This is a genomic window from Amphritea atlantica, assembly GCF_018860855.1.
Taxonomy (GTDB): Bacteria; Pseudomonadota; Gammaproteobacteria; order Pseudomonadales; family Balneatricaceae; genus Amphritea; species Amphritea atlantica_A.
The window spans coordinates 1-44,659 of the sequence record NZ_JAHKQE010000032.1; the positions used below are offsets into that span (position 1 = coordinate 1).

Sequence of the window (44,659 nt, forward strand, 5' to 3'; positions counted from 1 at the left end):
CTTGGGAGTTGAATTCGCGTATTCATTGTATTTACAGGAATGATGTCAAAGAGTCGTGAAGTCAGTGAAGTATCTGCTTTTATTCCCTCATTAACAAAAAATGATGCACTGTATGGCAATTCTCTATCGCCCAATTCTCGTAATCTGAATGAATCCCTAATCGGGGACATCATTAAATAGCATTTGGGAGTTGTTATGGCTGGAAATATTAAAAAAAGTAGTGGCTCGGCCACTCTGTCCGTGCCCCATGAAGAAAGAATAAGCCGAGGCTCATTAAGCATGGCTTGGTGGGCGATCTGTAGTGCGATGTTTTGGCTAGTGCTGTCTGCAACATTGGCAATGAATTTCGGTACGATTAACACACTGATTGGTTTGGGGTTGTCGGTTGTCACTTTTGGATTAATTAATGCGGTGATTACCCGTTACGCTATCCGCACGGGGCTTTCGGTCGCTCTTTTTTCTAGAGTGTTATTTGGTAAAATGGGTGCCAGCTTGGCTACCCTAATCTTTTTTGCAACGGCGATTTATTATTCGTTGTTTGAAGGGTCTGTTATCGCCGTAGCAATTCAGAGTTACTTTCCCTCTTTAAGTATTGAAATTGCCTATCTGATTGTCGTGTTGTATAGCGTGCCGCTGGTCTTTGGACCTGTACAAAGTTGGTTGGATAAATTTAATGGTATTTTATTACCGTTTTATATTTTGGGTTTGATAGCCGCTGTCGTAGTATCAATTAATACCTATGGTTATAGCAATGCATGGCTTAATTTAGGGCCTGAAAGTGGTGATCCCGAGAATGGTTGGTGGAACTGCTTTACCTATTTTATGGGCGTATGGATTCTGATGTTATACACTTGGGATTATGCACGTTTCGGCAAAAAATCTGACTCTGATTTCCATGCTAATATTAACTTCGGTATGCCATTCTACTTATTTACGTTTATGATTAATGGTGTGATTGGTATTTTTTTGGTGGCCACAATCCCAAATGAAGGCGCCTTAACAGAGGTTTCGGTTGTTTTAGCGATCCTTAAATTAATGGGTTTTTGGGGGTTGTTGTTTGTATGGGTTAGCCAAACTCGTATCAATACTGCGAATTTCTATTTAGCAACTGAAAATATGCAGGCGTTTTTTGAGCGTTTTGGATTGAGTGCCGTACCTCGGTTTTTTTGGGCAATCGCGGTTGGAGCAGTTGTTTACGCGTTAATGCTGTTAAATGTATTCAGCTTTATTCTCCAAGCATTAGCTTATCAGGGGATTTTTGTGGTGGCTTGGGTGGCCATTGCTTTGGCGCATATTTTCTCGCCTAAATATGATCAATTATTCGATGGTCATATTGAATGTTGTCCTCAGCGGGTGACCTCATTTAATCCCTGTGGTTTAATCGCTTGGTTTTCTGGTGCCGGCCTCGGGATCGTTATTCTTAATTTTGCTAACGATTCTTTGGCTTTATTTTCTGCACCGATCACTTTTCTTGTCTCATTTTGTGTTTATTTGATGTTGCTTAGCAGCGCCAAACATCATTGGTTTGTTAAGGATGAAGCACAGGCTAACAAGGTTTAACTATTTTAGTTGTACTGCCTGATTGAAAATCATTGTTGATTAGGGCAATAGCTGAAGAGTGGCGAATAGCACCGTTCTTTTGAATCGACATCTGAGATATATTGTTTGTAGGCTTACTTCGGTAAGCCTTTTTTATGGTTAAATGACTTAACGGCGTAGGAAAATCGCGCTACGATCGGGCCGTTACGGAAAATAGGTGGTCAAGGTGTGTCGCTAGAAAAGGCACTATGTTACAAAGTTACTTTCAGGGTGTGTCCTGGGTATACGTGTTAGGGGATTATCAATGGGTTATTGGTTTTTAGCTTTAGCGATTAGTGCCGAAGTCATCGGTACGTTAGCGTTAAAAGCATCGCAGGAGTTTAGTCGGCCTATAGCCAGTACTATTTGTGTGGTCGGTTACCTGACGGCTTTTTATTTTTTATCGCTGGTGCTTAAAACGGTGCCGGTTGGTGTCGCGTATGCCGTTTGGGCGGGCATGGGGATCGTGCTTATCGCGGGTATCAGTGCGGTGATGTACAAAGAGATACCGGATACAGCTGCGATTATCGGCATGGCATTCATTATTGTCGGGGTCGTGATTATGAATGTGTTCTCTAAAACGGCGGCTCACTAATAGATCCTGAAACTTGCTTGGCTAAGCGTTTAGTTAAGTGTTTAGCTAGGACAGATTATTGATGCAACCGTTGTAACAGCCACTGCAGGCCCGGGTCATTCGAATAGAGCGGGTGATGAAGGGTAACCATCTCGATGTTGGGCATCTCCTTAGGGGGTGTCATCAATCTGACCGGTAACATTTGAGCAAAGAGTAAGGCCATCTGTCGTGGCAGGGTCATCACGGCATCAGTGAGTGCGACGATACGGGCTCCGGCCATGTAGTTAACTGTGCGGGCTATAAAGTTGCGCTGCAGTTGTTGGCCTGCAAGCCAACGGTCGATCTGATCCGCGGTGACGCCGGCTAGGTCGGAGAACAACACATGGTCTAACTGACAATATTGCTGCAGCGATAACGTCTCTTCAACGAGGTGATGGGTTTCTGCCACCAGACAGGCAAAGGGCTCGCTAAGCCATGCTCGACGGATTAATTGAGAATCGATCTGTTGGTTATTATCCAGTCCTGCGATGAGATCTATTTCACGGTTTTCTAATTGTTTAACATTACCATCCTGGCGAATAACCTCTATCTGGATACGAATACCAGGGGCTGATTGCTGCAGCTCCTGCATCAACGGAGGGAGTGTGACCGCTTCAAAATAGTCGGTACTAGCGATGGTAAAACAACGCTCTGAACGGGTGGGATCAAAGGGCTCTGGCGGATTTAAACTGTGCTCAATCATGCGAATCGCTTGACGGATATCGGGCAGCATTGATTTGGCACGGGGGGTGAGCTTTAGGCCATTACCGGCGCGCACTAATAGAGGGTCATCGAGTTGCTGCCGCAGACGGTTGAGGGCATGACTCATGGCTGATTGACTCAGAAACATCCGTTGTGCTGCGCGACTCACATGACATTCGGTCAATAGTGCCTCAAGCAGTAGCAGTAGGTTTAGATCAAATTGGCGCAGAGATTTCATCCTATTATCTTGGTATTAATTGTATGCATGTAGTTATTGTAACTATGCATTTCAATAATTGCACTTGGCGAGGTAGGCTAGTGTTAATTGATGAGAGTGAATTAAGAGGTGAGTGATGTCTGATATACCCAATACCGTGGCGAATGCCGATCTGCCTATTTATGGCTCGCTTGGGATGACCTTTATGGAGTTTCCGGTCGTCAATGATCTGCAAAACAGTGATGCCGAGGTGATCGTCGCGGGTGTGCCATTTGATATGGCAACATCGGGTCGTCCGGGTGCTCGGTTTGGGCCGAGTGGCGTACGTCAGGCATCGGCACAACTGATTTGGGAAGGCGCGCGTTGGCCTTGGCCATTTGCCTTAGATGATCATCTGAAGGTGGCGGATTCCGGTAATGTGCTGTTTAAGCATGGCGAACCACAAACGATGGTGGATAATCTGCAACAGCATATCGGTGCCATTCTGGCGGCGGGTAAATCATCATTAACCTTTGGCGGCGATCACTTTATTACGCTGCCGGTATTGCGCGCCTATGCCAAGCAGCATGGCCCGTTGGCCTTGATCCATTTTGATGCCCACACCGATACCTATTCCGGTGGTACTCAGTATGACCACGGCACGCTGTTTCACCATGCGGTGGAAGAGGGGTTGGTGGATACGGAACACTCGATTCAGATCGGCATTCGTACCGCCTATGATGTCGATGGGCATCCATTTGAAGTATTGGATGCAGCTTGGGTAGGCGATCATGGACCTCATGCTATTCTTGAGCGGATTCATGCCCGAGTCGGCGATAAAAAAGCTTATGTTAGTTTTGATATTGATGGGCTTGATCCTGCTTATGCGCCAGGCACCGGAACGCCCGTATCGGGTGGCATGACGATGGATTGCGCACTGAAAGTGATCCGTGGTCTTCAAGGGCTTAATCTGGTGGGCATGGATGTGGTGGAAGTTGCTCCTGCTTATGACCATGCTGAGATTACCTCGCTGGCTGGAGCAACACTGGCGCTGGAATATCTGTATGTCGTGGCGAGTAATAAAATAGCGGGCGAGCCAAAGGCGAGCTAACAGTCGTTGCTGATCTGCTGGTTGATATTAGGGCTGCTACCGGTTTAGGTAGGCAGCCTTTTTTATGGGCTATTTTTATGAGCGATGTTTGTGAGTGATGGCGAGTTGTTGGGTAACAATGGGTTTGAGTCGGGCTAGACCCTCATCAATTTGCTCTTCTGTGTAACCGGCAAAACCGATCACTAAGCCTGCCAGAGGGGATTGCTGATCGTAATAATAGGAGAGTGGACGGATACCTAAACCTTGTTGCATCGCGGCAGTGACGATCGCGTTATCATCACTATCTGGAGGTAATAGGAATACGCAGTGCATCCCACCATCACTCGGTTCTAGCGTGAGTTGTCCTGCAAAGCGTTGTTCAACTTGCTGTCGTAGATAAGCTCGGCGTGCTTTATAAAGTTTACGCATGCGCCGCAGATGGCCTGCAAATAACCCCCGAGACATAAAATCCGCGAGTGCTAATTGGGGCAGAGAGGAGAGTCCTCCATCAAGAAAACCTCGCATCTGGTTAAAGGGCGCGACAAGTGCGGGCGGCAATACCAGATAGGCTAGGCGTATAGCGGGGTGGAGAATGCGACTGAAGGTGCCGGAATAGATCACCGAATGTTCGCCCTCCAGCCCTTGTAACGCGGTGAGCGGCGGGCCATCAAAACGGAACTCACTATCATAGTCATCTTCAATAATGCAGCAGCCCTGTGTTCTTGCCCATTGCAGTAATTGTAGGCGTCGCTCGATACTGAGTGTGTAGCCCAGCGGGAAGTTACGTGATGGGGTGATAAATGCCAACCGTGCCGCCTGTGGGTTCGCGAGGGCTAGATCCGCACGGAAGCCGTGACGGTCGATCGGTACTGAGACTTTAATGCCGCCGGCGTTACTGATCGCACCATCGATGCCGGGAAATCCAGGGTCTTCAACCCATACTTTATCGCCTGGGTTGAGCAGCATGGAGAAGGCCAATTGCATTCCTTGTTGTGAACCGGAACAGATCATCACTTGTTCCGTGGTGCAGCGAATCCCTCGGGTGGCGTTGAGGTAACGGGCAATCTCGTTGCGTAGTTGCGGTTCTCCCATAAAGTTGCGATCTCGACTGAATCTCATTTGACGTCCCGCATGTCCAACCGAGCGTTGCCATGCCGGCCATGGAAACTGATCCAGTGCCGGTATAGCGGGGAGTAATAGTCGCTGTTTATCCTGATGAAATAGCGGCCGAATTTCTTTTAGTTGAGCGCTCATAGCCGATAACTGAATCGGTTGTATCTGCGGCTGTTGGGATCGTGCTTGCTGAGTCTGACTGAGCGAAAGCTGTAGAGCAACGTAGCTACCATCGCCCTGACGGGTTTCGATATAGCCCTCAGAATGAAGCATCTCATAGACCTGTTTAACGGTATTGCGGGATAGCTTTAGTAGCTCTGCGAGTTCTCGGGTGGAGGGCAGTCGGCTGTTTGATGGCAACTCTCCTCCTAGAATACGTTGTTGAAGGTAGTTGAACAGCGCGCGATAGCGAGGGCGTTGCAGCTTTTCTTGTTGTAGAAAAGGGGTGAACCGTTCTGAATGAAGTGGCTGACTCATAATGGATCCTACAAAATATCAATAATTGGATCTTATTTGGATCCACTATAGCGGCTAATCTTATGTTTTACCAAAGATGGTGGTTGAGGATTAATCATGAGTGACGTTGCTGTAACCGAACGAACCCGAGTTCGGCGGGGGAGAAAAAAAGCGAGCTATAACAGAGATACGATCAATAGCATTATCGATGAAGCTTGGGTATGCAATATTGGTGTCAGTGTCGATGGTCAAGCAATGGTACAACCGAGTTCACACTGGCGTGTCGGTGACGAACTCTTTTTGCATGGCTCGGTTAAAAACGGTTTGTTTCAGCAGGTGATGAAGGGGCAGACGGCTTGTATCACCCTCTGTTTGTTAGATGGTTTAGTGTTTGCGCGTTCGGCTTATCACCACTCGGTTAACTTTCGTTCTATGGTGCTTTATGGCAAAGGTCGCTTGGTTGAAAACCTTGAGGAAAAAAGGACTGTGCTTGATGCCATGTTGGATAAATACAGCCCTGGGCGTTCTTTAGAAGCGAGACCGCCGAACGGGACGGAGATGAAAGTGACTGCCGTGTTCGCGTTTCCGATTGAAGAGGTCTCGGTAAAGGTCAGCGCTGGTGGGCCTAATGATGATCCAGAAGATATGGCATTGGATGTATGGTCGGGTGTAAAGCCGGTGACTAGCGTGGTGGGCGAGCTTATTCCTGATTAACGTTAGTTTATTGCGGTTATGCGATTCGGTTGACGCTGGTTTCAATCATCCGATAGAAGTAGCGGAGTAAATAAGGATCATGCTTACTTCCCGATTCTCGGTTGATCAAGGCGATGATGTCGGCGTGGCTACGTCCATTGTGATAGGGCCGAGTAAAGGCCATCGCATCATAGCTGTCAACGATGCTGATAATACGCGCACCGATCGGAATATCTTCTCCTGCAATCCGATCAGGATAGCCACCACCGTCGAAATGTTCATGGTGATGGCGGATGATGTGGGCGGTTTGTTCGGCTCCCTCTAGCTCGGTTGAACAGACGATCTGTTCACCTATAGCGGGGTGGTTTTGCATGACTTTCCAATCATCGGTATCCAACTTAGTTGGTTTCATGAGGATGCGATCAGGGATGCCTATTTTACCGATATCGTGGAATTTAGAGCTGATTCTTAACGCGCTGAGCTGAACGTCACTGAGGCCGATGGCTTGGCCTAATTCGAGCGCTAACGTTTGCACTCGCGCAGAGTGTTCCAGTGTTGATCGGTCGCGAAAACCTAGGGCGATTGCTAGGGCTTTAGTGCGGTTTTCCAGTGCTTGATAAGTCCATTTTTCAGCCGGGCTCATGTAAGTTCCTTTATCTGATATTACTTATAATATCGATGGTATGTGCTTAGGCATGCATCGACTAGAATATTAACTAGACGATGTCTCTTTACTGTTTTAAGTGATTCTCCTTGATAGTAAAGACTTTATACCAATAAAAGGTGTGCTACAACATGAAATATTATGGCATGGGTTTGTGTTTATTGTTGATGATGAGCGGTTGTGCCTCAACAAGTAATAAATTTGCTTCAGAGAATTATATTGTTGATCTAGAGTCTGGGAGTTTCTGTATCGAGGGGCGGTTTGATTGTCGTTCATTATCATTGATTCAGCCCTCATTTAGGGAGTCTTGGATCGCAAATGCATTTGCTATGCCGAAACAGTATTACAGTTGGCGTGGCGATGAGTTAGCCGCGTTGTTATTGAACCCACCAGATCATAGTTATCAGGCCGAGCAAGTGGATGATCAGTTATATCGCGTGCCTCCAACCTATGCCACCCATGTGGTGTGGGATGTTTTGGCGATGGAGTATTACACATTGTATGGCGACGATGATGGCGACTCGTTATTACCACACGGCAGGCCTCAGCCGCGTCGGTTTTCGGTTTCAAAGTAGCGCGCACCTAAACTTTCTTGAGGGCTAAATGGTTGAGACTTTGATGAGGTGGCTTGGGATGACGTGGCTTGGGATGACTCGCTTGGAAAGGCTTAGTATAAAGGCCTAATTACAAGGCTTAGTTTAAAGGCTTAGCTCAAAAAGGTTGAGGTTAAAAAGACTTAACCAAAGGCCAGCCAAACACCCACGGCGATCATCAGAGACCCCGCGATGCGGTTCATTAATTTAACATTGTTGCGGTTTAGCAGTAGGTGACGCATCGCCTTGCCTCCACTGGCATAGATGAGCAGACAGCTGAACTCAAGTGACAAAATGACGGCGATCAGTAGGGCCAATTGTGGTGCAAGTGGTTGGCTCTGATCTAAAAATGGCGGCAACAAGGTGACAAAAAAGGCCCAGCCTTTAGGGTTGGCGATGGCGGTAATAAAGCCGTTTAGCGCCAGTTGTAACTTCCCCTGTTGCTTTATTTCAGCGCCGGGTTCTTGCATCACCAGCTTGCCTTTTGATTGCCACATCTGAAAACCCAGCCAGCCGAGATAAGCGCCACCGCCAAGTTTTAAAAAGATAAAGGCTTCTGGGAACTGTAACATCAGTGCGGCAACACCGGCTGCTGCAGCGGCGGCAACTAAGCCAACACCGATCAGTTCGCCCCACATCATATGCAGGCTGCGTCGGACACCAATCGACATACCTAGACTCAATGCTAGCGTCATACACATACCGGGTGTAATCGAAACAAAGAAAAAAGTAGGTATAAATAGCGATAGAAGAGTAACCGACATTTGTGCCTCAGCATGACAAAATTAAAACGGCATATTACGCGCAGTTTTCATAATAAAAAAGGCCACACAGAATTTTCTGTATGGCCTTTTTAGGTATATGAAGGGGCATATACCTAATCATTATGCGAGTCATAGACTCGTCGGTTTAACGCTTAGAAGGTGCGTGACACACTGAACACGACGGTATCGTCATCAAAGTCATCGGTTGTGCTTCCTTCCACGTCGTTAGTCAGGTAAGCAAGTGATAGGTCTAAGCCCACAGCGTTGCCAGATAATCCGATGGAGTAATCTTCATAATCGTCGCTATAAGCATCACCGAAAGAGTGGCCTGCATGCAGATCTAGTGCGATAGCATCGTTGATGCCATAGCTATAGTCTACGGCAAGGTAGTGTGATTCGTCGCCTGAGTTGGCGTAATCACCAGCATAGGCATAGCTAAAGCTGAAATCACTGTAGTAGAGGCTAGTGATCAGTTCTAGATAGTCATAGTCTTCGCCGCTATAGCCAGAATAAGTGTAATAGGCGGCCATCACATCATACGATAGCGCATCGTTAATATCGTTGGCGAAACCGACATAGTAGTCGATCTCAAGGTTTGCATCATCGTCAAAATCAACATTGCTGCCCCAGATGCCGGCATAAACGCCGTTATCAAAACCAACATCTAAGCTGCCTTGGACGGCAGGATCACCCATCGTTTGAGAAAGGCCCCGAAAGCGATAGTCATTGGTGAATGACACTGTGCCGGATACATCAGCCGCTTGAACCGCAGTACTCAAGGCCATGGCTGTTACTAGCCCAGTAAGAATCTTTTTCATCGGTCGTTCCTCAGATTATGTATGAGTCTTGATTATCTAGAGATCGGTGAGTGAAAGGCTATACCCCGTGATGAGTACCTATGAGTATGTACCTATTAATAGGTACTTATTTATGGAGGCTTATTCATGAGGTGTATTAAGAGAACGAATGAAGTCGCAGTAGCTAAAATCGACGGCTACCCCTTTGGATATATAGAGGAGGAGAGCTACCGCCGCCTATACTGGCAAATTAAAGGCTTAAGCCGTTAACGCTTAATTAAATTAGCAGCGTAATTATTGAGTGGCAAAGCCGCTTTTAGTATTAAGGTTGCAGAAAACCGTGATGGTGGAGAACATAACCAATGAAAAGTTATTCTGAATGGCAAGCTCAAAGTAAAACCCTGAACTTCCATCATCAGGCTTTTATTAATGGCGAATTTCAGCCAGCGGCGAGTGGCGAAACCTTCCCTTGTATTAACCCCGCGACCGAGCAAGTATTGGTCAATGTTGCGAGCTGCGATGAAGCCGATGTGAATGCGGCGGTGGCCGCTGCCCGTGAGGTTTTCCGGCTTGGCAGTTGGTCTGAGATGCACCCACGGGATCGGAAAAAGATTATGCTCCACTGGGCAGATTTGATTGAACAGCATCAGGATGAATTTGCCTTGCTGGATACCTTGGATATGGGTAAATCGATCTCGGAAATGGTAAATATCGATGTGCCCGATGCGATCGATTGCATTCGTTGGACCGCCGAGAGCATCGATAAAGTCTATGGTGAAATTGCGCCGACAGGGCATGACACCCTTGCGATGATTCATCATCAACCGGTGGGTGTCGTAGGCGCTATTACCCCTTGGAACTATCCGTTATTGATGGTGAGTTGGAAGATCGCTCCAGCACTGGCGGCGGGTAACTCTGTAGTGCTTAAACCTTCAGAAAAATCCCCGTTAAGTGCTCTACGGTTGGCGGAACTTGCCGTACAAGCCGGTATTCCTGCAGGTGTATTGAATGTGTTGCCAGGCTTTGGGCATACCGCGGGTAAAGCCTTGGCGTTGCATATGGATGTTAATGTGCTGGCATTTACGGGATCAACCCGAGTGGCGGGTATGTTGATGGGCTATGCTGGCCAAACAAATATGAAGCGGGTGTGGTTGGAAGCGGGCGGTAAATCGCCGAACCTTGTATTTGCCGATGCGGATATTAAAGCCGCAGCAGCCGCGTCTGCGGCGGCGATCTTCTGTAATCAGGGCGAAGTATGCATCGCTTGTTCTCGTCTTTATGTGGATAAAAGCATCAAGGAGGAATTTGTGGCGGCCTTGGTGGAAGCGGCCGCGAGCTTTCAGCCAGGTGATCCGCTAGACCCTGCGACCACAATGGGCCCGATGGTGGATGGCACCCAGCTCGCCACAGTCGAACGTTATATTCGCTTGGCTCAGGAAGAGGGCGGTCATGTGATCATGGGCGGGCTGCCAGAATATCAGCAAGGTAAAGGCTTCTTTGCTAAGCCAACCATTGTCGATAATGCCCACAACGGCATGACCTTTGTGAAAGAGGAGATCTTCGGGCCGGTGCTAGCCGTTTGTGAGTTCGAGACTGAAGAGGAGGCTATCGCGTTGGCCAATGATTCTGTCTATGGTCTAGGGGCGGCTGTTTGGACGCAAAACCTTTCCCGTGCTCACCGAGTCAGTCGCAAAGTCGAAAGTGGTATGGTTTGGGTCAATACTTGGGGCGAAGGCGATTCCACGGTACCTTTTGGTGGCGTTAAAGCGTCAGGTAACGGCCGGGATAAGTCGCTGCATGCACTGGAAAAATATACTGATATTAAGAATGTACTGATTCGCTTGTAAGCTGACACTCAAATAGCGGTACGCTGAGTATCGCTAAAAAGAACAATAAAGGCTGATGTTAACGCATCGGCCTTTTTTATGGTGCGTGGATGAGCACTACCCCAAGGTGTCGGGTTAGCCAATAGGTTAGCTTGTCGGTTAAGATACCGCTTTGCTAACGACGTTAAATCCCTAACTACCTTTATGCTACTGAGTCAAAATGATGGATATGCAGTTAAACAGAGACCTTGATAGTTTAAATCTGGCTTTAGATGCCTTAGATGAATGGGTTGTTGTCGTTGACCATGTCGCTAAAATTCAATTTATTAATCGGCCCTATGCACAGTTTCTTGGCATTAAACGGGAAGAGGCCTATGGGTTCAACGTTGTTGATGTGATTGAAAATACGCGGATGCATTCCGTGCTTGAAAGTGGCGAAAAAGAGTTGTCGAGGTTACAGGAGATACGCGGACGGCACATGATTGCCAACCGTTATCCTATTCGTCGAGCGGGTAAAATTATCGGCGCCATTGGTTTTGTGGTCTACCACGACACCCATCAATGGCAGCAAATAAACACTCAGATTAAGGCGCTGGTATCCGATTTAGATTATTACCGTCGCGCCCTCGATAAAGAGCAAACCGGTGCGCATTATCATATCAATGACTTGATAGGCCGCAGCCCAGCTATTCAAAATGTAAATGAAAAAATCAAGAAAGTGGCGGGTGGCGATGCCTCTGTACTCATCCGGGGTGAGTCCGGTACCGGTAAAGAGTTGTACGCCCATGCACTGCACTTATTATCTGAACGATCCAAAGGGCCCTTCATTAAGATTAACTGTGCCGCTATTCCTGAACACCTATTGGAGTCAGAGCTCTTTGGTTATGCCGAAGGTGCTTTTACTGGCGCTAAGCGCGGTGGTAAGCAGGGTAAGTTTCAATTAGCCAACAAAGGCACTCTGTTTCTCGATGAAATCGGTGATATGCCGTTGAGCATGCAGGCCAAACTGCTACGCGTATTGCAAGATCGTGAGATTGAGGCGGTGGGTTCTAATCGGTTAGTGAAAATAGATGTGCGCCTAGTCACGGCGACTCACCAACCATTGGAAAAATTAGTTGAGTCAAATGAGTTTCGTGAGGATCTTTATTACCGCATCAATGTTGTTTCCGTTGCATTGCCGCCACTTAGGGATCGTCGTGAAGATATTCCAGCGCTGGCCGAGCACTTTCTCACCCGTTTAGCGAGTCGTACCGGACGTAGAGCGCCTAAATTGACGGTCGATGCTTTAACGCGGATGTTGGAATATGCTTGGCCAGGTAATGTGCGGGAAATGGAAAATGCGATTGAATCGGCATTTTACCTTAGCCAAGGTTATAAGATCTCTTTGCAGGCCCTGCCTGCGGCCTTAACTGAAGGTATTGATATCAGTGATCATCATCTGGAAAAGGGAACCTTAAAAGAGCGGTTAGCTTTAGCCGAAAAGGAGATACTTGAGCAGACTCTCGTGGCTTGCAAAGGTAATCGTCAACAGGCAGCTAAGGTGCTGGGTATCGGTAAAACAACGATTTATGACAAATTAGTTCGCTATCAACTAACCGGCGAATCATTCAATGATTGATGGTTATCATCAGCTTGTTGCTAGGCTGCTCAGAGAAAGACGCTAATTACATAACTACAAGCTCTCTTGGGTGTTTGCACTGGATGATTTATCGAGTGCAATAAACTCAATCCTCAATGTGTATCCCTTCATCTCATTTTATTCAGTTTTCGATTATCGATAACGTGAATATTCTCCTGCATAAACGATCAAACGTGGGCCGTACTTGCCGTTATTGGCTCGATAACACACTGAAATTTAAGACTTTAGTATGATAAATAAGGCATAACCCGTATTTTTTCCTGTTTATCGGAATCGTTCCGGTTATTCGGACACCTATAACGAGTGGGTTTGAAGGCATTTGCATCAATAGATTCCGGAAAACAGGAATATGTGAGGTCTTTTTAAAGAGGGAAATAGGTCAAAAGTAATAGTGGTTTTTTCAAGTTGTTGATTTTAAATGTATTTTTGTTATCTGGCTCAAGTGTTGCTTTAAGTAAAAGGCTAGCACGCAAAGTGGCTAGCAATTCCTAAAATAATCATAAAAATTAGGGTTGATATCATGATAAAAAAACCTTTCGTTGCTGCAATAGCGGCTGCGACGATCGCTCTATCGACAACCTCTCTCGCTGATGGTCCAAAAAGTATTGATGTTGCTAGTACATTTGCGACTAACAACTTTCTTGGTGCCGGTGCCCAGTATATGGGTAAGCAGATCAAAGTCGCCTCTGATGGTAAAATCAACTTTCGTGTACATGAGCCGGGTGATCTAGTCCCTGCTTTTGAAGTATTCAATGCGGTCTCTACCGGCGCTATTGATGCTGGCTGGGATTGGATGGGCTATTGGGCCGGTACAATTCCTCTACTGAACCTGTATGGCGCACTGCCGTTTGGTCCAACACCTGAAGCCTTTGCTTCTTGGATGTGGGCGGGTGATGGTACTAAATTCGTTCAGGCGGCTTATGATGATTACAATATTAAGGTTCTGCCTTGTTTTGTATCACCACAAGAAACCGGCGGCTTTTATAACAAAGAGATTAACTCTGCCAGCGATTTTGATGGCCTACGTTTCCGGATCTCTGGTTTAGGTGCGCGAGTACTTAACAAGTTTGGAGCTTCGACTCAGCTAGTGCCCGGTGGTGAAATATTCCTAGCACTGGAACGTGGTCGTATCGATGGTGCGGAGTTCTCCGTTCCCCAGGTAGATGAAGTAATGGGCTTTAATGACATTACCAAATACTACTACTTCCCCGGTTGGCATCAGTCTGCAAGTTGGTTCTCTCTGATCATCAATAAAGATGTTTGGGCTAAGTATAGCGAGAAGCAGCAGCAACAGTTCCAGACCGCTTGTCAGTCTACTCTAGCTTGGTCTATGACCTCTTCACCACCAGAGCAGATGCGTGCTATTGCTCGGATGGAAAAGAAAGAAGGCTTCGAAGTTAGACGCTTTAATGATGAAACCTTGACTGAGCTTGAAGGCGCTTGGAATGAAGTCCTCGCTGAAGAGATGAAGACTAACCCAAGCTTCAAAGAGGCTTATGAGTCATTGATGGCGCATGCCAAACTGATCGATGGTTGGTATGACTTGCAGGAGCTAAAATAATGAAAGACGCCGTTCACTTAAAAGTGGCGGCGGCCCTGCATCAAATCTCCCAACCCCTCATCGGGGTGGGAGTTTGGGTGGGACGGTTGACTAGCTGGCTCGTTCTGGCAGTCATCGCCGCGGTCATGACAACGATTATCATGAATGTCTTAGGTATGAATGAGCTGTTGCGTTGGGATAGTGATGTGTTTCTTTTTAAAAATGCTTTCACCATCAACTCCGCGACTGAGCTGCAGTGGTACCTCTACGGTTTTCTAGTACTTTTTTCATCAACCTACGCTTTGCATACCAACTCTCATGTACGGGTTGACCTGTTATATCATCGTTTTTCCCCAAGAGGTCAGCATCTCGTTGATGTAATTGGGCATCTATTTTTGTTAATTCCTTTTTGTCTAATGGTTGCCTATCTTTATTGGCCCCAGGTGATGATGAGTTTTAATTCAGGCGAACAATCAAATTTTGGCGGCCTTACTGATCGCTATATCATCAAAGGTGCGCTATCGGTGGCCTTAGTCTTTATGGCCTTAAATGCTTTAGGGCGAGTTTTCTATAGTCTTTCAATTGTCTTGGATCCTACACGAGCAACGAAGGAGCCTTTCCATGTTCATTGAATATATGCTGCCTATCTTGATGGTAGTCTGTCTGTTAATCGGTATTTTTACAGGCTATCCCGTTGCGTTTGTCTTGGGTGGCCTGAGTATTATATTTTCCCTGGTTGCGGATGTTCCTCTGCCTTATCTCGGCATAATGGGATCACGTATTTTCGGTGGAGTCGTTGAGAACTGGCTGTATATCGCTATTCCGCTCTTCGTTTTTATGGGTTTGATGTTAGAAAAATCTGGCGTTGCTAGCCGTCTCTTGTTGACGTTGCAGAGACTCTTTGGCCAAGTGCGTGGTGGTCTAGCAATATCGGTGGCCCTGCTCGGAGTGGTCATGGCCGCAAGTACCGGGATTGTCGGTGCGTCTGTTGTAATGCTGGGGATGTTAGCGCTGCCAGTCATGCTCAAACAAAATTACAAGGAGGAGATGGCCTTAGGGGTAGTCGCCGCTTCAGGTACCTTGGGCATTCTTATTCCACCTTCCATTATGTTGGTGCTCATGGGCTCCATTATGCAGGTATCGGTCGGTGATCTTTTTAAGGCGGCATTGATACCCGGTTTGATGTTAGGTGTGCTGTATGTTGCATTCATACTGATTACCGGCTGGCTTAAGCCTGAGTGGATGCCTTTAGCCGATCCTGATGATCTAGACACGGATACCACACCTTTACCCTTAGCTCTGCTAAGAGACCTTGTCGGGCCTGTTTTTCTGATGGTGGCTGTACTGGGCTCTATTATGAGTGGTATTGCCACACCGACAGAAGCGGCAGCCATCGGCGCCTTAGGTGCAATCTTTTTGGCTATCTTCGCTAGCAAGTTGGACTATGTCACCTTGCGAGACGTCTGTTATGACACCGCTAAAAGTACCGCTATGATCGTCTTTATTGTCGTCGCGGCAACGGCTTTTAGTCTAATATTCAAAAAGCTTGGCGGTGACTATCTCATTATGGATATTGTCGACTCTATCGGCTTAGGCCCTTATGGTTTACTTTTATCCATCATGCTCATGATCTTCGTTCTTGGGTTTTTCCTCGAATGGATAGAAATTAGCTATGTAGTTTTACCGTTGTTATTGCCGGTGATTAGCTTGCTCGATTTTGGTATGTCATCCCAAGCGACATTGGTTTGGTTTGCTATTCTGATGGCAATAAACTTACAAACGAGCTTTTTAACACCGCCTTTTGGCTATGCTCTTTTTTACTTAAAAGGGGTTACTGATAGCAGTGTTAAAATAACGACTATTTATCGTTCGATTATTCCTTATGTCTTGTTACAGGTGACAGGCTTAATACTTTGTATTGCTTTTCCAGCCATTATCCTTTGGCTACCAGGACTGTTATGAGCGTAAATAGACTGTATCAATGAAAAGGTGAAGAATATGGCTGGAAAACGAGTACTTATTACCGGAGGAGCTAAAGGCATTGGTTTTGAGGTTGCGAGCGCTTTCTTAGAGGAAGGGGATAGCGTGGCTATTCTCGATCTTGATAAAACAGCATTGGCCGAGGCACTAGACCTGCTTGGTGGTGCTGGGCCTGATCGCATGGGTGTTGCCTGTGATGTAACCGATGAAGAGGGCCTCAATGCCGCTATCGATCAAGTGGTGGAGCAGTTTGGTGGCCTAGATGTGCTGATCAATAACGCGGGTATACAACATGTTGCACCGATAGAAGACTTTCCATCTTCTAGTTATCGCAAGTTGTTAGATATCATGCTGGTGGCGCCTTTCTTGACGATTAAACGGGTCTTTCCTGTGATGAAGCAGCAAAAAGGTGGGCGCATCATCAACCTGGCTTCGATTAATGGATTAGTTGGTTTTGCGGGTAAGGCTGGCTATAACTCAGCTAAACATGGGGTGATCGGCTTAACTAAGGTGGCGGCGTTGGAAGGCGCTGAACATGGCATTACGGTCAATGCTTTGTGCCCTGGTTATGTGAATACCGAGTTAGTGCGTGGCCAGTTAAATGACCTAGCTAAAACACGGGGTGTACCCATAGAAAAAGTACTGGAGGAGGTTATCTATCCTTTGGTACCGCAGAAGCGTTTGCTAGAGTCCCGTGAAGTGGCGGATTATTGCCTGTTTTTAGCCAGTGGCCGCGGGCGTGGTATTACCGGTCAAGCGGTTGTTATTGACGGTGGTTACACTGCTCAGTAGGCTTCAGTAGGCATAGGTTGCCTGAACTGAGTTGTTCCGTGTGGGCATGGTTGTATATGCGCACGCTACTCTCTTAGGTTAACGAATAGAACGAATGTCAGGCTGCCAGCGACCTGACATTCGTCGCTTAACTCAATATAAAGTCTTATTCAGCCTTCGCGTTGTTGAGCACTCGTGTGATCTTACTCATGTGAGCTTAATGAGGCGCTCTATTCCTGTCTTACTTGTATTTGATATCGCTTGTTGATCATCACTGATACACGAGTGTGTTGCTCAATCGGTTATTTTTCTCTTTTAGGATATTCATTTTGTCGTGTGGTCGTTGAACCTATTTTGCTAGGGTCATGGGCGTTGCTCGTAGGGCGCTAGTTGCGGTATAACGGAGGGGAGTAGAGCCTTTTTCTGTATATGATGTAACGATACTTATCTCTTCAATCAAACCGCTTACCTAGTAGCTTACTTAACAGCTTACTAAGCAGCTTGCCCTAGCGGTTTGAGTTACTCGGTTTCCGGTCTGGTCAGTGTTTTGTGTCGTAGATAAGGGGCTGCTCAGCAATGCCATTGATGGAGTGCAATAAATGAAGTTTCTAATGTTTTTAGGTACCGTCCGCGATAGTACGCCTCCAAGGCCCGCTCGTCTTGGTTTGCGGGTTGCGAAAGCCTGCCTTGAGTGTTTTGTTGGACGTTATGGCGAGCATGAAGTAGAGCTGGTGGATGCCTTAGACTATCCGTTGGAATCGGTGTTTAAACCGCATTTTGCTTACCCTAAGGGTAGGGCGCCGACGGTGTTAAATGAGCTGGCGGAGAAAATAGAAGCCGCGGATGGCTTTATCATGATCAGCCCTGAGTATAACCATTCAATGAGTCCTGCATTGGCTAATCTGTTAAACCATTTCGGTAGCTCGTTGTTTTCCTATAAACCGAGTGCCATCGTGACTTATTCGGCCGGGCAATGGGGTGGTATGCGTGCGGCGGTTGGGATGCGGACATTCCTTTCAGAGCTAGGCTGCTTGCCGGTTTCGGCGATGATTCATGTACCTAAAGCGCAAGAGATTTTTTTAGAAGATGGGTCAATGCAAACCGGAGAGGATCAAACGTCTTGGTTTGATTACTTTAACCGGACCTTGATGCAATTAATTTGGTGGGCGCAAGCGGCGCAGGAGCATCGCAATGAAGTTGACCCTCATGCCGTGCTCATAGATTTTAAAACCAGTCCTGCGGAACGAAATGCTCCGTAATACGTTTCATCGGATGGGCTAATAGTCACAGTCCCTATCGCAGTCCCTCTTTGAGAGGTAACCAATGGGTCTATTGGTTACCTTCTGGGGTTTTAGTTTCGGCCGGCGAGTACACCGCCATCGACATCCCATATAGCGCCGGTTACCCAGCTTGTGTCATCACTTAATAGCAGATTGGCAACCTTGGCGACATCTTCCGGTTGACCAATGCGACCTATGGGGTGAAAACCATTAAAGGTGGCAAGTGTCTCGTCCATGACTGCAGGGTCTATAAATGATTCGAAAATGGTTGATTTGACCAGCGCGGGAGCGATCGCATTAACGCGAATATGATGGTCCGCTAACTCCATGGCCATATGCTGTGTGAGGGCGTGTAAGCCGGCTTTAGCCATAGAGTAAGCTGAAGACGGGGTGGCTTTAATGGCTTGTTTTGCCCACATCGAGCCAATATTGACGATCGAGCCGCCGTTATGCGTGATCATGTTTTTGGCTACCGCTTGTGAAATGAAGAATAGGGCGCGGTTCAGCTCATGATAGATATCGTAGTCGCTGTTGTTGTGGTCCACAAAGGGGGTGGGTTTGAAGTATCCCGCCGCATTCAGTAAATATTTGATATGCAGATTATGGTCGTTGGCAAACTCAGTGACCCTCTGGATATCTTCCGGTTGGTATAGATCTGCTTGAATTGTACTAATATCACCTAACGCAGAAAGTTCGTCATAGGCTTTATTTAGCTTTGTTTGGTTGCGACCGACAATAACTGTCTTTATATTACGCTGCAATAATAGCTTAGCGGTTGCTAGCCCCATGCCGCTCGATCCACCGATAATAAGCGCAATAGGTTGGTGTGTTGTGTTCATCTGATAATCCTCATTGGTGCCTGTAATGTGGTATGAAGATTACGAGTAATAGCTGTTTTCAAATAGTAGGTACAATTCAGTAAGGTAGGTACTAATGGGTACATCTTTATGATTAATAAAGGGAAAATATTTTTGAGAAATTCAGCCCCAGAGCGAAGTGCGCGAATGGTCGAGGCTGTTTTTCGCTGTAAATGGTCGTTAACGGTGTATCAGTTGTTGGCTGAAGACATTAACCGGCCGGGGGAAATGGTGCGTAGTGTCGAGGGGTTAACCACTAAGGTGCTGAATGAGTGTCTGCGAAAAAATGTAGAGTTTGGCATTATCGAGCGCATTGAGTACAACGAGGTTCCGCCGAAAGTGGAGTATGTCGCCACACCCTTTGGTAAAAAATTCATCCGTATTCTCGATGAGCTTAAAGAGCTGCAAAATGAGATGGGTGTTTAATCCTGAGCCCAGTTGAGGTTGAGGCCTCGCTTGCCCCGCTTTTTTGACCTGCTTAAATGTACTTATAACCGACTAAGCATCCACTGTAGGGGTCGACAACAGGAGTCTTTATGCCACATTGTATTATCGAACATTCAGCATCATTAAAGGGTGAGGAGCTGTTGTCACCTGTTTTTCAGGGGGTTTTGAATTCAGGGCTATTTACCGCGGATGGCAGTGATATTAAGGTGAGGGGTTTGCCTTATAGTGTTTATCAAACCGGTAATACTAACGCTGACTTTGTACATGTGACTGTTAGAATTCTTGCTGGCCGTACGGATGCGGAAAAACAGAGGTTGTCGGCCGGTGTTTTAGCAACCATCAATGCACTAAAGCTGGTCGATTGCTCGGTGACCATTGAGGTGGTCGATATTGATCGGCAGAGTTATTCAAAGACAGTCAGCTAACGTTGAAAGAGGCGTTTAACTGGGTCTTTGCAATCACACCGAAACACATTCTAAGGCGGCGTTACCTATTCCTATGACCTTGAGGTGAGCTTTGGCAAACTATTAAATTTCACCCTTAGATCTGTCGTCATGGCTATTATGCGCTTTAAATACTCGCCGCTGGGTCTAACTCTTTTAGGTGGGCAAGAAACAAGGTAAAGATATCGGATTGAGTCGAAGTGTTCAGCCGCGTATGTATATTTTTACGATGGACTTTGACGGTGCCGAGGCTGATATCTAAGAGGTTCGCAATCGCTTTGGATGAGTGGCCTTGCAATATTAGACCGGCAATCTGTTGTTCCCGAGGCGTTAAGACGCCGCTACCAAAAGTGCTGATCGCTTGATTCATTGCCCCCTCTGATTTCTCATATTTAACGAATTCTTGCGACTGCGATAACCAGAATTGCCGAATAATAGATTTTACGACTGGGTAGATATCATTCAGACGGGTCAGTTCTGCCCGAGTGATGGTGCCTCGGCTGGTTCTGCGTCCGAGTGAGATCGCGCAACTGACTTTAGGGGCCAGTTCGACCACTAGGTTGATCTCGTCAATTAGGTCAAACTCTTTATAACAGCTTTGAAAATACTTGGTGGTTTCAAAACTATCAGGGGCGATATCGATTAGTCGGCTGACGCCTTCGCCGAGACTGCCGCTTTGGATCGCGTTAAACAGTGGATCGAGAATGTAGGCCCGATTGAGGTAGTTGTGCAGGGTTAGGCTCTGCTCTGCCGGATCGGTGGGGTGGATAATGATCGGTTTAAGCGACTTCTTAAAGGTGACAACCAACATCGTGTCGAAATGACACTGGCTGGCGAGAAATTTTTCTAACATGCCACTAAAACTAGGCAGGCGTGTTGTATCGATAAGGGCAGCAAGATCCTTTTGCCAGTTGTCTGCAGCGCTATGCGTTGCGTGGGTGCTTTGCATGGCATGCCTCATAGTGTGATCGTTGAATTGATTAAAAAGATCCGACGACAATGGGTAAAGAGTTTAGCAAAAGAAGAGGCTCATACCGGTTATATGAGCCTCTTTGGCGCCGGATAAAGAAAGCTATAGAGGGCTTAACTAACGGATTTAAGTGTTAGGTCAAAGCAGCGACGAACTTTTTCACAGAGTTCATCGACTTCAGCATGGCTGATGATCAGCGGTGGTGATAGAACCATTCGGTTACCAACGGCCCGCATAATTAAACCATTCTCGAAACAGTGTTCTCGGCAGATCATACCAATATCGATATCATCACTGTACGGTGCTTTAGTGGCTTTGTCTTTCACCAGAGCGATGCCTGCGACTAAACCAATCCCTTCAATATGACCAACCAGCGGATGTTCGCCAATGGTTTCCCGCAGTTTCTGCTGGAAGTAAGGGCCAATATCCTTAGCAACATAATCGATGATATTGTCTTTTTTCATCAGTTGGATGTTCGCAATGGCAACAGCCGCAGCCACGGGATGACCGGAATAGGTGAAACCGTGGTTAAAGTCATCATCGTGTTCGATAAAGGCGTTTGCAATTCGATCACCAACCGCAACAGCGGCAATCGGCAGATATCCGGATGAAAGACCTTTAGCCATTGACATAATATCGGGCATAAAGCCGAGGGTTTCACAGCCAAACCAACTGCCGGTACGACCAAAACCACAGATAACTTCATCAGCGACCAACAGAACATCGTACTTAGTACAAATTTTCTGAATTTCAGCCCAGTAATTGGCTGGTGGCACGATAACACCGCCGGCGCCTTGGATTGGCTCACCCACAAAGGCAGCGACATTATCTGGGCCTACTTCGAGAATCTTGTCTTCGAGCGCTTTGGCGCAGACGATACCGAACTCTTCTTCGGTCATATCACCGGCTTCACCATACCAATAAGGTTGACGAATACGAGAGATGTTTGGCACTAATGGGCCGCCTTGGTTGTGCATGCCTCCCATGCCGCCGAGGCTGGTGCCACCGATGGTACTGCCGTGGTAAGCATTTTCGCGAGCGATGATGATGTTGCGGTAAGGTTTGCCCTGGATAGACCAGTATTGACGTACCATCCGCATAATTGTATCGATCGCTTCCGAGCCTGAGTTGGCAAAGAAGATGTGATTCAGGTCACCGGGGGTCACACTGGCGATCTCTTTTGCCAGTTGAGCGACGGGGGCGTGAGTCGTCTGAAAGAAGGTGTTGTAGTAGGGTAGTTGTTTCATCTGCTCGTTGGCCGCTTCGATCAGCTCGGTACGACCATAACCCATATTGACGCACCATAGCCCTGCCATGCCATCAAGAATCTTGTTGCCTTCGCTATCCCACAGGTAGACGCCGTCTGCGTGGGTGATCACGCGTGCGCCTTTTTTATTCAGTGCGCCGGTGTTGGTAAAAGGGTGCATATGATGGTCAGCATCGAGGGCCTGTACATCTGCGGTGATGGATGAATTACTATTATTGTCGAGCATCGATTCTCTCCCTACCAATCACCGGTTTATGTGAAGGCTACCGGTGAATAAAAACGTTTATATGGTTTGGAATATAATACACCAAGCCAATTTTGTGATCACCATTTTGTGATCACAAAAATATAAAGTCAACTAAAAAACATTGATAAGCTTAAATTTAGTACAGAGAGGTCGCTTATTCGTGCCGCTAATGGAGCGTTAAGGTGCGCTCAATGTCCTGAGTTTTCAATGAGTGCGTGTAACATTTCAGGCGTGCCCGCAAAGGCGATCCCTTCGCGGATATCTGCAGAAATAGCGATCTGCAGAGCGTAAGCGTCCTTTTTTTCTATGGCTGCCATCGCTTCATTGTGTCGATCAACTAGATAGTGTTCATCCAGTTCATTGTTAGCCAAGCGCATAAATGGGCCCAGTTGCAGCCAGAGGCTTTCAATCAGTGGCAGGGTAACTTGGTGAGGGTTGGCGGTATAAAGTGCTCGGTGAAAGTTTTGATTGAGCAGACTGATCTGTTCTAGGTTGCCTATCTCTTGTGCTTGATCAATTAGGCTGTCTAGCGAACGTAGCTGTTCGAGGCGTTCTCCATCAATATAGGGGAGTGCGCGGGCCGCCGCGTGGGATTCAATAGCGATGCGTGCTTCGCACAATTCATTGAATTTCATGGCGGTCATTTTAGGCACCATGACACGGCGGTTGCCCTGAATTTCCAATGCATTTTCAGCCGCTAGTTGGCGTAGTGCTTCACGCACCGGCATCGGGCTAACATCCATAATACCGGCCAGTTCGCGGATGGTGAGAGCTCTTCCTGGCAGAATTTCACCATACATCACGGCGTTGCGCAGCGTCTGATATACCCACTGAGTGATAGTTACAGCGTCGTTACGCTCGGTTAAGGTGATCTTAATCGGAGATTTCTTGTCCATAATCAAAATAGGTTCTGGCCTTATTTCTGTTTGGAGCCTTTAATAGGGCTCTCTATATATTGAGATCACTAAACAGTACATGACTTATTTAGTGATTGTCGATATTGACCGCCATAAAAAAATGTGATCACATTGAATCATTGTTTGTGATCACAAAAGTTGAAACGTAACGCTAACAAGATTGCAACGGTGTGTTGTGACTCTGTTCGGGGTAGGTAATCGGTCTGTGTGGTTTCCATGGATGCGCTGCTACTTTCCTTGGGGCAGGGATAAAAGATTTCGAGTGAGAATCTTATTATGTTTAATAAAGAAGACGATAAAGAGTTTGACCTGTTTATAACGGACCTAAATGGTAACTTGCGAGGCAAGCGGCTGCCGGCTAATGCCGTGGGTAAGGTGTTTGAAGAGGGAGTTAAGTTACCCCGTTCTGTTTTAGGGTTTGATTTTTGGGGCGATGATGTCCTTGATAATGGTTTAGTGTTTGAAACGGGCGATATGGATGGTATCTGTATGCCCGTCGGTGAGGAGGCTATCCCGGTGCCGTGGGCTGAAGAGCCTCGCGATCAAATTTTGGCAACTATGTTCAACCCTGATGGCACACCGTTTGGTTGTGATCCACGCCAGGTGTTGGCAGGTGTGGTCAAGCGCTTTAAGGCGTTAGGTTTAACGCCGGTGATGGCAACCGAGCTGGAATTCTATCTGATGGATGGTCAGTCTGAAGAGACGCAGCGACCACAGCCTCCTATTCTAACGGAAGGGCACGGTCGTCGACTGAGTGAAACCGACTGCTATTCTATTGATGAGATGGATGGTTTATCAGCCTTTTTTGCTGAAGTACGTGAAGTCTGTGAAATACAGGGTGTACCGGCGGATACGATTATTTCTGAACTCGGCCCAGGTCAGTTCGAGATCAACCTGCTGCATGTCAATGATCCGCTGCTGGCTGGTGATCAGGCCATTATGTTTAAGCGCTTAATTAAGGGTATCTCCCGTAAGCATGGCTACTCGTCTACCTTTATGGCGAAACCGTATACGGATAAGAGTGGTAATGGTTTCCATGTCCATTTCAGCCTGTTAGATGAAGCAGGTAATAACGTTTTTGATAATGGTGGTGAAGAAGGAACCGATATTCTGAAGAATGCGGTGGCCGGTCTGATGCACACGATGTCTGACAGCATGTTGATTTTTGCACCTCATCTAAACTCCTACCGTCGCTTTATGGCGGGTGCACATGCACCAACTTTTGCGAGTTGGGGTTATGAAAACCGGACAGTCGCGCTGCGTGTTCCTGAAAGTCCATGTGTTGCTCGACGTATCGAACACCGTGTATCAGGCGCCGATGCCAACCCCTACCTTGTGTTAGCTGCGGTGTTGGCGGGTGCTTTGTATGGTATTGAAAATAAACTGATGCCACCGGCGCCGATTGAAGGGGATGCCTATGTGGAAGGCGATCAGGAGCTGATTTTGCCTAATAAGTGGGATGTAGCGACCGAATTGTTCGCCGATAGTAGCGTGCTTGAAGCATATTTAGGTGAAGAGTTTGTGCGGGTATTCTCTGCGGCGAAACGTCAGGAACAGAGAAAAATTAACGAGCAGATCTCTGATATTGAATATGAATCATATCTTGGTTTGCTGTAACTGCTTAATAATAAAGAATTAATGGTTAATACCCATTGAGGGGTATATAGACGACAGGGAGGTTAACGTACATTTTTACTAGTTGCGGAAAATACTGCGACAGTTTGAGAAGCTTGAGTGCTGCTTCCTTGATCAGAGGGGCAGCCATGACAATAACAACAATAAAGTGTGGCTCTGATGAGCGTCGCAACGCGACATCTAAAGAGTTAATGCTTAGATTATGTAACAGTAAAAGCTGTGAAATCTAAAGCACCAGAAATGGAGTGACAAAATGAACCCTAAAAAACTTGGTCTTGCGGCTGCGTTGGCAATAACGGTATCAACTACGGCTCTTGCTGAAGAGCAGGTAGTGAACTTTTATAACTGGTCCGATTACATCAGCCCAGAGGTTCTTGAAAACTTTACTAAAGAGACCGGAATCAAAGTTAATTATGATGTTTATGATTCCAATGAGGCGCTTGAAGCTAAACTGATGTCTGGTGGCGCGGGCTATGATGTTGTTGTACCTACCGGCTCATTTCTAGAGCGTCAGGTACAGGCCGGTATTTATGCCGAGATTGATCATTCCAAACTGACCAATTACGGCAACCTTGATACGGTCATGATCGAGAAGATTGCGCGCCATGACCCAGACAATAAACACAATGTTCCCTATGCATGGGGTACCATTGGTTTAGGCTATAACATTGATATGATTAAGGCGCGACTCGGTGATATGCCGGTCGATTCGCTAGACTTGATCTTTAAGCCGGAGCTGGCTGCTAAGTTGCAAGATTGTGGTATTACGGTACTGGATTCACCCGCAGAAGTGGTGTCAATTGCGCTGAATTATTTGGGTCTAGACCCAAATTCTGAGAGTAAAGCGGATCTTGCCAAAGCTAAAACGTTGCTCAGTTCGGTACGTGATAATTATCGTAAGTTCTCATCATCCGCCTATATCTCTGATCTTGCTAATGGCGATACCTGTATCGCACTGGGTTATAACGGTGATGTATTGCAGGCACAGGGACGCGCAGAAGAAGCGGGGCAGGGTATAAAAGTTGATTATGCTATACCCAAAGAGGGTACGGTTGTCTGGTTTGATCTATTAGCGATTCCTGCTGATGCGCCCCATAAAGAGGCCGCTTATCAATTGATTGATTACATTCTGCGTGGTGAAAATGCCGCTTCAATCTCTAACTATGCTTACTATGCGGTTGCCAATAAAGCGGCTGAGCCGATGGTGCTGGAAGAGGTGTTGAACAATCCTGGTATCTACCCATCAGATGAAGTGAAGGCTAATCTATTTACTCAGAATGCTCATGCGGCTAAGTTTGATCGGTTATTGACTCGCGCTTGGACTGGTATTAAAACCGGCCGCTAAGCCTGTCCCTGGCAGAAGCGTTACGTCTGTCAGGGTGAGTTATTCAGTAAGCCTTCAACCCTAGGGTTATAAGTTGATTGAAATCAGCTGAAGGCTACATCAATAATTCATTGAGTTCATTGCTGAACTCAGTCTTTGAATCAGTATTTAGGGTGTAGTATGAGTTCAACAACGATGATTGAGACACCAAGTGATAGCGCGTTAGAGGCATCGCCGCAGATCACTGAGTTACCGCTGTGGAAGCAAGAGGGTGCAACACCCTTTTTACGCATAGAGAATGTCACTAAAAAATTCGGTGACTTTACTGCGGTTGATAATATCTCGCTGGATATTTATAAAAACGAACTGTTCTGTCTATTGGGTGGTTCCGGTTCTGGTAAAAGTACTCTGCTGCGCATGCTGGCAGGCTTTGAGTCGCCTACCAGTGGCCGCATCATTATTGATGGGGTTGATATGTCAGGTATTCAGCCGTGGAAGCGTCCGATTAATATGATGTTTCAGTCCTATGCATTGTTTCCTCATCTATCGGTTGAAGACAATGTCGCTTTTGGTTTGAAGCGTGAAGGGCTGGGCCGGACTGAGGTTAAGCAGCGGGTGGCGAAGATGCTCGATATGGTGCAACTGGATCATCTGGGCAAGCGTAAACCGCATCAATTATCGGGTGGTCAACGTCAGCGTGTTGCCTTGGCTCGGTCGTTAGTTAAGCGTCCTAAGCTGCTGCTGTTGGATGAGCCCCTCGGTGCGCTCGACAAGAAGCTACGGGAAGAAACTCAGTTCGAGCTGATCAATATTCAGGAAGAGCTCGGCGTGACCTTTGTGGTGGTGACACACGATCAGGAGGAGGCGATGACGCTGGCCACCCGAATCGGTGTAATGAATCATGGCGTGATCGTACAAACCGCCGAGCCCCATGATGTTTATGAGTATCCAAACAGTCGTTTTGTGGCTCAGTTTGTCGGCTCAGTGAATCTGTTTGAAGGTCGTGTAATCGAAGACCAGCCTGATTCTGTACGGATTAATTCTCAGGAAGCGGGTGCTGTGCTGTACGTTAGTCATGGTATTAGTTGTGCGCCGAATCAAAAAGTACATGTGGCGGTGCGTCCTGAAAAGATGCGTATTAGTCGGCAGCAACCGGATCAGCAGGAAAACTGTGTCTGTGGTGTGGTTGAAGAGTACGCCTACATGGGTGGTTTGACGGTTTATCGTGTCCGCTTAGCCAGCGGAAAAGAGGTGCGGGTCACGCAGCCTAACATCTCAAGAGCGAGCAGTGAGCGATTGACCTGGAATGAGCAGGTTTACCTCTTTTGGGATTTAGACAGTAGCGTGGTATTGACGGCATGAGCATACAAACAGGTTCTGCCTGGGTGGATGGCTCTGGTTCACGCCTGGCAAAATACAATTTCTTTAAGCGGGTAAACTGGGGGCGGGTTTCGGTATTTTCCGTGCCAACCCTATGGTTAGCCATCTTCTTCTTTATCCCTTTTTTGGTGGTATTTAAAATATCCCTATCTGAAACGGCGATCGCAGTACCGCCTTATACGGCGTTATTGGATTGGAATGCAGAAGACGCCTATCTTAGTCTCAAACTGAATTTGGGTAATTACCTGTTTCTGTTTGAAGACTCGTTTTATATCGATGCTTACCTGAGTTCTATTAAGATCGCAGCGGTATCGACATTTTTCACACTACTGATCGCTTTCCCTATTGCCTATCTGATGGCGCGTAGTAAGCCCTCCACTCGTGCATTGCTGCTCTCGCTGGTGATCTTGCCGTTTTGGACCTCCTTTCTGTTGCGGGTTTACGCCTGGATGGGGTTTCTGAAAAAGAATGGATTGGTGAATGAGTTTTTAATGAGTACCGGCATTATCGACCAGCCGTTGATCATGCTGCAAACCGATTTTGCGGTCTATATCGGGATCGTTTATACCTACTTGCCGTTTATGGTTCTGCCGCTCTATAGCGCCTTGGAAAAAATGGATATGACGCTGCTAGAAGCGGCCGAAGATCTAGGCGCACGTCCTGCGACGAGTTTCTTTTTAATTACTGTACCGTTAGCGGTGCCCGGTATCATTGCGGGTTGTGTCTTGGTGTTTATTCCTGCCGTTGGTGAGTTTGTTATACCTTCGTTGCTGGGTGGTTCTGATACCTTGATGATTGGCCGGGTGTTATGGGACGAGTTCTTTCTCAATCGTGACTGGCCGATGGCCTCAGCGGTTGCCATTGTGATGCTGATCGTGCTGGTGTTGCCGATCATGTTGATCCGCAACAGTCAGGGTAAAGAGGAGACGGTCTAATGAAGCGCAGATCTTTATTTTTAAACACGACGGCTACCATGGGGTTTATCTTTCTGTATGCCCCGATGATTGCGCTAGTGGTTTACAGCTTTAATAAATCAAAGTTGGTGACTGTTTGGGGTGGTTGGTCATTAAAATGGTACGGTGAGCTGTTTCGTAATGATCAGATTATCGACGCCGCTCTGTTGAGCTTTAAAATTGCCTTTATCAGTGCCAGTGTGGCAGTCGTGTTGGGCACGATGGCGGGCTTTGTCTTGAGTCGCTTCAGTCGTTCTCGAGGTAAAATGATCCTCTCAGGTTGGATTAGTGCGCCATTGGTGATGCCGGAAGTGATTACAGGGCTTTCGCTACTGCTGCTGTTTGTGGCGATGGAAAGTGCGTTTGGATGGCCTGCGGGGCGAGGCACTATCACCATTATTATTGCCCATGTAACCTTTTGTATGGCTTATGTGGCGGTGATTGTGCAATCACGCTTGTCGCAGATGGACGAGACCTTGGAAGAGGCCGCGATGGATCTGGGTGCTAAGCCCTCATCACTGTTTTTCTTGGTGACGCTGCCGTTAATCATGCCAGCGGTGATATCCGGTTGGTTGCTCTCTTTCACCTTGTCGTTAGATGATCTGGTTATTGCGAGTTTTGTCTCTGGGCCAGGTAACAGTACCTTGCCGATGGTGATCTTCTCGAAAGTGCGCTTGGGGGTTTCGCCTGAGGTCAATGCACTGGCAACACTGATGATTCTGGTGGTTGCGATTGGCGTAATTGCAGCGATGTGGCAGATGCGACGCCAGGCCAAATTGCTAGAAAGACAGGAGTAATTAGGTGTTAGCCTGCACTCCAAAAATTGGGGTGCAGATACCTAATATGCGTTAACGATCGTTAAGCTTGATGGCTAGCTTCAACATTGGCTAATGAGTGGTAAAGGTGAGAAACAAGTGAAAAAAATAGGTATTCTGGCAACTGGTATTACACCTGATGAATTATTGGGTCAGTATGGTTCTTATGCCGATATGTTTAAGCAGTTGTTTGCGTTGATTGATGCTGATTTTGACTATCAGGTGTTTGATGTCCGTGACGGTGTTTTTCCCGACAATGCGCAGCAGTGCGATGGCTGGGTGATTACGGGATCAAAATATAATGTCGATGAGCATCGTGACTGGATGATCGCGCTTAAAAAACTGATTTTGGAAATTGATGCCTGTCATCGTCCATTGCTCGGTATCTGTTTTGGTCATCAAATTATTGCTGAAGCTTTTGGCGGTAAGGTTGAAGCCTATGAAGGTGGTTGGGGTGTGGGTCTGCATCGTTATAACTTGGTAGGTGAAAATGATTTTATCAAAGATGATGTCGATCATTTTGCTATCAGTGCCATGCATCGCTATCAGGTGATAGAAAAACCAGACAACGCCCGTGTTTTTGCTAAGTCTGAATTTTGTCAGTATGCAGGTTTAGTGTATGGCGATAATATTTTTACCGTGCAGGCACATCCAGAATTTAATCTGAGTTATGAAACTGAGCTGGTGAAGCTGCGTAGAGGTGACGTTATTCCTGACCCAGTGGCAGAAGTGGGCTTGGCGGAGCTTCAGGCTGAAGGTGCGGCAACCGACTCACAAGAAGTGGCACGTTGGATGGCTGACTTCTTACAGCGTTAAGGCTGAGCAATAAGCTAAAACCGCTATGTTTGGCGGTTTTTTTACGTCTGGAGGTTCGATGAAAATAGGTATTTTGGCTGCCGGTAGTAACGAGGCAGCGCTATTGGCCCAGTATGGTTCTTTTGCGCAGATGACGGAGCGAATGCTGAGTCACACGGCATTTCGGTTTCAAACTTGGAATGTCTACCTAGGAGAGTTTCCAGATTCTGCTGACCAGTGTGATGGCTGGATTATTACCGGATCGCCAGCCAGTGTATATGAGTCGCTCCCATGGATTAGGCCATTGGAGCAGTTGATCAGGGATATTGATCGGCTTAAACAGCCATTAGTGGGGATCTGTTTTGGTCATCAGATCATTGCCCAAGCATTGGGTGGAACCGTTGAGAAAGCTGCGGTCGGCTGGGGGCTAGGAATCGGCCATTATCAACCGACTGGCGTGACTGAGACGCCGTTTGGTCGTGATGATCTCTACTTGCATATCATCCATCAGGATCAGGTGATTAGCTTACCTGAAGGCGCTGAGGTGCTGGCAGGGTCTGTTTTCTGTCCTAATGCGATACTGAGTTATGGGTGCTCTATCTTTACGGTGCAGGCGCATCCAGAGTTTGGTGTGGATTATATGCAAGATCTGTTGGCGGCAATTACTCCAGAGTATATTACTCAGGAAGAGGCGGAGCAGGCGATAGCGTCGTTGTCTGAGCAGCGGGCCAGTGCTGAGCGAGTGGTCGAAAACATCGTTTCAGTGCTTAGTGCATAAGTTGAAAGCCTTAAATTCTAAACTTTGAGTTCTAAACTTTAAATTCTAAGCTTTAGATTCTAAGCTTTAGATTCTAAGTGCTAGTTTTTAAGGGTAAAAGCTTTATGCGGATCGGGTCTTTGTGGAGGCGATGTTAAGGATTTTGCGGGGTTCATGTTAACGGGCTTGTGTTAACAGAGGTTGCTTTCACAGAGTTTGTTTAATGGCAGGGCAGGGGATCGTTTATAACAGTGCTAAGTGGGAAGGGAAATAGCAGACACAAAAAAGGCTTGATATAAATCAAGCCTTTCTCTGGTAGCAACAGATCAAAGATCTGTTAACTTACGCGGTCTTAGATGGCAACGATGTTTTCTGCCTGTGGACCACGTTGACCTTGAGTTACAGAAAACTGTACCTGCTGGCCTTCTTCAAGAGTTTTGAAGCCGTTGCTCTGGATTGCACTGAAGTGTGCGAATACGTCAGGGCCATTTTCTTGCTCAATAAAACCGAAGCCTTTGTCAGCGTTAAACCATTTAACAGTACCGGTTACAGTAGCCATGTTAGTTGTCCTTTATAAATAATGTTTTTGCTATCAGAGATAGCGGATGAAGCAGGAATTTTTACTATACATTATGGAAACAGGACGAGAAGCTGAAACAGGATCTTCGAAATGATGCATAAAAATACGGTGAATCTTCAAGCTGGAATTAATATATACAATCCGGACTTTAATAGCAACCATTTATTTGAGAATTTGTAATAAAAGATAACGATTACACCGTCTTAAAAGATAACTCGGTGGCAATCTCGACCTGATTACGGTTGTTGGATTTAGCGCGATATAGGGCTAAATCTGTGCGGTTGAACAGGCTGATGGTGGTTTCGTTATTGTTGTACTCTGCGACGCCAAAGCTGGCAGTAACATGCAGCTGTTTATCATCAATGATATTTAAAGATGCCTCTATCTCCTGGCGCATGTTTTCGGCGATGAGCCGTGCGTCTTCCTGGTGACAGTTGGGCAGGACGATAAAAAACTCATCACCACCCCAACGGCAAAGGGTATCGGCTTGCCGTAGGTTCTTGGTTAGGATTTTAGCGACCTTTGTGAGAATAGTGTCTCCCAGTAGATGGCCATAATTATCATTGAATGTTTTAAAATGGTCGATATCGACCAACATGGTGGAAACAGGATGCTTTTGGCGTCGAGCAAAGTTAATAATTTGTTGAAATGTCATTTCAAAAGCATGCCGACTAGAGGCTCCCGTCAGTGGGTCGGTATTTGCCATATACTCTAATCGACGTTGGTACCCACCTAGCGTGAAATGCTGTAATAACAGCACGGCTATGATAACCAATAGGCTGATGGTCAGGTTGATCCACAGTGTGGTAGTGATCCGTGCTTCACTCTGTTCGGTGTGTTGTACGATCAGATACCAGCTGAGCTCAGGTATGTAGCGGGTTTTGATGAGATAGGTCTTGTTGTCGTTGGTATAGGTATATGAACCCTCTGAGCTGCTTAAGATGTCAGCAGCTATATCTTGAAGCCCTTTGACTTTATGTATATCGAGGGCACTGAACTGGCTGCCTTGCATTGTGACTTTACCCTGCGGGTCGATAAAGTAAACTTGCCGGCCATACCGATTTTGATAGGTTTCGATCAATTCTTTAATCGTCGTCGATGCGAGTCCAACGCCAATAATGCCGAGCAATTTCCCTTGTTGATCTCTGACCTTATGATTGACGAACAGCGTGGTGATCGATGTATTTGCAGTATCTAAATCGAGATTGATATCAAATTCTTCCGGTGTTCTGCGGCTATCAAAATACCAGCGATCAGCAGGGCGGCTATCTGAAACTTGTTTGAGAATGCCAGTGCTGTGATAGTAATTATGAGTGTATTCAGAGACAAAAAAAGCGGTAAAGGCATTGTAGCGTTCTTGAATCGCTTTGAGGTAGCGCGGCATCTGCTCTGGATTTTGTTCACCTCCCTCGATCCAGTCGTGGACGAAGGTGTCCTGCGCCATCAGTGATGAAACCAACACCGGTTGTAATAGATCTCGCTGTACTTCTGAATAAATGGTATCGCTGGTCAGCGGTAGCGTGTTGGTGGTGATGTGCTGGTTAAGTGATTGGTTGGCGACATAGTAACTGATCAGGCTGATGGCGGTGAATGCCACTGATAACAAAATACCGCTAATTAGAACAAAAGAAGGTTTGCGCAGGTTGGGCAAGCTCATAACATATCATCTATCGGTTTATGTGGATCGACTGCCAACATCAGAGCGCGTGTCGAGTTTGGATTTTAGCAGAATTGCGCCAATTACTCCTATTTAAACGGTTAGGGTTAATAAATTACTTTGACGAGGCGTAATAGGATCAAGGTTTTATGGCAAAAAAAACCGCTCAAAAAGAGCGGTTATTGGTGTGAAAAATCGACTTACTTATTTGCCGGTTTTAATGTTTGACCAAGTGCGGCTGCGAACACGGGCCGTTTTAGCAGGTAACGTTGCTGGCATATACAGCCGATCACGGGTGTTGGTATCTGGATAGATGGCTGGATCGGATGTGATATCCGGGTCAACGAGATCGGTTGACGCTAGATTCGGATTGGCATACCAAACGTAATTGGTAATGTCAGCGATGATATCGGGGCGCAGCAGGAAGTTAATAAACTTGTGTGCGTTTTCGGCGTGCTTGGCATCTGAGGGAATGAGTAACATATCAAACCAGATTTCAGTACCCTCTTTAGGAATACTGTAGGCAATTTCGTTGCCATTGCCGGCTTCTTCCGCGCGGGCTTGTGCTTGAAATATATCGCCTGAGTAACCGATCGCGACGCAGATATCTCCATTGGCTAGGTCATTCACGTATTGTGATGAGCTGAACTGACGCAGGTAGGGGCGTACGGCTTTGAGCGCTTTTGCCGCAGGGCTATCGTTTTTATGTACCGTTGTGCTGGTATCGAGTGACGATTGGCCTGTGTAGAGCAGGGCGAGTGGGTAGATTTCATCAGGAGAGTCTAAGAAAGTGACACCGCAATCGGCGAGCTTCTTCATGTTTTCAGGGTTGAAAACAAGATCCCAGCTATCAACCGGAGCGTCCACGCCTAACGCGGCTTGAACCTGTTTAACGTTATAGCCGATACCTGTGGTGCCCCACAGATAGGGAACGCCATACTGGTTACCCTGATCTTTGTTGTCGAGTAGCTTCATTAGGCTCGGATCAAGGTTACCCAGATTGCTGAGCTTGTCTTTCTGCAGTTTTTGAAAAATCCCCGCTTTAATCTGCTGCTCCATAAAGTGAGAACTAGGTACGACTAAGTCATACCCTGAGTGGCCGGCGAGCAGTTTAGCTTCAAGGGTTTCATTGCTGTCATAGACGTCATAAACAACTTTTATACCGGTTTCCGCTTCAAATTTTGCCAAGGTATCTTCAGCGATATAGTCTGACCAGTTGTAGAAGTTCAGCACTTCCTCTGCCTGCGCCAGTGGCACTGTGGCAGCCAAGCCCAGAGTGGATACCTGTAACGCTTTTCTGATCAGGTAAGGTACAGTCTTTGTCATTATTTTGTGCCTCGTGTCGGAGTTTCGGTTAAAGTAAGTCGCGTGTAGTCAGTCCCCCTAATCTGTCAATATACAGATTAGGGGTTTTACGGATGTTAAACCGTTAGCAGCAGATATTCCCGCTCCCATGAACTGATAACCTCATGAAAGGTTTCAAATTCGGCTCGTTTAACCCCTAGGTAAGCTTTTACAAACTCTGAGCCCATAATTTCACATAATTCTGGGCTTTCTTCTAGTAGTGATAAGCCTTCACCCAGAGAGCGTGCAACTTCCACAACATCATCATCGTCAGCCCCAAGTGTGGTAACCGGCTTGGTGGCGTTGAGTTTTTGTTTCATTCCCAAGTAACCGCAGGCAAGACTGGCCGCGATAGCGAGGTATGGGTTGCAATCAGAACCGGGGAAGCGGTTTTCGATTCGGGTTGCTGCTAACGGAGCAATAGGCACTCGTAAGCCGGTCGTACGGTTATCGATGCCCCATTTGAAGTTGATCGGCGCCGCAATATCGGGGGCGAAACGACGATATGAGTTCACATTCGGCGCATAGAAGGAGATCGCTTGTGGGGTGTATTTTTGCAGTCCTCCTAAATAGTGATAGAAGCGTTCAGAGAATTGATTCTCGGCATCGCCTGCAAAAATATTTTCACCGGTTTCAATATCGATCATGCTCTGGTGGATATGCATGGCGCTACCGGGTTCATGCTGCATCGGCTTAGCCATAAAGGTGGCATACATATCGTGCTTCATCGCGGTTTCACGTAGTGTCCGCTTGAAGACAAAGACCTGATCGGCCAGATCGAGGGCGTCTCCGTGGAGAAAGTTAATCTCCATCTGGGCCGCGCCAGACTCATGGATCAGTGTGTCTACATCGAGGCCCTGAACTTCGCAGTAGTTATACAGGGTGTCGATTACTGGATTGAATTCATTGACCGCATCAATGCCGTAAGATTGGCGCGCAGTTTCGCGGCGTCCAGAGCGTCCAGTGGCGGGTTTGAGTTCATAATCGGGATCGGTGTTTTTCTGAATAAGATAAAACTCGACCTCGGGAGCAATCACAGGGCGTAGACCTTCATCTTCATACAGTTTGAGTATGCGACGCAGAACGGAACGACTGGAAAGCGGGTGTAACTGACCATCACTGGTGTAGCAATCGTTGATTACCTGAGCCGTGGGTTCATCGGTCCAAGGAACCAGTCGTAAGGTGTTGGAGTCTGGGACCAAGACCATATCCCGATCCGCAGGATCGACAATATCGTAGTGATTGTCAGCCCATTCGCCGGTGACGGTTTGTACCAGCAAGGTCTCAGGGATCTTACCTCCTTTCTCCGCCAGATATTTTTTAGTGGGGTAAAATTTACCCCGGGCATTGCCAGTCATGTCTGGCAGGGTCGATTCGACCTCAGTTATCCCGTTCTCTTTGAGAAACCTTTCCACGGCTTCCATAAATCACCTACTTTGTCGTGTTAGTCTGATGGTTGCTATTTACTATAGCGGTAATACTTCTTTGCTGAGCTTAGTTGAAAACTCGGCGAAACGTGTCGTGATGTCATCGCTGCGTGTTATGCAGGGTATCAATCTTTTGTGCCTCAATCAGTCATGCTTGAGGCACATATATTACTCTTTACTCGAATCATTATTCGGGTTTTAGGTTATTCTATGACTTTTACAAAATCAACATTAATTTAATTTTAAATGCCGTTTTATGGGCTTGCTGTAAGATTAAATTAGAATTATTATTCGGTTTATTGTTTTGGTGTATGCCTTTTTTAGTTTGTTTGATATGTGTTTTATGGAAGCCCGACCTATGAATGATAATAACTACCGGCCGTCTTATTATGTTGCTTCAGCCAATGTTAGCCCTGACTATTCCGCGTTAAGAGGAGAAGAGGAGGCTGATGTTTGCATTATTGGGGCAGGATATACGGGCTTGTCGGCGGCTTTGCATCTGGCTGAAAAAGGTTATTCAGTGACGTTGCTCGAAGGCGAAACCGTTGGTTGGGGAGCTTCGGGTCGCAACGGTGGCCAGGTCTGTCAGGGGCATAATATGGGGCATGCGGAGCTGACTAAAAAAATGGGACGGGCAGCCGCCGATGCGCTGTGGCAGAGCTCATTAGCATCGGTCGAACTGGTTAAAACACTGATTGCAGAACATCAGATCAACTGTGATTTGAAGCAGGGGGTTATGCATGTGGCGGCGAAGCCTAAGCATGTCGGCGAGATACGCGAGAGCGTGGCCTATAAACAGAAGGTGTTGGGCTACGATAAGATTCGTTTTGTCGATGATGATGAGATGCAAGCGATGCTTGGCACTGAACGCTACTATGGCGGTGAATATTGGCAAGATGCGGTTCATCTACATCCGTTGAACTATGCCTTAGGGCTTGCAGCGGCGGCCACTAAAGCGGGCGTCGTGATTCATGAGCATAGCCGGGTAACAGGCTATGCCGCCGGTCAGCAAGCGGAGGTTCGCACCGATAACGGGGTTGTTAAAGCAAAGTATATTCTGCTGGCGTGTAATGGTTATTTGGATAAGTTAGAGCCGCGCATTGCCGCTAAAATCATGCCGATCAATAACTTTATCATTGCGACAGAGCCGCTCAGTGATGAGCTGTGTCAGCGTATTAACCGAGATGATGTCGCGGTGGCCGATTCACGCTTTGTGATTAACTACTTCAAATTATCCGGCGATAACCGACTACTCTGGGGCGGCGGTGAAAACTACAGTCGTCACTTTCCTAAAGATATTCCAAATTTTGTCCGTCCTTATATGCTGCAGTTCTATCCTGAATTAGCAGACGTAAAGATTGATTATGGGTGGGGAGGTACGTTGGCGATTACCCTCAATCGCATGCCACACTTTGATCGGATCGAAGATAATCTGTTTGTGGCCCAGGGGTATTCCGGCCATGGGGTGGCACTGGCAACATTGGGGGGCAAGTTGATGGCCGAGGCGATCAGTGGCTCAGTAGAAAAATTTGATCTGTTTACGCAAGTGCCGACGCCATCCTTTCCCGGTGGCACCCTGTTGCGTTGGCCCGGACTGGTTGCGGGAATGCTGTATTATTCAATGCGTGACCGTTTTTTCTAGATGTTTAGCGGTTATCTTTACCGCGGCACAGCAAACGATGTTTTCAGAACCCCGATAATTCAGTCTATAATGCCGCCCTTCAGTTCGTTGAATCAGTAGTATTGGGCACAAAATTGACAGATAAACGTCGAATAAAAACAGCACAAGATCTAGCCCCGCGAAATGCGCCGGTACAGGGGCGCTCTAAAATGCGCTCTAAGCAGATCATCGATGTGACCGGTGAGCTGCTGGAACGGGTCGGGCTAGATGATCTGAATACCATTTTGATCGCTAAAGAGGTCGGCATTTCTGTCGGCTCTCTCTATCATTACTTCCCCAATAAACATGCGATTCTCTATGCGATGGGCTCACGCTGGCTCGAAACAGTCGAAGCGGCACTGGATGAGATCGACCGTTGGCCGGTTGAAACTTTGCCGATGGCGACTTTGGTCGAGCGGATGCTGGCGCTAAAGCTAAAAACCTATAAGCAGCAAAAGGCGATTTTAACGCTGGTGCAGGCGATGTTTTCTGTTCCCGAATTGCGGGAGTTAGATGAACAGCACGATGAGTTGGAAATCACACGGATGGCGGCGGTGTTTAAACGGATGGGTATCAATCGTCATTTGAAAGAGCGGCAACGGTTAGGACGTCTCTATCTTGAGGTCACTCACAGTGTCATGCTAGTGGTTGTGAACCAAAAGGGTGAACGGGCTAAGCGTACCCTGGCCGATCTAAATATGATTATTTGTAACTTGTTAAGGCAATACTCTGAAGCCGACGGTTAAGATCAGCATCGCAATTTCATTGCGGTTGTTTACGGTGGCTTAAACTGAATGTTGTGATGTGAGTCTTGTTATGCGCGAATCTTTCAGCGGCGAAAAGTGTGCTGCGGGACTAAACTGAAATTACCGACATCGTTGTTATGACGGCAACGACTTGGATTTTCGGGAGTCTCTTATGTCACAGTATATGATCACCTATATCGGCGGCGATAAGCCGTCTACCGTTGAGGAAGGGCAGCAACATTATGCGCGTTATAAAGAGTGGCTGCTCTCTCTTGGCCCTTGCGTTGTGAACCCCGCAACACCGTTTAAAATTACCCAAACAGTACATCCCGATGGCCGTGTTAGTGTTGGCAGTGCGTCATTAATGTCCGGCTATACGGTCATTGAGATGGATTCCATGGCACTCGCACTGGCGGCGGTAAAGGACTGTCCCTTTCTGGATATCAACGGCACATTGGAAGTGTCTGAGCTGATCAACTAGCCTTATCGATACACCTGATTATTCGATCGCTAATGTCTTGGGCAGACAGGTCGCGCCTATTTTAAGCCGCTAAAAATAGGCCATGATCGCGTGCAATATTAGCAGTGCGCTGAATATTAAGAGTCCGAATGCGTTAACGCATTCGTTATTGAGTGTTAATACCTCGCCAAGAAGCTTATATCGCCGATAATTAGGCTTTAATCTCGTATTTTAGCGTCCATTTATTGTGTTTTATCAATAGATCAAAAGCTTAATATCTACACTTCAAGCGTGAATTTTGGCCTCCATCTCGTTAGCGGTATCCACCGCGACACGTGCTTTGTTCGCTTTTTTAAACGTCATCACCGGTTATTCGTTGTCGGATTTCAATGCAGAATTATGGTTGCTGTCAATCAGTAAGGCGCTCTTTTCATGATCCTTTAACGACGGCTTATTGTTAATCTGCTTAGCGACTATTCAGTTGTGATTTGAACTCAATCAGCAGCGCAGAATGACTCTCTCAACCCCTTGATCACTCCATGTTTAAGCGTCCTTTAGAGAAAGGTAAACCATCAAGAGGGTTAACCTAAGGTTAAAAAATATTGACAATTATGTGAACACATACATACTGGGATGTATGTAAAATAAAAATAAATTGATAATTGTTATCTAGGAGTGGACATGAAAGTCGCTACACCGACACCACGAACACAGGCCCAACGAAGTGCTGAAACACGCACTTTATTGCTAGAGGCAACCATCGATACGCTTATCGATGTCGGCTATGCCGGTGCCAGTTCGGCTGAAATTGTCATGCGTGCTGGCGTCACACGGGGTGCCCAAGTACATCATTTCCATAGTAAAGTTGGTTTGATCACCGCCGCGACTCAATACCTGTTTTCGAGCTTCATTGATGAAGTGCAGGAGTTGGCGGTTGAAGTACGTAATTCCGGAGGAGATCTGGAATCCTTCTTACACGGTTCGTTGGAAAAGTTTTTCCATGGACGTTTCTTTTTCGCTTCGCTAGAACTCATCACCGCTGCGCGTACAGATCCAAACCTGAAAGAGAGGTTGATACCACTCATTAAAGAGTTCCATGATCAACTCGATGAGCTCTGGCTACGCTTTTTCCAAGCAACGGAAGAATCTCCCGCCCGTGTAGAGATTCTTTTGAATATGACGCTTTGCCTTTTACGCGGTATGGCTGTGCAAACCGTATTGCGTGACGATCCAGACTACTATGTAGAAATTCTCGAGGCTTGGAAGACGATACTCTCATCATTCCTGATAAAGCGTGAAGAAACGCTTAAGGTTGACGGTCAGGAAGATCAACAGACCGGCAACGAGAAGGGGTGAAGTCATGACGGAGCCGGGGCGATATAAACAGGGCAGTATGTTTCAGGTCTCGGTATCGCCAGCCACTCTTCGAATCTGTTTTACTCGATGTGATAGCACGCTGTTTCATCGACAACCTCCGCGCTGTCCTCATGATAGCGCTCAATCTCAAGCTTTAACTTCTCTCTCCGCGGTCTTAAATCTCAAGGCTGCAACAATTCTGATAAGTATTTTTCACCTATTAATACTGATGTTATCTGTCAATTTTTTTCAGGGGAATGTTCCACAATTTCAAAACGTTTTTTGTATGACCAAATAGTAATAATCCTAAATAAGTTGGAGACTAAAATGAAAAAGAAAATTGGCCTTACACTTGCCGGCGCTTTACTCACAATGGGAATCAGTAGCGCAAACGCAGACGTTAAATGGGACATGTCTAACGAATATAGCAACACCTCAATACATGGTGAAGGTGATAGCTATTTTGTGAAGCGCTTGAGTGAAAAAACCGATGGTAAATTCGCCATTACGGTTCACTTTGGCGGCGCACTCGGTTTTAAATCCAAAGATCACCTTGATGCTGTAGGCGATGGTGCTGTTCAAATAGCCGATACACTTGCTGCACCTTTAGGTGGTATTGATCCTCTTTTCCAGTTAACGGCTTTGCCTTTCTTGGCTAAGACACCGGAAGAAGCAAAAATACTTTATGAGGTAGCTAAACCTTACTACGACGAAGTATTTGAGCAAAATAACCAGAAACTTCTTTATGCTTCACCGTGGACACCTAGCGGTATATGGGCGAATAAGCCTGTTGCTAGCATTGCAGAATTAGCCAATTTAAAAATTCGGACTTATGACGCTAACGGTACCGTTGCATTGCGAGCAGCAGGGGCCGCACCGATCCAGTTAAGCTGGGGCGATGTTGTTCCGCAGCTATCAACCGGCGGAATTGCTGCAGTACTGACGTCAGCGGATGCGGGTGCGAGTGGTAAATTCTGGGAACACCTGAGCTATTTCACCGAAGTGAACTACGCCGTGCCTTTGAACATGGTACATGTCAATCTCGATGCTTATAACGCCCTGTCTCCAGAGATGCGTCAACAGCTACTGGATGCGGCTAAAGATGCAAGTGAGCATAACTGGAACGCCTTGGTAGAACGTCGCGCTAATAACTATAAGAAGTTAGAGGCTAACGGTGTCAATATCGTAACAGATGCTCCGGCGGCTTATTTAGAGGCGCTGTCTAAAGCAGGTCAAACAGCGATTGATCAGTGGCTTGAGAAAGCCGGCCCGAAGGGCGCAAAAATCATTGCTGATTACCGTCAACGTCTCGGTATGTAAACGGCCGTACTTCGCCCCGTCGTGTTTATGATGACGGGGCGATTTTTATATCTCTGCGAGGACGTTTTATGAATACCTTTCAAAGTCTCGTTTACCGGTTATCCCGCTTAGCTGCACAACTGTCAGCGGTGCTGCTGGTCTATATGGTGCTACATATCCTATTGGAGATCGTACTCCGCAGTTTTTTTGCCACATCGACCTTTATGTTGGATGAAATGGTGGGTTACGGCGTTGCCGCGATGACGTTCCTCACGCTAGGTTATGCCGCGCATGATGATGCGCTTATTCGGGTGGATGTCGTGGCTTCCAAACTGAAAGGCCGTGTGAAGTGCGGATTTGAAGTTTTATGCCTCTCAATGACACTGGCAATGAGCTGCTTTATCACTTGGTATATGTGGATTGGGGTTAAGCGTAACTGGGATCGTGGGGCTGTTAGTGAAAGTATTGCTGAGGTTCCGTTATGGATTCCCGAAGGGCTAGTATTGCTGGGCATTTTTCTATTTTCAATCCAACTATTCGCACTGTTAGTTAAACGACTTACTCCTGTCAATCATGTAGCTAGCGAATGAACCAACCTTTGCCATTAATCATAAGGAAGTACCTTTTATGGATGCCTTAGTGACAGGTCTCATCGTGCTGATGTTGATTTTCTTTTTTTTAGGTTCAGGGACTTGGGTGTTTGCCGGCCTTTTAATGGTCGGTGTTACCGGGCTGGCTCTGTTACTGGATTTTTCTCCTCAACGTATTGGCGTCATTCTTTCTAAAATAATGATCCGCAGTGCTAGTTCATGGGAATTAGCTGCCATCCCGATGTTTGTTTGGATGGGAGAGCTGATATTTAGAACCGATATTTCTGATCGCCTGTTTAGAGGGTTGACGCCGTTGGTTAACCGTATTCCCGGCGGTCTGTTACACACGAATGTGCTCGGTTGCACACTGTTTGCTGCTGTCAGTGGTTCGAGTGCTGCAACGACGGCTACCGTGGGTAAGATTACAACCAGTGAACTCGCCGCGCGTAACTATGACGTTAACCTGTCGATTGGCTCATTGGCGGGTGCTGGCAGTCTTGGTTTGCTGATACCACCTTCGATTGTGATGATTATTTATGGTGTCTTGGCGGAAGTGTCTATTAATAAGCTGTTTGCTGCCGGTGTTTTACCTGGGCTGCTCATTGCGGGCTTATATTCAGGTTACATCATTTATCGTTGTGTACGTCAGCCGGAATTGGCTCCACGTTCTTCACAGGGATACTCTTTCGTTCAAACGCTGCAGGGCATCTGGTTGTTAATGCCTATTCTGTTATTAGTCGGCGTTGTTCTGGGTTCAATATACAGTGGTTTGGCAACACCGTCTGAAGCGGCAGGGGTTGGCGTTGGCGCAACGATGCTGTTGATTATTGTTACAAGGCAATTCAGTTGGACTATTTTCACCGAGTCCTTGATGGGCGCCGTTAAGGTTTCTTGCATGGTGTGTTCCATCTTGGTGGCAGCCGCGTTTTTGTCGACAGCAATGGGCTACCTACATGTACCTCAAGATCTGGCTCATGCCATCGGTAGTCTTGGCTTATCACCTTATGTGCTGATTCTAATTCTAGCCCTGTTTTATATCATGCTAGGCCTGTTTCTGGATGGTATTTCAATCACCGTAATGAGCTTACCGATTACCTTGCCCTTGATCATGCAGGCAGGTTTCGATCCGCTCTGGTTCGGCGTGTTTTTGGTGGTGATGGTTGAGCTGGGCCAAGTCACGCCGCCGGTCGGTTTTAATCTATTCGTGATGCAAAATCTGACAGGACATCCGATCGGTAGAGTCGCACGTGCTGCCGCGCCATTTTTTATTCTGATGAGCATCGCAGCGGTCATACTGACGGCGGTGCCTGAGTTGGCACTTTGGTTGCCGGCAACGCTGTTTGATACTGTTCCATAAGGGATAGGTGGGTATGAAAAGTCGAGAGCTCATGGTGATGTTGCTAAATCATTAATGGACCGTCAGCACAAAATATAGCGTCTACTCTTTGAGCATTTTTGTGTTTTTGACGGTTTCGATAGAGCAGCACGGATGGGTTTTTAAGTAAGTTCTTCGGTTAATAACCGGAGCATTGAGCAAAAGGATAAAACGAATGAATGCAGCTGATCTACACAAGGACGCCATTGTTATCGACGGTTTGATCTGCGCCAAATGGGAACGCGCGCTGTTTGAAGATATGGCGAAAGGCGGCCTGACGGCGGCGAACTGTACCGTAGCCTTCTGGGAAAACTTTGAAGGCACGGTACGCAATATCGTTGAGATGAATAATCTGATCGAAGAGAGCAGTGATCTGCTGATCAAGATACGCACCACCGAAGATATCAAACGCGCCAAGCGGGAAGGTAAAACCGGGGTGATGATGGGTTTTCAGAATGCCAATCCATTTCAGGATCAGATCGGCTACGTAAAAGCGTTTAAAGATCTGGGCGTGGGCATTGTTCAGATGTGCTACAACACCCAAAACCTGGTCGGTACCGGTTGCTATGAACGCGACGGCGGTTTGTCCGGCTTCGGCCGTGAGATTGTCGCTGAGATGAATAAGCATGGCCTGCTGTGTGATCTATCCCACGTTGGCCCGAATACCGCGAAAGAGGTGATCGACGAATCCAAACAACGGGTGTGTTATTCCCACTGTCTGCCATCGGGATTGAAAGAACACCCGCGTAACCGTAGCGATGAAGAACTGAAGTATATCGCCGATAAAGGCGGCTTCGTCGGCGTCACCATGTTTACTCCCTTCCTGAAGGCGGGTGTTAACGCCACCATCGATGATTACGTTGAAGCGATTCAATACATTTACAACATCGTTGGTGAAGATGCGATCGGTATCGGCACTGACTTCACTCAAGGCCACGGCCACGACTTCTTTGAATACCTAACCCACGATAAAGGCTATGCCCGTCGTTTGACTCGCTTTGGCGAAATCGTTAATCCGAAGGGTATTCGCACCGTGGGTGAGTTTCCTAATCTGACTGAAGCG

At 46.9% G+C, this 44,659-nt stretch carries 42 protein-coding genes; 29 read left to right on the forward strand and 13 right to left on the reverse strand.

Annotated features, from left to right (window positions below; translation table 11 throughout):
* Positions 1 to 195: 195 nt before the first annotated feature.
* Both KO512_RS15095 and KO512_RS15100 read left to right on the forward strand, forming a co-directional pair.
* Positions 196 to 1,560, forward strand: a complete 1,365-nt coding sequence (locus tag KO512_RS15095) for a purine-cytosine permease family protein (protein ID WP_215953186.1) — start codon at positions 196 to 198, stop codon at positions 1,558 to 1,560.
* A gap of 283 nt (positions 1,561 to 1,843) precedes the next feature.
* Positions 1,844 to 2,173, forward strand: coding sequence for a DMT family transporter (locus tag KO512_RS15100; RefSeq protein ID WP_215953187.1), 330 nt, complete (start codon positions 1,844 to 1,846; stop codon positions 2,171 to 2,173).
* Positions 2,174 to 2,228: 55 nt separating this feature from the next.
* On the opposite strand, the gene KO512_RS15105 is transcribed toward KO512_RS15100, so the two are convergent.
* Complete coding sequence (locus KO512_RS15105) at positions 2,229 to 3,131, reverse strand: LysR family transcriptional regulator (RefSeq protein ID WP_215953188.1); 903 nt, start codon at positions 3,129 to 3,131, stop codon at positions 2,229 to 2,231.
* Between the two features lie 115 nt (positions 3,132 to 3,246).
* Between KO512_RS15105 and speB the strand changes: the two genes are divergently transcribed.
* The gene (gene speB, locus KO512_RS15110; RefSeq protein ID WP_215953189.1) at positions 3,247 to 4,200 is read left to right on the forward strand and encodes an agmatinase; all 954 of its coding nucleotides are present in this window, start codon (positions 3,247 to 3,249) and stop codon (positions 4,198 to 4,200) included.
* 75 nt (positions 4,201 to 4,275) lie between these two features.
* Here speB and KO512_RS15115 read toward each other — a convergent pair whose 3' ends face one another.
* The gene (locus KO512_RS15115; RefSeq protein ID WP_215953190.1) at positions 4,276 to 5,769 is read right to left on the reverse strand and encodes a PLP-dependent aminotransferase family protein; all 1,494 of its coding nucleotides are present in this window, start codon (positions 5,767 to 5,769) and stop codon (positions 4,276 to 4,278) included.
* Positions 5,770 to 5,865: 96 nt separating this feature from the next.
* Here KO512_RS15115 and KO512_RS15120 point away from each other — a divergent pair, with 96 nt between their 5' ends.
* Entirely contained in the window at positions 5,866 to 6,462 is a 597-nt protein-coding gene (locus KO512_RS15120) for a pyridoxamine 5'-phosphate oxidase family protein (RefSeq protein ID WP_215953191.1), read from the forward strand.
* A gap of 16 nt (positions 6,463 to 6,478) precedes the next feature.
* Here KO512_RS15120 and KO512_RS15125 read toward each other — a convergent pair whose 3' ends face one another.
* Positions 6,479 to 7,084 (reverse strand): HD-GYP domain-containing protein, encoded by a 606-nt coding sequence (locus tag KO512_RS15125; RefSeq protein WP_215953192.1) that lies wholly within the window; start codon positions 7,082 to 7,084, stop codon positions 6,479 to 6,481.
* 152 nt (positions 7,085 to 7,236) lie between these two features.
* Between KO512_RS15125 and KO512_RS15130 the strand changes: the two genes are divergently transcribed.
* Positions 7,237 to 7,680 carry a hypothetical protein gene (locus KO512_RS15130; RefSeq protein ID WP_215953193.1) on the forward strand — a complete coding sequence of 148 codons (444 nt, stop codon included), beginning with the start codon at positions 7,237 to 7,239 and terminating at the stop codon, positions 7,678 to 7,680.
* 161 nt (positions 7,681 to 7,841) lie between these two features.
* Here KO512_RS15130 and KO512_RS15135 read toward each other — a convergent pair whose 3' ends face one another.
* Both KO512_RS15135 and KO512_RS15140 read right to left on the reverse strand, forming a co-directional pair.
* Positions 7,842 to 8,462: a LysE family translocator gene (locus tag KO512_RS15135; protein ID WP_215953194.1), complete on the reverse strand. Its 621-nt coding sequence runs from the start codon at positions 8,460 to 8,462 to the stop codon at positions 7,842 to 7,844.
* Positions 8,463 to 8,614: 152 nt separating this feature from the next.
* Positions 8,615 to 9,280 carry a TorF family putative porin gene (locus KO512_RS15140; RefSeq protein ID WP_215953195.1) on the reverse strand — a complete coding sequence of 222 codons (666 nt, stop codon included), beginning with the start codon at positions 9,278 to 9,280 and terminating at the stop codon, positions 8,615 to 8,617.
* A gap of 341 nt (positions 9,281 to 9,621) precedes the next feature.
* On the opposite strand from KO512_RS15140, the gene KO512_RS15145 reads away from it, so the two are divergent.
* From KO512_RS15145 to KO512_RS15175, 7 genes are all read left to right on the forward strand, one after another.
* On the forward strand, positions 9,622 to 11,106 hold the full coding sequence (locus tag KO512_RS15145; protein ID WP_215953196.1) for an aldehyde dehydrogenase: 1,485 nt from the start codon (positions 9,622 to 9,624) through the stop codon (positions 11,104 to 11,106).
* A gap of 208 nt (positions 11,107 to 11,314) precedes the next feature.
* Complete coding sequence (locus KO512_RS15150) at positions 11,315 to 12,703, forward strand: sigma-54 interaction domain-containing protein (RefSeq protein ID WP_252735058.1); 1,389 nt, start codon at positions 11,315 to 11,317, stop codon at positions 12,701 to 12,703.
* Positions 12,704 to 13,244: 541 nt separating this feature from the next.
* Positions 13,245 to 14,285 (forward strand): TRAP transporter substrate-binding protein, encoded by a 1,041-nt coding sequence (locus tag KO512_RS15155; protein ID WP_215953198.1) that lies wholly within the window; start codon positions 13,245 to 13,247, stop codon positions 14,283 to 14,285.
* The gene (locus KO512_RS15160; RefSeq protein WP_215953199.1) at positions 14,285 to 14,896 is read left to right on the forward strand and encodes a TRAP transporter small permease subunit; all 612 of its coding nucleotides are present in this window, start codon (positions 14,285 to 14,287) and stop codon (positions 14,894 to 14,896) included. The genes KO512_RS15155 and KO512_RS15160 overlap by 1 nt, the downstream gene beginning before the upstream one ends.
* Entirely contained in the window at positions 14,886 to 16,226 is a 1,341-nt protein-coding gene (locus KO512_RS15165; protein WP_215953200.1) for a TRAP transporter large permease, read from the forward strand. The genes KO512_RS15160 and KO512_RS15165 overlap by 11 nt, the downstream gene beginning before the upstream one ends.
* Before the next feature lie 36 nt (positions 16,227 to 16,262).
* Positions 16,263 to 17,036, forward strand: a complete 774-nt coding sequence (locus KO512_RS15170; RefSeq protein WP_215953201.1) for a 3-hydroxybutyrate dehydrogenase — start codon at positions 16,263 to 16,265, stop codon at positions 17,034 to 17,036.
* A 578-nt stretch (positions 17,037 to 17,614) separates the two neighbouring features.
* Entirely contained in the window at positions 17,615 to 18,274 is a 660-nt protein-coding gene (locus KO512_RS15175) for an NADPH-dependent FMN reductase (RefSeq protein ID WP_215953202.1), read from the forward strand.
* 92 nt (positions 18,275 to 18,366) lie between these two features.
* Here the strand turns inward: KO512_RS15175 and KO512_RS15180 are convergent, their stop codons facing one another.
* Complete coding sequence (locus KO512_RS15180; RefSeq protein ID WP_215953203.1) at positions 18,367 to 19,134, reverse strand: SDR family NAD(P)-dependent oxidoreductase; 768 nt, start codon at positions 19,132 to 19,134, stop codon at positions 18,367 to 18,369.
* A gap of 132 nt (positions 19,135 to 19,266) precedes the next feature.
* Between KO512_RS15180 and KO512_RS15185 the strand changes: the two genes are divergently transcribed.
* On the forward strand, positions 19,267 to 19,578 hold the full coding sequence (locus KO512_RS15185; RefSeq protein ID WP_252735059.1) for a winged helix-turn-helix transcriptional regulator: 312 nt from the start codon (positions 19,267 to 19,269) through the stop codon (positions 19,576 to 19,578).
* Positions 19,579 to 19,688: 110 nt separating this feature from the next.
* Complete coding sequence (locus KO512_RS15190; RefSeq protein ID WP_215953205.1) at positions 19,689 to 20,024, forward strand: 5-carboxymethyl-2-hydroxymuconate Delta-isomerase; 336 nt, start codon at positions 19,689 to 19,691, stop codon at positions 20,022 to 20,024.
* 145 nt (positions 20,025 to 20,169) lie between these two features.
* Here KO512_RS15190 and KO512_RS15195 read toward each other — a convergent pair whose 3' ends face one another.
* The 3 genes from KO512_RS15195 to KO512_RS15205 all read right to left on the reverse strand — a co-directional run bounded on the left by KO512_RS15195 (position 20,170) and on the right by KO512_RS15205 (position 23,422).
* On the reverse strand, positions 20,170 to 20,991 hold the full coding sequence (locus tag KO512_RS15195; RefSeq protein ID WP_215953206.1) for a LuxR C-terminal-related transcriptional regulator: 822 nt from the start codon (positions 20,989 to 20,991) through the stop codon (positions 20,170 to 20,172).
* Positions 20,992 to 21,125: 134 nt separating this feature from the next.
* Positions 21,126 to 22,505: an aspartate aminotransferase family protein gene (locus tag KO512_RS15200; RefSeq protein WP_215953207.1), complete on the reverse strand. Its 1,380-nt coding sequence runs from the start codon at positions 22,503 to 22,505 to the stop codon at positions 21,126 to 21,128.
* Between the two features lie 209 nt (positions 22,506 to 22,714).
* Positions 22,715 to 23,422 (reverse strand): GntR family transcriptional regulator, encoded by a 708-nt coding sequence (locus KO512_RS15205; protein ID WP_215953208.1) that lies wholly within the window; start codon positions 23,420 to 23,422, stop codon positions 22,715 to 22,717.
* Positions 23,423 to 23,719: 297 nt separating this feature from the next.
* On the opposite strand from KO512_RS15205, the gene KO512_RS15210 reads away from it, so the two are divergent.
* From KO512_RS15210 to KO512_RS15240, 7 genes are all read left to right on the forward strand, one after another.
* Positions 23,720 to 25,060, forward strand: a complete 1,341-nt coding sequence (locus KO512_RS15210; protein ID WP_215953209.1) for a glutamine synthetase family protein — start codon at positions 23,720 to 23,722, stop codon at positions 25,058 to 25,060.
* A 271-nt stretch (positions 25,061 to 25,331) separates the two neighbouring features.
* On the forward strand, positions 25,332 to 26,423 hold the full coding sequence (locus tag KO512_RS15215) for a polyamine ABC transporter substrate-binding protein (protein ID WP_215953210.1): 1,092 nt from the start codon (positions 25,332 to 25,334) through the stop codon (positions 26,421 to 26,423).
* A 159-nt stretch (positions 26,424 to 26,582) separates the two neighbouring features.
* Positions 26,583 to 27,764 (forward strand): ABC transporter ATP-binding protein, encoded by a 1,182-nt coding sequence (locus KO512_RS15220; RefSeq protein WP_215953211.1) that lies wholly within the window; start codon positions 26,583 to 26,585, stop codon positions 27,762 to 27,764.
* Entirely contained in the window at positions 27,761 to 28,717 is a 957-nt protein-coding gene (locus tag KO512_RS15225) for an ABC transporter permease subunit (protein WP_215953212.1), read from the forward strand. The genes KO512_RS15220 and KO512_RS15225 overlap by 4 nt, the downstream gene beginning before the upstream one ends.
* Positions 28,717 to 29,532 (forward strand): ABC transporter permease subunit, encoded by an 816-nt coding sequence (locus tag KO512_RS15230; protein ID WP_215953213.1) that lies wholly within the window; start codon positions 28,717 to 28,719, stop codon positions 29,530 to 29,532. The genes KO512_RS15225 and KO512_RS15230 overlap by 1 nt, the downstream gene beginning before the upstream one ends.
* A gap of 117 nt (positions 29,533 to 29,649) precedes the next feature.
* A complete protein-coding gene (locus tag KO512_RS15235) occupies positions 29,650 to 30,366 on the forward strand; it encodes a glutamine amidotransferase-related protein (protein WP_303493497.1) in 717 nt (238 codons plus the stop codon).
* 58 nt (positions 30,367 to 30,424) lie between these two features.
* Positions 30,425 to 31,123, forward strand: coding sequence for a type 1 glutamine amidotransferase (locus KO512_RS15240; RefSeq protein ID WP_215953215.1), 699 nt, complete (start codon positions 30,425 to 30,427; stop codon positions 31,121 to 31,123).
* Positions 31,124 to 31,454: 331 nt separating this feature from the next.
* Here the strand turns inward: KO512_RS15240 and cspE are convergent, their stop codons facing one another.
* From cspE to KO512_RS15260, 4 genes are all read right to left on the reverse strand, one after another.
* Positions 31,455 to 31,661 (reverse strand): transcription antiterminator/RNA stability regulator CspE, encoded by a 207-nt coding sequence (gene cspE, locus KO512_RS15245; protein WP_091353016.1) that lies wholly within the window; start codon positions 31,659 to 31,661, stop codon positions 31,455 to 31,457.
* A 214-nt stretch (positions 31,662 to 31,875) separates the two neighbouring features.
* The gene (locus tag KO512_RS15250; RefSeq protein WP_215953216.1) at positions 31,876 to 33,339 is read right to left on the reverse strand and encodes a sensor domain-containing diguanylate cyclase; all 1,464 of its coding nucleotides are present in this window, start codon (positions 33,337 to 33,339) and stop codon (positions 31,876 to 31,878) included.
* Positions 33,340 to 33,543: 204 nt separating this feature from the next.
* Positions 33,544 to 34,665: a polyamine ABC transporter substrate-binding protein gene (locus KO512_RS15255; RefSeq protein ID WP_215953217.1), complete on the reverse strand. Its 1,122-nt coding sequence runs from the start codon at positions 34,663 to 34,665 to the stop codon at positions 33,544 to 33,546.
* A 95-nt stretch (positions 34,666 to 34,760) separates the two neighbouring features.
* Complete coding sequence (locus KO512_RS15260) at positions 34,761 to 36,107, reverse strand: glutamine synthetase family protein (protein ID WP_215953218.1); 1,347 nt, start codon at positions 36,105 to 36,107, stop codon at positions 34,761 to 34,763.
* 361 nt (positions 36,108 to 36,468) lie between these two features.
* On the opposite strand from KO512_RS15260, the gene KO512_RS15265 reads away from it, so the two are divergent.
* The 8 genes from KO512_RS15265 to KO512_RS15300 all read left to right on the forward strand — a co-directional run.
* Positions 36,469 to 37,752, forward strand: coding sequence for an NAD(P)/FAD-dependent oxidoreductase (locus KO512_RS15265; protein WP_215953219.1), 1,284 nt, complete (start codon positions 36,469 to 36,471; stop codon positions 37,750 to 37,752).
* 113 nt (positions 37,753 to 37,865) lie between these two features.
* A complete protein-coding gene (locus KO512_RS15270) occupies positions 37,866 to 38,516 on the forward strand; it encodes a TetR/AcrR family transcriptional regulator (RefSeq protein WP_252735060.1) in 651 nt (216 codons plus the stop codon).
* 172 nt (positions 38,517 to 38,688) lie between these two features.
* A complete protein-coding gene (locus KO512_RS15275; RefSeq protein WP_215953220.1) occupies positions 38,689 to 38,997 on the forward strand; it encodes a hypothetical protein in 309 nt (102 codons plus the stop codon).
* A 660-nt stretch (positions 38,998 to 39,657) separates the two neighbouring features.
* On the forward strand, positions 39,658 to 40,332 hold the full coding sequence (locus KO512_RS15280) for a TetR/AcrR family transcriptional regulator (protein ID WP_215953221.1): 675 nt from the start codon (positions 39,658 to 39,660) through the stop codon (positions 40,330 to 40,332).
* Positions 40,333 to 40,659: 327 nt separating this feature from the next.
* Complete coding sequence (locus KO512_RS15285) at positions 40,660 to 41,652, forward strand: TRAP transporter substrate-binding protein (protein ID WP_215953222.1); 993 nt, start codon at positions 40,660 to 40,662, stop codon at positions 41,650 to 41,652.
* A gap of 68 nt (positions 41,653 to 41,720) precedes the next feature.
* Positions 41,721 to 42,221: a TRAP transporter small permease subunit gene (locus tag KO512_RS15290; protein WP_215953223.1), complete on the forward strand. Its 501-nt coding sequence runs from the start codon at positions 41,721 to 41,723 to the stop codon at positions 42,219 to 42,221.
* A gap of 37 nt (positions 42,222 to 42,258) precedes the next feature.
* Complete coding sequence (locus KO512_RS15295; RefSeq protein ID WP_215953224.1) at positions 42,259 to 43,578, forward strand: TRAP transporter large permease; 1,320 nt, start codon at positions 42,259 to 42,261, stop codon at positions 43,576 to 43,578.
* Positions 43,579 to 43,771: 193 nt separating this feature from the next.
* The coding region (locus tag KO512_RS15300) for a membrane dipeptidase (RefSeq protein WP_215953225.1) at positions 43,772 to 44,659 on the forward strand (888 nt) is incomplete at its 3' end.

Excerpts from the sequence above, each read along its gene's own strand:
- KO512_RS15180 (WP_215953203.1), bottom strand. The coding sequence starts at position 19,134 with ATGAACACAACACACCAACCTATTGCGCTTATTATCGGTGGATCGAGC.
- KO512_RS15265 (WP_215953219.1), top strand. The coding sequence starts at position 36,469 with ATGAATGATAATAACTACCGGCCGTCTTATTATGTTGCTTCAGCCAAT.
- KO512_RS15115 (WP_215953190.1), bottom strand. The coding sequence starts at position 5,769 with ATGAGTCAGCCACTTCATTCAGAACGGTTCACCCCTTTTCTACAACAA.
- KO512_RS15100 (WP_215953187.1), top strand. The coding sequence starts at position 1,844 with ATGGGTTATTGGTTTTTAGCTTTAGCGATTAGTGCCGAAGTCATCGGT.
- KO512_RS15135 (WP_215953194.1), bottom strand. The coding sequence starts at position 8,462 with ATGTCGGTTACTCTTCTATCGCTATTTATACCTACTTTTTTCTTTGTT.
- KO512_RS15170 (WP_215953201.1), top strand. The coding sequence starts at position 16,263 with ATGGCTGGAAAACGAGTACTTATTACCGGAGGAGCTAAAGGCATTGGT.
- KO512_RS15295 (WP_215953224.1), top strand. The coding sequence starts at position 42,259 with ATGGATGCCTTAGTGACAGGTCTCATCGTGCTGATGTTGATTTTCTTT.
- KO512_RS15175 (WP_215953202.1), top strand. The coding sequence starts at position 17,615 with ATGAAGTTTCTAATGTTTTTAGGTACCGTCCGCGATAGTACGCCTCCA.
- KO512_RS15140 (WP_215953195.1), bottom strand. The coding sequence starts at position 9,280 with ATGAAAAAGATTCTTACTGGGCTAGTAACAGCCATGGCCTTGAGTACT.
- KO512_RS15150 (WP_252735058.1), top strand. The coding sequence starts at position 11,315 with ATGCAGTTAAACAGAGACCTTGATAGTTTAAATCTGGCTTTAGATGCC.
- KO512_RS15240 (WP_215953215.1), top strand. The coding sequence starts at position 30,425 with ATGAAAATAGGTATTTTGGCTGCCGGTAGTAACGAGGCAGCGCTATTG.
- KO512_RS15285 (WP_215953222.1), top strand. The coding sequence starts at position 40,660 with ATGAAAAAGAAAATTGGCCTTACACTTGCCGGCGCTTTACTCACAATG.
- KO512_RS15260 (WP_215953218.1), bottom strand. The coding sequence starts at position 36,107 with ATGGAAGCCGTGGAAAGGTTTCTCAAAGAGAACGGGATAACTGAGGTC.
- KO512_RS15280 (WP_215953221.1), top strand. The coding sequence starts at position 39,658 with ATGAAAGTCGCTACACCGACACCACGAACACAGGCCCAACGAAGTGCT.
- KO512_RS15190 (WP_215953205.1), top strand. The coding sequence starts at position 19,689 with ATGCCACATTGTATTATCGAACATTCAGCATCATTAAAGGGTGAGGAG.
- KO512_RS15145 (WP_215953196.1), top strand. The coding sequence starts at position 9,622 with ATGAAAAGTTATTCTGAATGGCAAGCTCAAAGTAAAACCCTGAACTTC.
- KO512_RS15105 (WP_215953188.1), bottom strand. The coding sequence starts at position 3,131 with ATGAAATCTCTGCGCCAATTTGATCTAAACCTACTGCTACTGCTTGAG.
- KO512_RS15210 (WP_215953209.1), top strand. The coding sequence starts at position 23,720 with ATGTTTAATAAAGAAGACGATAAAGAGTTTGACCTGTTTATAACGGAC.
- KO512_RS15165 (WP_215953200.1), top strand. The coding sequence starts at position 14,886 with ATGTTCATTGAATATATGCTGCCTATCTTGATGGTAGTCTGTCTGTTA.
- KO512_RS15290 (WP_215953223.1), top strand. The coding sequence starts at position 41,721 with ATGAATACCTTTCAAAGTCTCGTTTACCGGTTATCCCGCTTAGCTGCA.
- KO512_RS15160 (WP_215953199.1), top strand. The coding sequence starts at position 14,285 with ATGAAAGACGCCGTTCACTTAAAAGTGGCGGCGGCCCTGCATCAAATC.
- KO512_RS15120 (WP_215953191.1), top strand. The coding sequence starts at position 5,866 with ATGAGTGACGTTGCTGTAACCGAACGAACCCGAGTTCGGCGGGGGAGA.
- KO512_RS15155 (WP_215953198.1), top strand. The coding sequence starts at position 13,245 with ATGATAAAAAAACCTTTCGTTGCTGCAATAGCGGCTGCGACGATCGCT.
- KO512_RS15215 (WP_215953210.1), top strand. The coding sequence starts at position 25,332 with ATGAACCCTAAAAAACTTGGTCTTGCGGCTGCGTTGGCAATAACGGTA.
- KO512_RS15130 (WP_215953193.1), top strand. The coding sequence starts at position 7,237 with ATGAAATATTATGGCATGGGTTTGTGTTTATTGTTGATGATGAGCGGT.
- KO512_RS15200 (WP_215953207.1), bottom strand. The coding sequence starts at position 22,505 with ATGCTCGACAATAATAGTAATTCATCCATCACCGCAGATGTACAGGCC.
- speB (WP_215953189.1), top strand. The coding sequence starts at position 3,247 with ATGTCTGATATACCCAATACCGTGGCGAATGCCGATCTGCCTATTTAT.
- KO512_RS15225 (WP_215953212.1), top strand. The coding sequence starts at position 27,761 with ATGAGCATACAAACAGGTTCTGCCTGGGTGGATGGCTCTGGTTCACGC.
- KO512_RS15205 (WP_215953208.1), bottom strand. The coding sequence starts at position 23,422 with ATGGACAAGAAATCTCCGATTAAGATCACCTTAACCGAGCGTAACGAC.
- KO512_RS15255 (WP_215953217.1), bottom strand. The coding sequence starts at position 34,665 with ATGACAAAGACTGTACCTTACCTGATCAGAAAAGCGTTACAGGTATCC.
- KO512_RS15275 (WP_215953220.1), top strand. The coding sequence starts at position 38,689 with ATGTCACAGTATATGATCACCTATATCGGCGGCGATAAGCCGTCTACC.
- KO512_RS15125 (WP_215953192.1), bottom strand. The coding sequence starts at position 7,084 with ATGAGCCCGGCTGAAAAATGGACTTATCAAGCACTGGAAAACCGCACT.
- KO512_RS15220 (WP_215953211.1), top strand. The coding sequence starts at position 26,583 with ATGAGTTCAACAACGATGATTGAGACACCAAGTGATAGCGCGTTAGAG.
- KO512_RS15230 (WP_215953213.1), top strand. The coding sequence starts at position 28,717 with ATGAAGCGCAGATCTTTATTTTTAAACACGACGGCTACCATGGGGTTT.
- KO512_RS15195 (WP_215953206.1), bottom strand. The coding sequence starts at position 20,991 with ATGCAAAGCACCCACGCAACGCATAGCGCTGCAGACAACTGGCAAAAG.
- KO512_RS15250 (WP_215953216.1), bottom strand. The coding sequence starts at position 33,339 with ATGAGCTTGCCCAACCTGCGCAAACCTTCTTTTGTTCTAATTAGCGGT.
- KO512_RS15095 (WP_215953186.1), top strand. The coding sequence starts at position 196 with ATGGCTGGAAATATTAAAAAAAGTAGTGGCTCGGCCACTCTGTCCGTG.
- cspE (WP_091353016.1), bottom strand. The coding sequence starts at position 31,661 with ATGGCTACTGTAACCGGTACTGTTAAATGGTTTAACGCTGACAAAGGC.